The sequence below is a fragment of the Candidatus Enterococcus huntleyi genome (genome assembly GCF_009933175.1).
GTDB lineage: Bacteria > Bacillota > Bacilli > Lactobacillales > Enterococcaceae > Enterococcus_K > Enterococcus_K huntleyi.
In genome coordinates this window covers 57672-109259 of sequence record NZ_MAEJ01000011.1, presented here as the reverse complement: position 1 = coordinate 109259, position 51588 = coordinate 57672, and the positions used below count along the sequence as shown (strand labels likewise).

Here is a 51588-nt window from a genome sequence, read left to right as displayed (position 1 = left end):
GACGGGGTGCACACCAGTTTTTTTTAGTCGCAGGTTGTTTGCTTTACAGATATTTATTTTAGCTGTGTGTGCGTTCTTTGACAATTTTATTCAGACTTTCGGTTGCCACGAACATAATTCCAACAAAAATTATTAGGTAGAGTGGATAGAGTCCGATAGTTAATTTGGCTGCAATGAAACCGAATAGTGGTGGCATAAAAGTGGTTCCAACGTAGGCGAAGGCCATTTGGATACCGATAACAGCTTGTGAGTGTTCTTTGCCGAAATTTGTCGGTGTTGCATGGATAATTGCTGGATAGATTGGCGCACAGCCAACACCGATAATTAACAAACCAGCTAGGGCTACTTGGCTGATAGTCGTGGGAAAAGCGAGCAAGATGACTCCGATAAATAATATTCCTGTACCAATCCGAATCAATTGTTTATCTCCTAAATAATCCGCAACAAATCCACAAATAAAGCGTCCAAAAGTGATTCCTAAAAAGAAGAAGGAGCCAAAGCTTGCGGCAATTTCTGGTGTAATATCTTTTATTTGTACAAGGAAGCTACTAGCCCAAAGTCCAGCAGTTTGTTCAATGGCAGAATAAGAGAAAAAGGCAAGTAAGATAGCTTTAATTCCTCGTAAACGTAAAATTTCCTTGAAGGAAAGAGCTTTCGATTCAGTAATTTCAGCTGGCTCAATTTTCTCGGTTGTCTCGTTTTTTTCGGTCGTGCTTAGTCGATCAGGTCGTTTGTTTTGTTTCCATAGTGGTAAGCTAATAAATAGAACAAAGGTTAAGGCAATTTGCAGTAGGCCAATTGTTCGATAGCCAGTATTCCAACCTTGACCATTTGTTAAATAATAACTCATGATGTAAGGGCTGAGTGCTGCTCCGACACCCCAAAAACAATGGAGCCAGTTCATATGGCGTGAAGCATAGTTCAGAGCGACATAGTTATTTAAAGCGGCGTCAACAGCGCCGGCCCCTAGTCCGTAAGGAATGGCCCAAAGAATAAGAGCAAAAAAACTATGTGAGATGGAGAAACCAAAAAGTGCGATAGCAGTAGTTAGCACACTCAAGGTGGTGACCATACCGGTGCCTAATTTTCGAGTTAATTTGTCAGAAAAGATACTGGAAACGATTGTTCCAGCGGCAATTGTCATGGTGATTATTCCCGCATAAGAGACCGGGACGTTTAATTCCGTGTGCATAATGGGCCAAGCTGAGCCCACCAATGAGTCGGGTAGACCTAGACTAATGAAGGCAATATAGATGATTGCTAATAATAAAGAATACATAGAATGCTCCTTTTCAGATGATTATTGTGTGATGATTATGGTGTTATGTAATTTTGTGTAGAGATATAAATGACTCTATCCAAGTTACCACATTAAAGCGCTATTAGGCAAGAGTGCTTGATTTTCTTTGAATGATTTCTTTCATTCGATAAAATAACTTTCAAAAAATCTTTTAATGAATGATAACAACTACTAATAGGAAGAATGGCGAACCTTTTAGTCAGCTAAATCATCTATTAAAAAAAATAAGTGTTAAAATAAAAAAAATCCAGCTATTCTTACGTATCCTATTATGAATACCTAATAATTAGCTAAAAAACAGTCTATCGGAATGAAATGGGAAGTGAATATAACAAAGTCTGGGCTGTCTGAACAAATTAAATAGTAGAAAAAAATGAAAGAACTAGGTAAAGTAGTGAGGGAACGGGCTTTGCCTGAAATTGTTAGAGAGAGGCGTGATTTATCTGAATAAACATCAATGGTACAGTGAGCAGTGGGGGAAAGAAACCTATGATGATAAGGAATTGTTCTTATTATTGACAGTTGGCGTTTTCCAAGTAGGCCTTAGCTGGAAAGCTGCTGCTGGAAAAAAGGACGTTTTCTGTCGCAATTTTTGTGGGATGGATTTCCGGAAAGTAGCGGCGTTTTTCCCCGATGACATTGAGCGTATTTTGAAGGATCCTGAGATGATTCGTAATCCTAGAAAGGTCAAGGCAGTTGTTAAAAATGCGCGAGCTATCGTAAATTTGTTGGATGAATATGCTAGTTTCTCTGATTATCTGTGGGATTTTGTGGGCGGAGTTCCGATTGTACATACCTATGAGACAAAAGATGAAGTCCCCAACGTCCTTCCAGAGGCAACAGTTATTGCAAAGGATATGAAAAAACGAGGATTTTCGTTTGTTGGCCCAGTGGTTACTTATATGTTTTTAAAATCTGCAGGCATCATCCAAGATCAGGTTCTTGATAGGTAGGATAAAAATCGTCTATGCCTATTTTTGCATCCTATTATGTAAATTATTTTCTAATGGGCTGCATCGGTAATGGGATAGACAAAGCCTGGTTACGATATGGCTGGTGAACCGTTTTATAAGCGTTCGGGTCGATCAAAATTATAGAATTCCATTCCCGGGAAATCTACTAGGTAGTCTGGATTTAAGAACAGGAGCAGTTGATATAAATAAGTTTGTGCAATAAATTGTCGTTCTAATTGCTTATTGAGTAGACTGATTGATTGTGTGGCTAAATCGATTATTTCAGCGGGGGTTTCGCCATGAAAAGTGTTGAGGATTTCTTTGACGACATCTAATGACCAAATGGAGGAACGCAGTAGCCGAATAATTAATAGTTGACGTAAGGCGCTCTCGTCGAATTGTCGGTAGTTACTTTCTTTATCCCGTGAAACAGTTAATAGGCCTTCTTTTGTCCAATGTCGAATCGTCGTTTCTGTGATGGAGAGCCGTTCTGCTGCTTCGCCAATACTAATCCAACCTTTTTTAGGCATTTGTGTAATCTCAATACTCTGTTTTTCTTGAAGCAGAGCTAGTGTTTTTTCGGCAATTTGTTTTTGTTGGTACAGATTGTATTGCTCTTCATTTAATAGCCAGAAAAATTGTGTATAGTGTTTTGCCCGCAAGGTATCTAGAATATTTTTAGCATTTTTGTAGCCATAAGCCAAAGTGCAGGTGCGGACTGCTTTGAGATAAGTAAAGCTTTCTTCTGTATAAATACGGTAGCCGCTTTTTGTTCGTTCAGGTGTTGGAAATAGTCCGAATGTTTCATAATGTCTCAATAAGCTAGTGCTAATATTTAATTTTCTGGCGATATCGATTGGTCGGTAATTCATCAAGTATTCCCCCGGATGCTAAAGTTTGTATCTAATTATACTATAATATCAAGGGGTTAAAAAAATAAACTTTAGTACTTGCATTAAAGTGCTATTCTAGGGTTACTGCTATAAAAGAACGAAATAAAAAAATTGAAAGCAGTCAGCTAAGGAGGAAAGCCATGAAAGAGCTAGAATATCTAAAAATTCGCGGAGCCAGAGAGAACAATCTAAAAAACGTGGATGTTGATATCCCAAAACGAAAAATCACGGTGTTCACTGGTGTTTCGGGATCTGGGAAATCATCACTTGTATTTGAAACAATCGCGAATGAATCGCAAAGGCAGCTAAATGAAACTTTTAGTGCCTTTGTTCGTGGGTTTTTACCGAAATACAAAGCGCCATTAGTGGATTCTTTAGAAAATTTGTCCACTTCTGTTGTTATTAATCAGAAAAGGCTAGGTGGAAATTCTCGCTCTACCTTAGGGACAATTACAGATATAAACCCGATTCTTCGGGTATTGTATTCCCGTATTGGGGAACCTTCAATTGGATCAGCGAATTTATTTTCGTTTAATGATAAAGAAGGTATGTGTGAAGAGTGCCAAGGGATTGGTCGAAAGGTAGAAGTTAAAGTCGAGACGCTCATTGATGAAACACTTTCCTTGGCTGAGGGAGCAATTATTTTTCCACCTATAAAAAATACAGAGTGGTATCTGAAAAGTTATCTCGAATCTGGTCTATTTGATGTAAATAAAAAAGTGAGTGATTACTCCATAGAAGAGCGAGAGCTACTCTTATATGGTGCCGATTTTAAGGTAAAAGTTGCTGGGATGAATACCAGTTATGAAGGGGTTGTTACCAAGTTTAATCGATTGTATCTGACTAAAGAGGGAGAACTGAGTGATCGTGCGAAAAAAATGATCAGCGAACATAGCCATGAAGCAGTCTGTTCTGAGTGCCAGGGTCAGAGATTGTCTCAGCGTTCGCTGTCAGTGAAAGTTGCGGATTATTCAATCGCCGATCTTCAAAGTTTTCAATTGAATGAGTTATTAAGAGTGTTAGAGACGATTGAGCAACCTGAAGCGAGCACTTTACTTCAGAGTTTAGTTGAAAAGATTACGCATTTAGTTGATATTGGTCTAGGGTATCTTAGTTTGGATCGAGAAACAGCCACATTATCGGGTGGGGAATCGCAACGAGTGAAGATGGTCAAACATTTAAATAATAGTTTAGTAGATTTGTTGTATATCTTTGACGAACCAAGTATTGGTCTACATCCAAGAGATGTTCATCGACTTAATGAATTATTGATTAAATTAAGAGATAAGGGGAATACAGTGCTTGTGATTGAACATGATCCCGATGTGATAAAAATAGCAGATTATGTGATTGAAATAGGCCCTCAAGCTGGCAAGCATGGCGGACAGATCATGTTTAAAGGAACATATGAGGAACTGCTTAAATCGGATACATTGACTGGCCTTTATCTGAGTCAAAAAGTCCAAATTAATCCGATTCCGCGAAAAACTATAGGCATTTATGAAGGTAAAAAAACGACGACTCATAACTTGAAAAACATTTCTTTACGTGTCCCTGAACAGACGCTAACACTAGTTACTGGAGTGGCTGGCTCAGGGAAAAGCACTTTAGTGAAATCTTCATTTTTGACTGAGTTTCCAGAGACGATAGTTATTGATCAAGCAGCTGCCCAAACGAATTCTCGTTCTAATCCAGCTACTTACATTGGGATTATGGATAAAATTCGCTCATTATTTGGTAAGGGGAATCAGGTTTCTCCAGCTTTGTTTAGCTACAATTCCAAAGGGGCCTGCGAAACGTGTAAAGGACAAGGATATATAGAAACAAATCTGGCTTTTATGGAAGCTGTTAAAACAGAATGTCCTGACTGTGAAGGTCGACGTTTTAAACCGGAAGTCTTTACCTATCTCTATAAAGGGAAAACAATCGATGAAGTATTGAATTTAACCGTGGAAGATGCGTTAAAGTTCTTCGATGATGCCAGTATTCAAAAGAAACTTTGGGCGATGTCTCACGTAGGGTTAGATTATTTAACGATTGGTCAGCGGATGAGTACTCTTTCAGGTGGCGAATGTCAAAGAATGAAGTTAGCGAGTGAATTTTATAAAAAGGGCAGTATCTATCTACTAGATGAACCATCTACAGGATTGCATCTTTCTGATATCGCTCAAATTATGCAAATTATGAATTATCTTGTGAATCAAGGAAATACGGTTATTGTGATTGAGCATCATGTTGATATTATTCGCCAAGCAGATTGGATTGTTGATATTGGTCCTGATGGTGGAGATAAAGGGGGAAACATTGTCTTTGAGGGAACGCCAGAACAGATCGTTCTAGCACAAGCTTCATTGACTGGGCAGTATATAAAGTAAGCGTGAGAAGAGTGATGGATGCAAAAGCTATATTAGTGGGTATGTATAGCTAAGCCTAACTTGTTTAACTAGAATGAAGGTTAAAATACCTGTCCAGCTACTATAGATTCAATCAGTAGCTGGACAGGTATTTTCGATAGTCCAATTTAGTCGCGCTTATGCCGCTAATCGCTTCCGTAAATGGAGGGTCAAAAGTATCAAAAATCCACCGAAGATCATCCAATTAGTCTGGCTCTGATCATTTGTTTGTGGAAGTGTCTCCAAATTTTTCTGTGTATTGTTTTGTCCATTCTCCGGCGTATTGTTTCGAGTGCTGTTTTGATTGTTCGCCACATTTTTGACGGAGTCATTGATTGAATCTTTGGTTGAGCTACTCGTTGGATGAGTGATAGTGACAGGAATAATCTGCTGGATTTCTAGGATAGCTAGAGGACGATTAGGAAATTTTTGTTCGATCTCAGCTAGTGTTTTTTTGGATAAAGTGAATTGTGGAGTAAGCATTGTTTCGCCTGATTTGTGGGCTTTCCAGGTGCCGTCAGCGGATAGTTCTATGTATGGATCGTCAGTGACTGCCGTGAATGTGCCAGTTAAAGAAATTCCTTCAAAGTCTTCAAGGGTGATTTTTCCGGATTCTCCAACAGTGGTATTGATTGAGCCTGGTGAAAAGGTGTATTTAAAGGATAAATGGTCACTTTGATTTAGAGAAGTAACTGTTGTTTGCGTCATTGTTTGCTCTATGTCTACTTCATTTGCAAAAACGGGGAGTGCGTGAGAGGTCAAACTGACTAGAAATAAGGCAGACAGCCCAATGCGTAGTAATTTAGCTTTCATTAGAAATCCTCCTGTTCTGTAATTGCTTTCATAATTAAATTATACAGGAGGGAAATGTATAAGGCGACTGATTTTTGACTCGAAACAGATGAGGCTTCTATTTGGACAGATTGGCGTTATAGTGATGGGGAACGTGCTGATATTTGTCAGTGAAATTCATTTAGAAATCGTTGAGTAAAAGAGGAATGGACATGGAATTACTACCGGAAGATTATCAACTTTTTAACCGAGCGTTATTTACGTTTAAACAACTGAAGGCTGAATGTAGTGAAGAAGAGGTTGAGGGAATAAAAGAAACCTATAAAACTCATTGGCGAAAGTGGAAAGAGCTGCAATTGGAAGTTGCAAAGAAATTACCTGAGGATTATTTAATGAGTAAGCCAAAGATTGAGAGCTGGACCAATGGCTGGAATCTGCGTACCCATTTTTGGAGTGCTTATCGTAGCGAAAATAAAAAAGAAGCCAATGCTTGTCTGGCTGCGCTGTTAAATAAAAAGCAGTATCAAGTGTACCTAATGTTCCAGCATTACAAAAGCCAGGAGAGAGTAGGGACAGCCGAAGAGTACAATCGGTTACTGGATTCTTTGAAGCAGTGGAGCGAGCAGGTGGATATTACGGATTATTATATTTGGCCACAGCAAGCCAACGAGTTAGACGACCATTTGCCATTAGCTGTCTATTTAGAAGATATAGAAAAACAAAATGAGTTGAAAAATTCATTAGGTGATCGAACATTTCAGATAGGAAAACTATTCTTCAAGAGGGATAAAATCGAAGAGATTGAAACGTTGACGGTTAAGGCGTTAGAAGAGTTGGCGCCGTTGTATTTTATGTTGGAATAAGGCAAATATCCACTTACTAAGAGCCGATTGACGGTACTTGGTAAGTGGATATTGATATTAGTTTTTTATTCCAATTCCTCTAGGCTGAACGCCTTTAGTCGCAGCCTTCGATAAACGGTGGACAAAAGGCAGGCTCTTCGGAAATTTCGTAAATGTCTCCTCATACGAAGAGCGTATGTGGCGCCATTTATTCCAATTTCTCAAGCCTAAACGCCTTTAGTCGCAGCCTACTATGCAAAAGATTCTTGCTGTGTTTGTTCCGTTGAAGCTTAGTGATAGCTGGCCTTTTGTTTTGTTCCATGAGGATTGGTAGTCCCATTTTTTTGGAAAGACTAGATTTAGGTTGATTTCTTTGTTTTTTAGAGCAGAGAAATCGAGTGTGATTGAGTGATTTGTTGGTTCTTTTTTCCAAACGGCGAAGTAGGTTTTTCCTTCAGCTTGCCAACCGAAGCTGAACCATTCGTCTTCAAAGTTTGCGAAGGTGTTCAGCGGATAGACTGGGTTACTGATTGGAATATATTGTCGTAATTCTTCTTTATAGGTTTGGATAGCTTCTTTGACGATTGCTTTTCGCTCGTCTGAAATTTCAACGAGATGTCCGCTCTGGTGAATTCGCAATAACATTGCGTTAGCCATGTTGAAGACAACTTCATTAATATCGCCGGTTCTTAGTGGGTAAGACCAGACGGCTGCTTGCTCGGGTGTCATTAATGAGCTAGCATTGGCTGCGATAGCGCCGGTCATAAGGTAATTTTCTTGGTCACTAGTTGATTGCAGACTGTGTCTAGAAAGTAAGGCATAATCTTCACGCATGCCGCCACTACTACAGCTTTCGATAATCAAATCAGGATATTTTTCAAATTGACGATCTAACCAAGTAAGGTAGGCGCGATTGTGTTCTAAAAGTCCGTCGCCTAAGCTATCTGAATCGAGGTCTGTCCCTGCTCCGGCATCAATGTTGTAGTCCATTTTAATGTAACCCACGCCATATTCTTCAACGACACGCGAAATAATTTCGTCGGCGAATGTTTGAACGTCAGGATTTCTAAAATCAAGTTGATAGCGACTGCGGTCAATGACTGGTTTGCCATGGCGATGGAAGAACCAATCTTTAGGGGTCGTTTTCGCTAGGGGAGAATTAATCCCCATTACTTCAATTTCCAGCCACAAGCCAGGAATCATGCCTTTTTCTTTTATATAAGAAGTGACTTCTTGGATACCATTCGGGAATCGTTCAAATGAGGGCTGCCATTCGCCGACGCCATCCCACCACTCACCAGCAGAATACCAACCAGCATCTACGCAATAATATTCACAGCCAATTTCAGCTGCCGCATCGATTAATGGTAATTCTTTTTCAGTGGTCGGATCACCGAAGAGACAGTTCATATAATCGTTAAAAATGACGCCAAGCGTTTGATTATCCTTATTGGGACGGCGAATTTTCCGACGGTAGTTGGTCAATTCTTTTAAGACATCATCTAATTTCCCGTGGGCAAAAGCAATTGCAGTTGGGACTGTTTCGAAGCTTTCGCCAGCTTCAAGTTCTTTGTACCAGTGATTTTGTCGATCATTCGGACCACTTAGTTGCAGATACATTAACTTTTTGACGCCACTAATTTCCCAGTTCCAAGAGCCTTGATTTTCAATTTGCCAAGCAGTGTAAGCATTCGCTTCGGTATTTTCTAGAATAGCCATTGGGGCTAATTCGTGAGAGGACCAGGTTCCCGTATTGCTACCAAAAATTCGTTTTGATGAGGCAATCTCGTTACTGTAAAATCCTAATTCTTCAAAGGAATAATTCTTCCACATCCCTTCATTAGACCATGAACTGTGTGGCATATGAATACGCAGTTTCTCATTACGCGGCTTCAATCCTTGTGCATCAATGTTTGCTAGATAAAATGAGGAAATATGTTCCATTCCGATTACATTGGTTCCGCGATTTTCTACACGAGTCCAGGTCCGTAATGCTTTTACGCCAGTGTAAAATTGCCAACAAACAGTGACTGCTGCCAAAGTTTCTGGATCAGTCAGATGAAACTCAATATACTTACCGAATTGATTTTCAGATTCAGTGTAATTTTGATACTCTAACCGATAACCAGGTAAAGTTCCGACTTGTCGAGGGCCGTGGTGTTTCACAGCGTTTTCCCCAGAAAATTTAACCTCCACTAAACGTTGATTATTTTCTAACTCTTCATCGCCGATTGGCTGTGCATCATAGGGACAATCTGCTAAATGGAGCAGACGAATGTCTTTCTCTTTTGTGATTTCTAGTACAGCATACAGGCCATTTTCATTAATTTCGATTTTCATAGGTATCTCCTTTTTTGATTATAATTTGCCACCAGTAGTAGCGATTCCTTCAATAAATTTCTTTTGGAAAACAATAAATAATAAAATCATTGGCCAAATTGCCAATAATGAACCAGCCATAAGTTGAGGATAATTTGTAGTATATTGCCCCTGTAAATTGGCTAACCCAGATGAAAGAGTCATCTTGTCCATCGAAGTATTTACGATAAGGGGCCACATTAAATCTTTAAAACTAAAGAGTGCGGTGAAAATGGCTAGAGCGATTAATCCTGATTTTGCTAAAGGAAGCATTATTTTAAAGAAAATTGTCCAGACGCTAGCACCGTCAATTACCGCAGCTTCTTCCAGATCATCAGGTAGGCTTAAAAAGAATTGTCTTAGTAAGAATGTTCCAAAGGCACTAACGAATCCGGGGATAATAAGGGCTGGAACCGAATCTAAAAGTCCGAGTTTTTGAACAAGCAAATACTGAGGTGTGATAAATATTTGTGAAGGAATCATCATTTGAATGAGTACCATCGAGAAAAATACATTTTTTCCAGGGAAATTTAAACGAGCGCATGCGTAGGCAGCCATAGCACTGAATAATACGGAACCAAAAACACGACCAATAACCATAAGAAATGTATTTAAATAAAAGTTTCCAAAAGGTAAGATGCTTGCAACTTGTTTGAAATTTTCCCATTGGAAATTTTTAGGAAGTATACTTGGTGGAATTTGCATCGATTCAGACAATGTTTTTCCGGAAGTCAGTATCATCCAGATAAAGGGAACAACCATAATTATGCCGCCAAGAATCAATAAAAGATGAATAATCCATGCTTTATTTGTTTTCAATATATTTTTCCTCCTCTTAATAGTTAACCCAACGTTTTTGAAGTTTCATTTGTACAGCAGTAATCATTAAAATAATTACAAGAAGCAGTGCTACGATAGCTGATCCATACCCTTTATCATTAAGAATAAATGAATGCTTGTAGAACAGATAAGCTAAAGATTGCGTATGCATCATTGCCTCTGTTGAAGGCTGAATCATCATAAAAATAACGTCGAATACTTGGAAGGCACCAATAATTGTTGTAACTACTACGAAGAAGAGAGTAGGGGTTACTAATGGTAAAGTAATACTGAAAAACTGTCTGATAGGACCAGCACCGTCAATCTTTGCAGATTCATAATAATCTTTTGGAATTTCTTGTAATCCTGATAGCAAAAGAATCATATTATATCCAATAGCGCTCCAAATTCCTACGATGATAATGGTTGAAATAGCAATATTCGGATTACTAATCCATTGAATGCTATTAAATCCTAATTTATTTAATACAAAGTTAATTAGACCGTAATCGGAATTAAATAACCATCTCCAAATCATTGCAACAGCAGAGGGTGCCGCAACAACAGGTAAGAAATAGATTGTTCGATAAAAAGAAAGTCCGCGAATTTTCTGATTCATTAATACTGCGACAAGTAGAGAAAAGACAACAATAATTGGTACTGAGATAACAGCATATATAAATGTGTTAGCAAGGGATTGCCATACTTCGCTATCGGTAAACATTTTTTTATAGTTATCTAAGCCCACAAAGGTGGTATTTCCAAATCCTGTCGATCGTTGGAAGCTCAAATAGATTGTCTGGATAGCTGGATAAATATTGAGTAAAAACAGACCAATTGCTGTGGGTGCAATAAATAGATACCCATAAATTAAATGTTGTTTGTCATATTTTTTCTTTTTAAACATGAGATCCTCCCTTTTCGTACGATATTTAAAACAAAAATACTATATTTATAAGTAATAAGAACTAATAACTCAGAGTAAATCTAATTTAGAAAAGGGGAGACAAGAGGGAATCTCTTTTTGAAGAGATAGCCCTTTTGTTTCCAATTTTTATGAAATGACAGATAGAACTACTCGAATATTCAAACTATATAGAAAGTTTGCACATTGATTTGCTCATTTTATTTCTAAATGAAATCAAAAATTATAATGATTATTTAGCTTCACTGATAATTTTATCAGTGCCATCTTGTATATCTTTGGCAACATCTTTTACTGTAGTTTTTCCATTAAAAGCATCTTGAAGTGTTTCAGTTTCTAAAGTTTCCCATTTAATAGTTACTTCATTAAATGGTCTAAGGACACCGTAATCGATTTCGTCTACAAACGCTTGAGCGTTGAAATCTGGGAATGAGTTGACCCATTCTTCTGCTAATCCTTCATACGCAGGAATAGCTGTTCCATTTTCAGCTTGGATCATATTCCCTTCTTTTGATGCCATAAAAGTTAAGAATTTTTTAGCTTCTTCTGGATGTTTAGTTGTTGCGGATATCGAGTAGCCCAGACCGTTTAACTGTGTAGCGCGTATCTTTCCTTTTGGAAGCACTGCAATATCTGCATTTTCTTTTGTATATTCATTTTCTTTAAATTGATTTGCCATCCATGAGCCGTGAGTAATCATGGCAACTCTACCAGACTGGAACATTGCAGCAGGATCATTTTCACTTAATTGAGCACTCGTTGGCGATACTTTTTCTTTGGTAGCCAAGTCAATGTACCATTGGATTGCATCAGTTGTATTTGGTGTATCAAATGTTGACTTTGTTCTATCTTCATTTAACTTAGTTCCTTCATTTTGAAAGACAAAATTGTTGTAACCATCTTGTGCGTTATTTGAAGCTGCATATCCATAGATTCCTTTTTCAGCATTTGTTAATTTTTTTGCAGCATCTAAAAATGTGTCCCATGTCCAAGTTTCATCAGGATAAGAAACTCCAGCTTCATCGAATAATGCTTTGTTGTACCATAATGCAACGGTACTAACATCTTTTGGAATAGCATATAAACTATCTTCATAAGTATAGAGATCAGAAATTCCTTCTTTATAGTTAGCTAAATCTATGTCACCATTCTTTGTAAGGTCATCTAAATTAAGTAGTGCACCGTTTGACATATAGCGATATGATTCGTTGGAATGCATGGTAATTATGTCTGAAGCAGTTCCCCCAGTAGATGCAGCTTCCAATTTCGTCCAATATTGAGTCCAAGGTGTTACCTCTACATCAACATGTATGTTCGGATTCTCTTTTTCAAATGCTTTTGCAATTTCTTTCATACCTGGAGCTTCAAAAGTTTCCCACACAGAGAATTTTAAAGTCACATCTTTGGAATCGCTTGCATTTTTGCTATCACCGTTTGAACCACAACCAGACAAACCTAATACAGCTAGAGCTAAAGCACTTAGTGTCACCCATTTAAAACGTTTCATGATAAAACCTCCTAGTTTTTGTTTACTACACTTTAAACACTAAATGTTTACTTGTCTTTTTGTCAATGACAAATATAAAATAATTATATTTTTTGAAAAACTCTTTATGTATCACTGGTTTTATGCTAATTTATAAGAGTAAATCAGGAATAAAAGTATATATATTATTTTTGGAAGGATGAATTTTTCATGGTAAACATTCGGGATGTCGCGAAAAAAGCACAAGTGTCTCCTGGTACTGTTTCTCGGATATTAAATAATGATGCGAGTTTATCTGTAAATGATCAAACGAGAAAACGCGTCTTTCAAATATGTGAGGAATTAAATTATGTTCCTAGAAAATATAAAAATAAAAACCAAAGGAAATCTATCGGAATTATTTCAGCGATTTCTAGAGAGGAAGAAATTGATGATTTATATTACCGACAAATCAGAGAAAAGCTTGTGCAATCGTCTAAATTATTAGAGTATAGAGTTGATTTTATGATTCATTTACCCAATCTTGACAATAGTTGGGAGAGATTAAAAGACGTTGATTGCATCATATTGGTAGGCTATATCCAGCAAGAAATTCATCAACAAATTTACGAGTTAAATCAGAAATTAATCATAGTGGATGATTATTATTGCTCCCCTGAATATTCGTCGGTTGCGGTGGATTTTCATAAAGAGATGTTGGATATGCTGGATCATGTGCATGCAATGGGTCATCAGAAAATTTCTTTTATTGGTGGACAAAATCAACGTCTGACTTTAAATAAAAATCACATTGCTGATGGCTTGGGGGATCGTGAACAGGCTTATGAAGAGTGGATGACTATGCATAAACTAGAGGATTTTAAGCGTGCCTACATAGGTGAACAGTGGTATGCGCAATCGGGTTATGATTTGACTGATCAATTGTTAGCTGAAAAAAAAGAACTGCCAACAGTTATTATTGCGGCTTCTGATATGTTGGCTTTGGGCGTTCTAAGAAGGTTGTCTGAGGAAAAAATAAAGGTGCCGCAAAATATTTCTATTTGTAGTTTTGATGATCTTGAAATGTCAGCTTTTTTGACGCCGTCGTTGACTACACTGAAGATTGATATTGATACAATGGTTTATTGGATTATGCAGATATGTCAAAATATGATGAAAGAAACAGAAAGTTTACCTACCCGAATTGTTTTATCTGGAAAATTGATTGAACGCGAAAGTTTACAAGAAGTAGGGAAGATGGAGTTGCTTTAAGAAATAAATAGAGTGTTAAAAAAAAAGACAGAGCGGAAAATCAAGACAGATGACTGTCCGAATTTTTCTCTCTGTCTTCGTTGCGGTGACTGATAAAATTAATAAATTAAGCTACCAATAAAGTAAAGTAGCGGGTAACCGACCATTAGTAGCGACATACTTTTGAGAACAAGTGGAAAGGTTGTTTGTTTATTTTGGATTGCAAAATACTGTTTTAATTTTGGCTGAATAAGTGGGATCAAGGCTAACAGGATTAGCAGTGTCCATGGTTCTTTTTGGAAAAGAACGGTTGCGATTACCCAAAAGAAAATAAGAATTGTCAGTGAACGAAGGAGTAAGACACTGGCTTTTTTTCCCAAATAATAGACCAGAGTATGACGCCCATTTCGAATATCTTCTTCTAAATCACAGGTATTGTTGGCTAAAAGGTTATTAAACATGCAAAGAATCATCGGGAAAAAGGCCAAAAAGCTGTTTAAAAGAAAGTCACTATTGAGCGTGACGGAAGGGAAGCTGACAAGGTAGGCGCTCATCATAGGAATCATAAATCCGCTTAAAATGGCGGGCACTGTTTCTGCAATGGGCAAACTGTTGATGGGCTTTCTACCATATGAGTAGCCTAAACCGACATAGTAGCCCAGGCCACCAAGAATCAGGACATAAAAATCTGACTGATAGGCTAAGAATAAACCACTAAGAAAAGAGAGTCCGAGAAAGAATAAGAAATAGTTTCGAACCGTGGCTAAGTCTAACTGTTCGCGACCAATAATGTTTGTCTGCAATCGATAGGTTTGATCACGGGCATTTTTATAGTCCATGTAGTTATTGAAAATGTTGACAGCGATGTGAATGAGTAGGAGAGTGAAGGTGAATAGGAGCACACGCCAACTGAAGAACTGACCGTAAGTGACGCTGGAATAAGCCATCCCGAGTAGAATTAAGAATAAATTGAGTGGAGCGGTGTAAATTTCACCTAACTCCCATAAAATTTTGACTGACATGAAAAAAATCTCCTTTATAGAAATAGACTAAGAATTCGGGCTTGATTAATCGTAATCAAGGGAGCACCCACAATCCTTAGTCTGTTTTTTATTTGTTGTAGGAATAGCCATTATACACCTGATAGAAAAGCCGTAACAATTAACTTGCTTTTTTATTTTACAGTGCTAGTCGTCAATCTTGGTCCAGTCCTCGATGGTTTTCCCGTTGGCATCTTTTAATTCTAGCCAACTATTTGTGCCAGCGAAGTAGAGGAATAGCCCGACCTCATTGACGCTCTTTAAGACTAGATCTTCAGTTGTCGTGAAGTTTTTGAAGATATCTGCGTGATCGTCACGAATTTTTTGTCCCATTTTTGCGGAAAATCCAAGGGAGCCATCTTTGTTTAAAGGTGCTTCCGGCATCATTATGGCACCTTTTTTGATGAGCATTTCGTTTCTTTTTTGCCAAAGAACGATGGCTTTACTTTGTCTAGTGTCTACAAAAAATTCGATGGTGCTGACTTCTTTACTCCACTTATGGCGTGTTTTTGCTGGTTTTTTCTTTTCTTGTACAGGACTTGCTTGAGTCAAATTGTAGCCGAATTTTGAAAGGACAAAGGTGAGCCACTCTGCAGTTTTTGAAGCTGTGATGTGCTGATTTTTTGGCACAGTGATTTCTGATGAAAGCTTCTTTATGGAAGAATTGGCTTCTTTTGCTCGTTCAAAAATAACTTGTTCCAGATACATAAGCTCGTCTTCCCATGAAGATGAGACCGTAATTATCTGATCAAATTCAATGACAGGTGTGGGTGATACGTGTAAATCAGACGGATTTCCAACTGCTAGAAATTGTCTGTTTTTAAGCAGTAAAAGCAATCGTTTATCAGAAGAAAAGGCAGGGACTTCGGTTGTATCGGTAACGGTTATGACTGGTGAGTTTTCGGCTGAAATAATTGTTTCTTGATCAGTTAATTTCGTGGTCAATGTAAGTTCCATAGCGTCTCCTTTATTCTCTCATAGTATAGGAAATAGGTGGAGGATAGTCTCCATTTTCCTTGAATTAGAAGCTTCGGACTGATTTTATCATGAATGGCAGGATTTACCTAAGATTATGCAATAAATTGATTGGTAAAAAATAACAAAAATAAGGATTTGAACTATTTCTCAACAATAAGTAAATACCTTTTGAATCTTTATCATTTTTTACGGAGGATTCGAATGGAAGGTTCGTTGTTTTACTAGTTGGAATGTGCTATGATTTGTTTGGTTTTTATCAAAGATGTTGAAGGAGAATAGTTATGGAACACGGCCAAGATCAATTTTTTGAATGGATTCTTGCACGCACGCAAGAAGGAAAACAAGAAGAATTAATTGATTTACTAAAAGAAAATTTTGAACAGCAACGTACAGGTTCATTTGATAAAGCAGCATTGGAAGAAAGCGGCAAACGAATTTTAGCGCTGATTAAACCGGAGCATGTTGAAGAGTTTAAAGAAGCGATGCAACATTTCGGGAAGGGAATGTAAAAGAGCTAAGGAAGCAGTACAAATTAAATTATCTACTGATGGCTGATCATGCGAAGTTCGTGTGTTCAGTTTTTTTGTGTCTAAATTAAGGGCATTCGATAAATTATTAAGTGAATAGATTAGGCTATTAAACGGATAATTGTCTAAGCATGCTGACCGTTTCTTGAGGAAAATCATGCTAAAATATAATAGAGTATTGACCTTCACATTGTGAGAAGGTTTATGATAAGGTTACATTCGAATGGAAATTAGAGAAAGTGAATAGTGGACTCCATGTATAAAATAGGTGAATTTTCAAAGTTAGTAAATGTATCAGCGCGTATGTTGAGGCATTATGATGAACAGGGGATTTTTTCGCCGACTGTCATTGATCCAGAGAGTGGCTATCGGTTCTATAGTGCAGACCAAATTGTGCAGCTCAACCAAATTATCCAGCTAAGAGATTCTGGATTTAAATTAAAGGAAATAAACAGCACAATCGAACGAATGAATGATGCCAGTTTTTTAGAAGAAGTTTTAGTGAGGAAAAAAGAACAAGCTTATGCGGCAATCGAAAAAGAGCAACAAAAGATTGAGCGAATTGAACAACAGCTGAAACTGATCAAGGAGGAAAATAGAATGATTAAAGGAACTGAAATTGATTTTATTGTGAAGAATAGCTTAAAAGCGGTGGAATTATATAAAAAAATATTTGAAATCGAGATTGTCGAAGCGACAAATTATCCTGAGGGGACTAACGAAGTGGTTTTCACTCTGTATGGCACGCGATTCCATATGCTAGATGAGAATCCGGAGTACAATCTGATTGCGCCAACACCTGAAAAACCGAATACGATTTGGTTCAATATTTCGGTAGAGGATATTGAAAAGACACATGCGACAGCTTTAGAAAATGGCTGTGTAGAAATTCAACCAGTCACAAGTATGATGGAGGGGTCGATTCAAAATTCGATTTTTGTCGATTCATTTGGCTATATGTGGATGCTGCATCAAATTCATCAAGTGTTGAGTTTTGAAGAGCGAATTAAGATTCTTGAAGATGAAATGTAATAAATAGTCGCGGGAAATCGTCAGATGATTGGTTATTTCTGTGTGAGTGAATAACAAATAAATTTGACAAGGCTAACGTAACTTGTTATATTCTTCATGAGAATAAATAAAACCTAGAGAAGAATGGGGATCTGTTTTGTGAGTGTAGTAGGTATCTAATTTGTGAGTTGAATAGCTAGTAAACTGAAAGGTTTATTTGGCGTGCTTATCAAGTGATACCTGTCGATTATAAAAATAATTACATTTTACGGGAGTTTTGGGCCTGTTTTGGGCGAACTTTCATGGAATCTAACTAATTATTTAGACCGGGCGTAGCATGTGTCCTGGTCTATTTTTTTATACTACTCTAGGAAAGATTTATTTAGGCGGGTATCTCTTTTTTGAAAGGATGAAAGAGATGATTAATCAAGAAACAATTAATAAATTACAATTTAACCAAATTATTCGCGAGGTGCAAGTTCGCGCAATCGGCGATTATAGTAAGCAAAGAATTGAGCAGATGGGTGTTCAAACGAGTCTTACGGCAGTCGAATCACGGCAACAAGAAACAAAAGAGGCTCGGCTGATCATTGAGAGTGGTCAGCATGTGCCATTCATGGGACTGGTTCAAATTAATCGCCTGTTGAAAGAGGTACAAAAAGGCCTTTTATTGACGCCAGGAGAATTGATTGAGGTGGCGGATTTTTTACGGAGCAATCGCATGATTCAAAAGTTCTTCGAAAAAAATCAATACCAAACACCATTACTGTATACGTATAGTAAAAACTTGTCGGAGTTTTTGGCGATTGAAGAGAATATTTATCAGAAGATTCAGGGGCAGCGTATATTAGATGATGCTTCGAAATCATTGCGACGTATTCGTAAACAACTAAATGAATGTGAGCGCGAGATTGAAGAGAAGCTAATGAAGTTTTTGCGCCATCCGAATAACAAAACAATGCTGCAAGAGTCAATGATTGTCAAAAAAGGCGACCATTTTACGATTCCAATTAAAGCCAGTTATAAAAATAAAGTGCCAGGCAGTATTATTGAGCAATCGGGGAAAGGGCAAACGGCGTTCATTGAACCTGCTGGAGTAGCTAAATTGAACGAGCAAATTGCCTCATTAAAAGCGGAAGAGGTTGCGGAAGAATACCAAATTTTAGCGGAGCTTAATGGCTTATTGAGTGAGCAAGAATTGGAGATTTCTAACGGAATCGAAGCGGTGACGACCTTTGATATTATTTTTGCACGCGCAAAATATAGTCGCGAAGTGGCAGGGATTACGCCGTTAGTTAACAAGGAAGAACGGATTCATTTGAAGGGCGGCAAGCATCCATTATTACCTTCAGATGCGGTACCGTTAGATTTTCAGCTAGGCAGTCAATACCGTGGTTTGGTAATTACCGGAGCCAATGCTGGAGGGAAAACATTGGTGTTGAAAACCGTTGGGTTATTGACACTAATGACTATGTTTGGCTTACAAATTCCAGCGAAAGAAGGCACGGAAATTGCGATTCTCGATCAGTTATTTGTCGATATTGGCGACCAACAGAATTTGGAAAATGCCTTGAGTACCTTTTCTGGTCACATGAAAAATGTCGCAGAAATCTTGAAACAGGCGGGGCGTCATAGCTTAGTCTTATTGGATGAGATTGGTAGTGGGACTGAGCCGAATGAAGGAGCGGGCCTAGCGATTGCGATTATGGAGAGTCTTTACCAAAAAGGGGCTTTGGTAGTTGCGACCACCCATTATGGGGAAATTAAACGGTTTGCGGAAGAGCACGAAGATTTTATTCCTGCGGCGATGGCCTTTGATCGTGAAACCTTAACGCCAAAATATGTGCTACAAGTCGGTAAAGTTGGCGACAGTCAGGCGCTGTGGATTGCCAAAAAAATGGCGATGTCTGAGGCCTTAATCCAACAGGCAGCGAGCTATATTGCAGAAAAGGATTATCCAAAAGAGAAGAAAAACTTCTCTATCGTGAAGAAGAAAGCTACGCAGTTTGCGTCGCAGGTTGAGCAGTCGGCTCGTTACCAAAAAGGCGATCGAGTCGCTCTGACTGAAACGAAAGAAAAAGGGTTAATCTACCGAGATGAAGGCGAATTAGTCGTCGAAGTTTTCGTCGGCGAGGAAATTAAAGAAGTGCCTAGACGACGGATTCAGTTAGAAGCAAAAGCGCAAGATTTGTATCCAGCTGATTATGATTTGGATAGCTTATTTATTGATTTCCATACGCGAAAGAAACTGAAAGATATTGATCGTGGGTCGAAAAAGGCTCGCAAACAACTAGAAAAAGAAGCAAAAGAGCGTATGAAACGTAATCAAGAATGAGGAAAAAAGAAGTCAAAGTAAGTTAGTTTAGTAAGTACTGAAATAGATAAATTAAACAGCCACAAACTTCCATTAAAAATAGAAAGTTTGTGGCTGTTTTTGCGGCCTATTTATTCTTCTAATCGTTCTGGCATCATGCCTTGTAGGAAGGCCCAGACACCGTTGCTGATTTTTAATTCTTCTTTGTCGTAAATGGATAATTCACGACGGATTAAGTCTTCTTTATTGTCTAAGACTTTTTGGGCCCAATGTGGATCAATTAAAACGGCACGACCGACGGCACTAAGCTCAGCATTTTCTAAAATAGCTTCAGCATCTTGTCTTGTGCGCACATCGCCAACGCCAATTAGAGGAAGGCGACCGTTAATTTTGTCGTGAATATAGGCTAGAATTGATTGTTCTTTATACTCTTCGCTGACGGAAACGCGACGATAATCATTCAATGATAGATGTAAATAATCTAACGGTTTTTCTGCCAGTTGGTCGACTAAATAAAGAGTATCGCTTAAACGGATCCCAGGTTCTTCATATTCTTCTGGTGAGAAACGATAGCCAACAACAAAGTTTTTAACACCAGATTCATCAACAGCGGCCGTCACACTATCGACGACTTCATTGATAAATTTGAAACGTTTTTCCAGTGTACCGCCCCAAGCATCTGTACGTCTGTTTGAATGAGGGGAGAAAAATTGTTGGAGTAGATACGTATTGGCTCCATGAATTTCAACACCATCAAAGCCAGCTTCAATCGCACGTCGAGTGGCTTGTTTAAAGCCATCGATAATTGCTAAAATCTCTTCTTCAGATAATTCACGAGGCGTTTCGGCATTAGGTCTTTCTGCTGGTACAGCACTAGGTGCAACAATTTGTTCGCCACCTAATACTTTAGAGCTAGTCATTCGTCCACCGTGGAAAATTTGTAGAATCGCTTTTGTTTGATTTTTCTTAATGGCAGAGGCTAATTTTGCTAAACCAGGAATAAAACGATCATCATACGCGCCTAATTCACCTTCCCAGCCTTTGCCGCTTTCGTGCACATTGGCTGCGGCAGTGATGAATGCTCCGACTTCGCCTGAACGTAACGCATAATAGTCTAATTCGTCTGTTGTTACGACACCATCAAAGAAGGACATTTTTGTAGTCATAGGTGCGATTACTAATCTATTTTTTAATTGTAGACCGCGTTTAAAAGTGAATGTTGAATCGAGCGTTGTCATGTAAATTCCTCCGTTTTAAATTAAATGTATGCACATGCATATAAAAACAGCGTAGTCGAATATTCAATAAAACGCAAGTATTTCGTCTCTTAGAGGTACTCTTTTTTCAATAAATATTCGACTTCCTCTTGGATAGCTACTAATTCAGCTAGACCTGCATCGGTCAAGTCGACATAGACGCCACGTTTATCATCGGTACAGATATTTCGCTTCACAAGCATCGGCTCTTTGTCTTCTAATCGTTGAATTAAACGGGAAAGAGCACTTTGACTCAGATGAAGATGCTCTTGTAAATCACTCATGCGCATATGACGCCCTTGTTGATTTAACTGATAGAGCGCATAGTATTCGCTGACAGAGAGCTGACTTTTTTTCTTTAATAGCGCTTCTAACTGACATTCAATAGCTGCTTGTTTTTTTGTATAATCAATCCATTGAGAGATAATCGGTTCTTTCATAGTAACCTCCTCTTAGGTGTATACCCATTTTTTTGGTTGATTCTATTGTGCGTTTTTTTACTTGAAAAGTCAAAAAACTGCTATTTATATCTATTATCGGCCTATTGAGACAGCGAGCTGAATAGATAATTAAATCCGTTGTTTATGTAGAAAGGGGCATTTCGTGGATTTAATAGTCTAAACTCTCATTCTCTTGTAAGGATAACGTTTTCAATGGTCACGAAGTATAAAATATATGGGATGTTCCTTGTAAATTTTCTTCAATGAGCGTAAATTAAATAAGGGATTGTGAGGGAACAACATGGATCAGAAAAAAGAACATGAGATACAAAAATTAGATGGAACAAGAATACTTTTTATCGGAAAAGGGATCATTGTCGGTGCTTTTGTGGGTGTGGTAGTGACGCTTTTTCGATTTTTAATCGAAGAGATTGGCGAACAGGTAGTTCGCGGTTATTTATTTTTCCAAAAGGAACCAATTTGGCTGATTCCTTGGGTGATTGTATCGGTTGTCTTGGCATTGATTGTGGGACGATTGGTCAAAAGTGATGGCAATATCAAAGGGAGCGGGATTCCTCAAGTTGAAGGTCAATTGCAAGGACAGCTGACGATTGATTGGTTTTCTGTGTTATGGAAAAAATTTCTTGGTGGCGTTCTTTCTATCAGCGCGGGGTTATTTTTAGGTCGAGAAGGTCCATCTATTCAGTTGGGCGCTGTTGTGGCTCAAGGAGTCAGTAAACAGATGAATAGTAGTAAAGCGGAAGAAAAGATTCTGATTTCTAGTGGCGCTAGTGCGGGTTTATCGGCGGCTTTTAATGCGCCAATTGCGGGCTTACTTTTCGTCTTAGAAGAGGTGTATCATTCGTTTTCCCCACTCGTTTGGTTGACGAGTTTTTCATCAGCAATTACGGCGAATTTCATTTCATTGTATGTTTTTGGCTTGAAGCCAGTGTTATATATTGGGGCCATCAAAGCTCTGCCACTGAAGTATTATTGGACATTACCGATTCTGGGAATTTTACTGGGTGTCCTAGGACGAGCATATCAATTGGCATTGTTATCTTTGCCTAAATGGTATGGAAAATTAACGTTTTTATCACCGAATTATTATGGGCTAGTGCCGTTCTTATTAGTAATTCCGATTGGGATTTTATTCCCTCATGTGTTAGGTGGTGGCAATCAAATCGTGCTTTCATTGGCAGATGCCCCATTGAGTTTATGGTTGTTACTAGGCTTATTTGTTTTGCGATTTGTCTTTTCAATGGTGTCTTATGGCTCGAATTTGCCTGGGGGGATTTTCCTACCGATTCTGACATTAGGTGCAGTTATCGGGACGTTTTATGGCGTCTTTTTGACTGATTTACTAGGATTAGAACCAATTTTTGTCAAAAACTTTTTAATGTTTGCGATGGCAGGCTATTTTGCTGCAATTGGGAAAGCTCCACTGACAGCGATTATTTTGGTGACAGAAATGGTGGGGAATTTTTCTCATTTGATGTCGATTGGCGTAGTCGTCTTGGTGAGTTACGTCGTAGTGGAAATATTGGGCGGCCATCCAATCTATGAAACATTATTAGAACGGTTAGTGAAGCCAACTTTTAAAGATATCAGTGGACGAAAAACGATTCTGGAATTTCCGGTGCATGCAGAGAGCTCATTTGATGAACAAATGGTTCGTGATATTGATTGGCCAGCGGAAATGTTGCTCACTTCTATTCGCCGCGGTGAGTCTGAATTAATTCCTCATGGAGAAACGATTATCCATGGTGGCGATACGTTGATTATTTTAACGGATGAATCAATTACGCAGAAGGTCAGAATGGAACTCTGGGAATGTGAAAAAGCGAATCAGAAATAGGATAAGAAAATATGCTTTATTATTATGGCGATTATTCTCATTATCTTAATAACAAAATTAACCACCGAATAAATCTGGCTGTGAGCATGCTCTGGCCTGGATTTATTCGGTGGTTTTCGTCAGTCATTCATTTAATGACTGTTTCTAAAAATGTTTGAATTTATTCTGCGCGTAAAGCAATAGCGGCGTCTTTTTTCGCTGCCATTCGTGCTGGAATGTGTCCGCCTAACATAGTTAATACAGTGCTAATAATGATTAAAGCAATAGCATGCACTGGATTTAATTGTGCGACATTTTTCAATTCAGTCACTTGATATAAGACGTAATTGATTGGAATCGTTGAAAGCCATGCGATGACAACACCGAGTGCTCCTGAGGTAACACCTAGGATACAGGTTTCAGCATCGAATACACGAGTGATATCTTTTTTACGCGCACCTAAGGCTTTTAAAACACCAATTTCTTTGGTCCGTTCAATAACAGAAGTGTAAGTGATGATACTGATCATAATCATACTGGTTACTAATGAGATTGCAGCGAAAGCTACAAGTACGTAGGTAATGGCATCCATTAACCCACCAGTAAGTTCAGTCATAGTACCAGCTAAATCTTGATAGATAACAGTATCTTCTTTGTCTTTTCCTTTATTCCATTTGTCCAGATAAGAAAGAACTTCTTCTTTGTCTTTAAAGTTGTTTGGATAAATCATGATGCTGTATGGAAGACTTTCGCCACCAAGTGAGGTTAAAAAGGCACTCTTGGTTGAAGCATCAATTTTTTCACCGGTCATGACATTTAAGTCGCTGTCTTTTTGAGCTGTAACGATTTTTGAATTTACATTTTGATCAACAATTTGTGTCGTTAACTTGTCGCTGTAGGCAATTCCGGGAGCTAAAAGGTTCATCGTTGATGAAGATTTGACACGTAGAATCCCTGAAATTTTGACTTCTTGGTTGCTAGATTCGTTGAACATCGCTTCATAATCAGTATTTGGTACAAAATTTCCTGTTGGAAGTTCCATGTAGTAGTTGTCATTTGGCACAAGTTTCATTGTCGTACCAACAATTTTATCAAAGTCGAGTTTTTCATTTTCTTTGATATCGAAGCCAAGATTTTTTAATGCGTTTAAGTTGGTGTTGTTATTTCCATCGACGATTAAGACAATATCAGTCGCTGCTTCTGGATACTCACCAGCGAGTACTGAGTAGTTATCTTTTAGGAAATTTCCGCTGTTTTCTTCAAGCTGTGTTGGGAAAGAAGAGACGCCAATCCCAGTCATAGAACTCATTGCAGAAGCCATACCAGCAGCTGCGTTATCAGAGGAGTCGTTGGAGAATTTAACGGGTTGCACAGTGCCGTCGACTTCTCTAAGTAAATTCATACCGACCATTCGAGTGAAGCCGATGTTATTGCTGAGCTTTGGATCGATATTTTCGATATAATCGACATACTCTTGATCGATTTTATTAATGTGTTGCGCTTTATCTTGCGTACTTAATTTGGCTGTTATCGTTTTATCTTTCGGATACGTTCCTTTTGATGCGCCTAGGGCATCGTCACGATTCATGTCTTGCTCTGCAGCAATTTGCGAGATTGTGATAGGAAATTGTGACATGGTTTCTGATTGCGTTTTATCTATTTGTGCCTGGAAGCCATTAGATAGCGCCAAGACAATCGCGATCCCAATAATCCCGATGCTAGAAGCGAATGAGGTTAAAATAGTCCGCCCTTTTTTCGTGCGAATGTTATTAAATGAAAGTTTTAAGGCTGTCGTAAAACGCATCCGTGTGTGTTTCAAATTGAATTGATCAGGTTTTGGTCGTTCAATATGCGGTTTTGAATCAGCTTGGATTTTTCCGTCTGCAAATTCGATAATTCGGTTGGCATATTCATGAGCCAAATCTGGATTATGTGTCACCATCACAACTAATTTTTCTTTTGAAAGTTCTTGAATCAACTTCATGATTTGGACACTGGTTTCAGTATCTAGAGCACCTGTTGGTTCATCACAAAGGAGAATATCTGGATCATTTGCAAGTGCCCGAGCGATTGCGACCCGCTGCATTTGACCACCAGATAGTTGGTTTGGTTTTTTGTGCATGTGTTCTTTTAAGCCAACACGTTCTAGTGCGCGCGTTGCTTTGGCGTGTTTTTCTTCTTTAGAAACACCGCTCAGCGTCATCCCTAATTCAACGTTATCGATGATGCCTAGATGGCTGATTAGGTTATAGCTTTGGAAAACGAAACCAACAGAATTATTCCGGTAGGCATCCCAATCGGAATCTTTGAAGGTTTTAGTTCCTTTACCGTTAATAATCATATCGCCGGAATCATAGTTATCTAATCCTCCAATAACATTTAAGAGGGTTGTTTTCCCAGAACCACTAGGTCCGAGAATCGCGACAAATTCTTGTTTTCTAAAGGCAACCGAGACACCGTCCAGCGCCTTGGTGATGGAGTCACCGACTTTGTAATGTTTTTTTATATCTTTTAGTTCTAGCATAATAGTCCCCGCTTTCTTCTATCCATAATAAAGATCCTTCGAACTTTCGCAAACTTCCATGAAAGTTTGCGAAAAAGCATGAATCTTTCATGATACTCAGAAGTGTAACAGGGAATTATTAACTCAATGTGAACTCGTTCATGTTTGATTCATCTTATAATGGTAAAATAGAAAAATGAACAGTGATTACAGGACAGAAAGGAAACGACATGAATACAATTTTAATCATTGAAGATGACAGACATTTATTAAGACTGTATGCCTCTGTGCTAAAAAAAGCGCATTTTAAAACAGTTGAAGCGTTGAATGGAGCAGAAGCTCTTGATATTTTAGATAAGCAATACGTCGATTTGATTATTACCGATGTCATGATGCCTGAGATGGATGGCTTTGAATTTTCTGAATTGCTCAGAGAAGCAGGCGATAAAACGCCAATCTTGATGATTACCGCCAAGGATACGTTTGAGGATAAACAGCGCGGCTTCAAGCTAGGGATTGACGATTACATGGTGAAACCCATCGACGTCAAAGAAATGGTCTTGCGTGTAGAGGCCTTATTGCGTCGAGCGAAAGTTTTTTATTCGCAAGAGTTAGTGGTTGGTAAGACGTCTTTGAATCAAGACGAATTAACAGTGACTGTAAAGGGCGAGACGAGTCTGTTGCCACAAAAAGAATTTCAATTGCTGCATAAGTTGCTTTCTTATCCAGGGAAAATATTTACTCGGCAACAGCTGATGGATCGAATCTGGGGCTTAGAAACGGATACCGAGGAACGAACCATTGATGTCCATATCAAAAGATTGCGGACTCGTTTTGAAGAGAATACTGATTTTCAGATAGTGACGGTGCGTGGATTGGGTTATAAAGCGGTGGTGACTCATGAGAAATAAAATACGCTCAAAGCTGTGGATTTACCTCGCATCAATGATTTTTTTGTTGATATTAACGACGTTTATTACCTTTACAATCATTATTTACTTCATTGCCCGTTTTGATTTACTGCCAGGAAAAGATCGCTTTTTCCCGTTCTTTATTTTTATCGCATCTGTCAGCATTGTGATCAGTTCAGGTGTTTCTGCGATTGTCGGCAGACGGATTTTAAAACCGATTGAAGAATTAAGAAAGAGTATGAAACAAGTCACGCAAGGTGATTTTTCAATTCAAATGAATCAAGTGTACACCATTGATGAGGTCCGGGATTTGTATGAGGATTTCAATCACATGGTCAAGGAGCTGGGGAGTACAGAAACGCTGAGGAATGATTTTGTATCTAGCGTGTCCCATGAATTTAAGACGCCTATCACAATTATTCAAGGCTATGTTCAACTGTTACAAGATTCAGAGTTGACGGCGGCAGAACGTGCGGAGTTTTATCAGCGAATTTTAGAAGGCACGCAGCAGTTAGCTACTTTGTCAGATAATATTTTAAAATTAACCAAATTGGAAACGCAAAATAGCGAAATTGACAAGCACTCATTCCGCTTGGATGAGCAGATTCGAGAAGTTATTCTATTTTTACAACCCAAATGGGAGCGGCGAAACTTAGAGCTAGACATCGAATTACCCAGCGCGAAGTACAATGGCAATGAAGAGTTTTTGTACCAAGTCTGGCTGAATATCATGGACAATGCCATTAAATATAATCGGGAAAACGGAAAAATCTCAGTCAAATTAGAAGACAAAGGGGAATCGTTTTTAATCGAGGTCGTGGATACCGGACTGGGCATGACGGATCAGGAAGCTGAAAAAGCCTTCGATAAATTTTATCAAGCCGATACCAGCCGGAAAACTGAAGGAAATGGCTTAGGTTTATCTTTGTCACAGAAAATTATCGAGCTACACGCAGGCCGAATCCAGGTCAATAGCGAACTAGAAATCGGCACCGTATTTGTGATTGAATTACCCAAATAAAATGCAAAATGAATGAAAAATGATACGAGTTAGCCACATAAACACCAAAATAGTTTTTCATCAGAAGAATTGGTAAACTATCTATAGAAGAAAAAAGCCAGAAACTGTAAAAACAGAGGCGAGCAAAGTGACAGAAAAAGCTAAATTGAGAGGAGCAACAGGATGGCCCAGCATAAATTATTTACCATGAGTTTTGCAAGTGTCTACGTTTTATATATTAAAAAGGCTGAGCGAAAGGAGCGGACAAAAGAGGAGGTCGATGAGATTATCTATTGGCTGACTGGATATGATGAAAAAGGCTTGAAGGAACAGATTGATAAAGAAGTCGACTTCATTACCTTTTTTGACGAAGCCCCAGCGCTGAATCCGAATGTTACTTTGATTAAAGGTGTCGTCTGTGGCGTTCGCGTAGAAGAAATTGAAGATCCATTGATGCAAAAAATTCGTTATCTGGACAAGTTGATTGATGAATTAGCCAAAGGCAAAAAGATGGAAAAAATCTTGCGCAGCTAAGTGATAAAAAAGTGAATGAATAAAAACTAAGATACGTTTCTTTTTCGATTAACGAAAGGGAAGCGTATTTTTTGTGGAATAATATTCCAAAAGCCAGGAAATTAATGCTTAAGAAAATTAGATAAGAAGGAAGCCTGATTCAGAGTTTACCTGCTACGTTGATGAAATAAAAAATGTTTGTGCCACAAATAGTCTCGCAGAAGGCCAATAGATAACGATGTTAAAGCAACTGATTTATCTATTTTAGTTGGAAAATCAGTTGCTTTTCCTAGAGAAATTTCATTTTAAAAACGAGTATATCATTATTTTTGTAATAAAATTCCGAATATATTGTTTATTTGTTGAAATTTTATTTCGGAAGTTGTATACTCTTTCTTGTAAGAGATTACATTTAGGATGTGAGTGAATGTTAGAGAAGTTAACGACGGAAAAGCGTAATAAATCTACGATGGATTTAGATAAGCTATCTGTGAAAGAAATTGTAACAAAAATGAATAACGAAGATGGCAACGTGATACGCGCAATCAAGCAGGAAATCGACTCGATCGAAAAAATGATTGTGAATGTGACGGATTGCTTAAAAAAAGGAGGGCGATTATTCTATATTGGTGCTGGAACTAGTGGTCGATTAGGTGTCTTGGATGCGGCAGAATGTGTACCTACATTTAGTATCAATCCAGAGATGGTGCAGGGCTTAATTGCTGGGGGGCAAAAAGCCATGACTGTTGCAGTTGAAGGGGCTGAAGATTCATTTACTTTGGCTGCAGAAGATCTACAGGAACGCCAGTTGAATCAAAATGATTTTGTATTGGGAATTGCTGCAAGTGGACGCACACCTTACGTAATCGGTGGGTTGCAATTTGCTCATCAAGTTGGCGCAAAAACAGGTGCTTTATCTTGTAATAAGCAAGCAGAGATTAGTCAATTTGCTGATTTTTCAATCGAAATTGAGGCAGGTCCAGAAGTATTGACTGGGTCGACGAGGCTTAAAGCCGGAACTGCTCAAAAATTAGTTTTAAATATGATTTCAACTGCGAGTATGGTTCAGATTGGAAAAGTTTTTCAGAACTTAATGGTCGATGTCCAACCAACGAATAAAAAATTAGTTGAGCGTGGCAAACGAATCATTATGGAAGCTACAGGCGTTAGTTTTGAAGAGGCGAGTGTATATTTTGAGGAATCTAATCAACAAGTGAAATTAGCAATTGTTCGAATTTTAACGGGTACTTCTAATGAAGATGCTCAGCAATTACTTGATACGAATAAAGGCTTTGTTCAAAAAGCGATCGAGCAGAAGTAATTTCTATTTATCAGGTATAGTTTAAGCAATGAAGTGAAATGGAAATCTAGTTTATTTCATTAAGCAGAAAATTTATTTGCACTAATAAGCTAACTTTTGTGAAAGATGTTAGAGAAAAATAGAGACAAAATGATTAGGAGATGGAAAATAAATGAATGCAGTTTTAAGTTGGATTGAAGTAAAATTAATGCCACCGATGGCAAAATTTGCTGAACAACGACATATGAAAGCAATTCGTAATGGGGTTATTTCAACGTTGTCTTTAATTATGATTGGGACGCTGTTTTTAACAATCGCGAACTTACCAATTCCTGGCTATGTCGATTGGATTAAACCTTATACGGCTGATCTAGCGATTCCGTTTAGAATTACTATGGGGCTATTAGGAATTTATGGTGCGTTTAGCATGGGGTATAACTTGACTAAATCGTACAAATTAGATGGGATTACAGGTGGGATACTTTCCCTTGCAACGTTCTTAATGCTTACGATTCCTGTCAATGTTGATGAATTATTACCAGAAGGACAAGCTCTTGGATGGGTCTTACCGATGAACTATTTAGGTGGTTCAGGAATGTTCTCAGCAATTATAGCAATGATTTTTGCCAGCGAAATGTATCGTTTATTCACAACACATAATATTACGATTCGCATGCCAGAACAAGTGCCACCAGCTGTAGCAAGAAGTTTTGAAGCACTTATTCCTGGGGCGTTTATCTTAACCTTTGTCTGGGTCATCCGTGTTATCTTAGGCTTAGATATTAACAAAATGTTATTAGATTTATTCTCGCCATTAGTTGATATTATGGGGAATAATTTAATTGGGGTACTCTTACCGATGTTCTTTATCCATTTATTATGGGCAGCCGGCGTTCACGGAATGAGTATTATTGGTTCACTTGTTCGCCCAATGTGGTTAGTGATGTTGGATGGGAATGCGGCAGCTTTTGCTGATGGTACACCAATTACGCAATTACCTTATATTGCACCAGAACAATTTTACCAATGGACTGTCACAATTGGTGGTGCGGGTGTTTCAATTTCAATTTGTATTTTGTTACTATTTTGTCGCTCAACATTCCTAAAACAAGTGGGACGTTTCTCACTTATTCCTGGAATTTTCAATATCAATGAAATGTTGATTTTCGGTGTGCCAATTATCATGAATCCAATCTTGGCAATTCCATTTATCACAGCACCGCTAGTAACAAGCACAATTAGTTATTTTGCAGTGAAACTTGGGATAGTCAATGGCTTTATCAGTAACCAAGCTTGGACTCTACCAGCGCCAATCGGTGCCTACCTATCTTCAGGAAATGATTGGCGAATGATCGTGTTGGTTGTTATTAACGTTCTTGTTGCGATGGCAATTTACTTCCCATTTGTTCGTATCTATGATAAAAAAATGGTGGAAGAAGAGTTAGCTGCAGCAAATGAAAATAAAGAAGCCGTTCAAGCATAAATAAGAGTATTCTTCTTATTTACGCATTTTTATAATCCTCCTATTTTCTAGTAAAGAAGATGGGCTGAAGACTTGGCGGAATGCTGGGACAAAGCTCATCCTCTCTACTGGTATTAGGAATAACAGAGTGATACAGCAATTTAAATGGAGTATATATGATTGATTTGAAATTTCTATAACAGTAATAGTAAGAATTATAGTAGTGAAAAATATGGATATGGGAGGAAGTCGTGAGATGTTAAAATATTTACTTATTATTGGAATTATTGGATTTGTCGTGGCAGGAATGTTATTGACTCATTATTTAGAAAAGAAAAATTGGTTGCCAAATCGTTGGATTACGGGATCGTTGGTTTTTCTAATCATCCTTATTCCAAGTATTCTATTTCCTAATTTACCCATGTTTTTCAAACAAATACTTTATGTATCAAGTGGTGTTTTAGCAATTATTTTCTTTGAAACGACCCGTTTATTACTTGAGCGTGGGCAGTATCGGGGCATTGTTCCGGCTGAGAAGAAGGATTCGAAATGATATCTTATATTATTGGGGTAGATAGTGGCGGCACAAAAACACAAGCTGCTGCGTATACGATTGATGGCGAATTGCTCAATCAATGTACAACCGGGTTTGGTAATCCGTTAGTGGATTATGAGACGGGAGTTGCAAATATAAATCAGGCTATTGAAACAATAATTTCGAGAAATGGAAATGGTTGTCAACTAATTGTCATTGGGCTGGCAGGATTGGATAGCAGTGGCTTAAAAGTGCAATTAGAAGAAGAATTTTCACAGTTTGAGGTGCCACTGGTTATGATGAATGACGGACAGCTGGCACATTTATCGATTCTAAAAGGAAAAGATGGAATTTTGGTTATCTCTGGGACGGGTTCGCTAGTTTTAGGTTACCAACAGAAACAATGGCTTCGTGTAGGTGGTTGGGGACATTTGTTTGGCGATGAGGGAAGTGCCTATGATATTGCTAAACGAGCGATTCAATACGTGTTGTCCGAAGCTGATGCAGGTCAGCCATTTAGTGAATTTAGTTTAGCTATCTTCGCTCATTTTCACTGCCAAGATGTGTATACGTTAGTGAAGCTTGCTTATCAATTAAATAAAGGGGAGTTAGCTGAGCTCGCTGCACTTGTAGGAGAATTGGGAACGAATAATCTAGTAGCGCAAGAAATTCTTCAAAGCTCGGGTCAGTCACTAGCAAGACAAGTTATACAGTTGGCCAAGAGAATGACGCGAGCAGATGGACCTGTTTTACTGGGACTAAATGGCAGTGTTGTTGAGAAAAATGAACACTTTAAGAAAGCTTTCTTTGATTCGTTAACTGATAAGCAGCTGAAGATAATGCCTTTATTTAAGTCAGAACCGATTACAAAAGGCGCCTATTATTATTATAAAGAGGGATGGCAAAATTAATGAGACGATTAGGAATTTCGGTATACCCGAACCATAGCAGTGTGGCAGAAATCAAAGCCTATCTGGCACTCGCTGCAAAATATAACTTTAAACGAGTCTTTACTTGTTTATTATCTGTTGATGAAGGAAAAGAGAAGATTGTTGAAGAATTTACTGAAACCATACATTTTGCAAAAGAACTGGGACTAGAAGTTATTGCTGATGTCAGCCCTAAGGTTTTTGGTGAATTAGGCATTAGTTATGATGATTTATCATTCTTTAAAGAAATCGGAGCTGATGGGATTCGATTAGACATGGGATTTACTGGGAATGAAGAATCAATTATGACCTTTAATCCACAGGACTTGATGATTGAGTTAAATATTAGCTCAGGTACAAGATATTTGGAAAATATTCTCAGCTATCAAGCCAATTCAACTAAACTTTTAGGGTGTCATAATTTTTATCCGCATCGATATACTGGCTTGAGCTATGAACATTTTGTAAAGACAACGACCATTTATAAAGAAAAAGGGATCCAGACAGCTGCATTTGTAAATTCTCCAAGCGCAACGATTGGTCCATGGCCTGTAGAAGAGGGTTTATGTACCTTAGAAATGCATCGAGAATGGCCGATTACGACCCAAGCCAAACATTTGTGGGCGACAGAATTAGTTGATGATGTGATTATCGCTAATGCGTTTGCTTCGGAAGAAGAATTGCGCGCGTTAAGTGAAATCGATCCGTATAAGCTGACATTGGATTGTGTATTAGACGAACAGATTCCTGAGCTGGAGCGTAAAATTGTGCTAGAAGAGTTTCATTTTAATCGTGGCGATGTTTCTGATTACGTGATTCGTTCAACGCAAAGTCGCGTAAAGTATAAAGGGCATCAATTTGACCCATTCAATACGCCAAATATGGAAGTAGGCGATATTATCGTAGAAACGTCTCTATACGCGCATTATGCGGGGGAATTACAGATAGCGCTACGTTCAATGGAAAATTCTGGGAAATCTAATGTAGTAGGGAAAATCACAAAAGAAGATCAAGCGTTACTTCCTTACATCAAACCATGGCAAAAGTTTACTTTTCGCGAAGTGGCAGCAGAGTAGGGGAAAGTGTAACTGACTGTTTATGGCCAGGATGACGGATCAGCGTATATGATTATATTTTATATAGAAGCAATTTGTTTAGTGCAAGAATTAAAATAACAAAAAAGTAGAGAAGCTGGAACTCACAAAATAAGAGAACATAAGGAATTGATTGTATCGTGATTGGTTATTTCCTAGTTGGTACTCTTACAATTTTCGTGAGTTTTGGCTTATTTCTTTCAATGTTAGGAGAGTGAGGGAGAAAAGATGGCTAATTATGCAGTAGGATTGATGTCAGGGACTTCGTTAGATGGTGTAGATGTTGCTCTGGTGGAGATTGAAGGGGTCAGCCTTGAGACTAAGGTCAGATTAATTGATTTTATCACCGTGCCATTTTCTAAAGAAATGAAAAATCGTATAGAAAAAAGTTTATCTGTTGACGAATCAAGTAACGTATTATTATGTAGTTTGAATTTTGAATTGGGTGAAGTTTTTGGAGAAGCAGTGCTTAAAATATGTGAAAAAAATAAATTAATGAGCTCCGACTTATTATTTGTTGCTTCACATGGACAAACGATTTACCACATTCCGAATGGCTTAGAGGACTATGTGGCCTCAACGTTACAGCTAGGTGAGTCGAGTATTATTGCCGAGAAAACAAAAACAACGGTCATTTCTGATTTCCGCTACCGCGATATGGCAGTTGGCGGACAAGGTGCTCCTATCGTTCCTTACTCAGAAATTGTTCTATATCAGATGCCGAATGTTACGCGAATTTTGCAGAATATCGGTGGTATAGGCAATGCGACTATTCTCCCTGCGACTGAGAATGAGCAAGCAATTATTGCCTTTGATACCGGGCCAGGGAACATGATTATCGATGAGCTGTGTAGACATTTTTATCAAGTAGAATATGATAAAGATGGACAGTATGCCGCAGATGGCGTAGTCGATGAAATGGTCTTAGCTAAAATGATGAGCCATCCTTATCTGAAAAAAGACTTCCCAAAAACAACTGGCCGTGAAGATTTTGGCCGTGAATATACGGCACAGCTGATAGAGGCTTATGATTTATCAGCCAACGATTGGATTCGAACGGCTACCTTATTTACCGCAAAATCGATTGCAGAAGCACTGGCACCATTCATTAGTGGCAAAACAGAGTTGATTATTGGTGGGGGCGGCAGTTATAATAAAGTATTGGTTGCGATGATTAAAGAGAATTTACCTGAGGTGGCTGTGAAGACACAAGAAGACTTAGGCAACTCCTCTGAAGCGAAAGAGGCAATTGCGATGGTCATTTTAGGCAATCAAACTTATCATCATTTACCAAGTAATGTACCTAGCGCGACTGGTGCAGCTAAAGAAGTGATTTTAGGGAAAATTACCTATTACGTATAGGGAGGGCTAAGCATGAAAGAGAAGCATATTCATCACCGAGTAAAAAGTATTTTTAATGAATTAACGCAATCCGAAAAAAAGATTGCTCAAATGGTTTTAGATACACCGGATGCAGTTATCCAGATGACTGCTAGTGAACTAGCCAAAGCTTCTCAGACAAGTCCAGCATCCGTCATTCGCTTTTGTCGTTCAATCGGTATTTCAGGTTTTACCGAACTAAAATTAAAACTATCCGCCGAAGTAGATGCACCGAGATACACAGAGTATTCAGATATTTCCCAAGGGGAACCAGTGAAAGATATCAAAAATAAATTGCTAGGGAATGCCTACCAATCAATGAGAGAAACGGTCAACCTAATTGATGAAGAGGTAATTGACGCAACCAATCAACTTATTCGAAAAGCGCCAATCGTCTATGTTTATGGACTAGGAGCTTCTTATCTAGTAGCTGAAAATATCGCTCAAAAATGGAATCGAATCGGAAAAACAGTGGTCTGCTTATCAGATGCACATTTATTCTTAGTGATTTTAACTTCTGCAGTGAAAGAAGCCGTATTTATCGGAATTTCTAACTCTGGAGAGACCAAAGAAGTTATCCATTTGTTGAAGGTTGCCAAAAACTCAGGCTTAAAAACAATCAGTATGACACAATTTGGGGCAAACACAATCAGTGGTATGACGGATATCAGCATTCAAACTGTCCGTTCAAATGAAGCTGAATTACGAAGCGCTGCGACTAGCTCATTGTTAGCACAGTTTATGGCGATAGATGTTTTATTTTATGCCTATGTCTCAGAAAACTACACCGAAAATATTACGCGAATCCGACAATCAAGAGAAGTTGTCGAACAATATAAAAAAGAATCATTTAAATAAGGATAAGGAAGCTACTTTCTAGTTAAAAAGAGAGTAGCTTTTTTTGAATGTAAAAAAAAGTTTGCAGTATGGTCGCAAGCAGCTCAACAAAGTACGTTAATCTCATTGCTAGATTCGCTAGCTATTATTCTGATTAAAAGAATCAATAAGCTAATGTTTAAAGGAATACATTCAAAAGTAATTTCAGGGAAATAGCAAGAAACAGTCTGATCAATTTATAAGGATACATAACACATCTGAAGACAGGTTTACATTCAAAAATCTAGATTATCTGCCGAAAGAAAATTAATAGCATCGTCTCAGAATTTTATTTTTATTTTTAAGGAAAAGGTGCCTTTTGTATTTTTTGAGGAAAAATAAATTGATAGCCCCAAATTAGACCTCAAAATATTAAGTATACTTAATGTTTTGGAGTAGCCCGTCTTTTATTCATCAAAATCCTTCAAAAGGTTAATAGGGCAAAATATACCAAAATGTTAAGTATACTTACTTTTTCTTTATTTGGAAAAATTCCCGATTGCTTGAGGTGGTAACTAGTAATTTGAGTGAAAAAATTAATAAGATAACACTTAAAGGCTTATATTCAAAAATAAATTCTAAGGAAATATCAAGAAGAAATCTGTATGGAATAGGATGTGTAGGCTAAAAAGTGCTTATCGATAGCAATTTATATTTCTTTCATGAATGTCCATTGTTTTGCTGGGGATAAAATGGTTCAAAATAGGTAAAAATCTATAAGATCAAGCAAATCTACCATTCAATTTTTTACGGATACATAACACATCTGAAGATAGGCTTACATTCAAAAATCTAGATTATCTGCCGAAAGAGAACTAAAAACGCCGTCTCAAAATTTTATTTTTATTTTTAAGGAAAAAGTGCCTTTTGTATTTTTTGAGGAAAAATAAATTGAACGTCCCAAATTAGACCTCAAAATATTAAGTATACTTAATATTTTGGAGTAGCCCGTCTTTTATTCATCAAAATCCTTCAAAAGGTTAATAGGGCAAAATATATCAAAATGTTAAGTATACTTACTTTTTCTTTATTTGGAAAAATTCCCGATTGCTTGAGGTGGTAACTAGTAATTTGAGTGAAAAAATTAATAAGATAACACTTAAAAGCATGTTTTCAAAAATAAATTTCAAGGAAATATCAAGAAGAAATCAGTATGGAATAGGATGTGTAGGCCAAAAAATGCTTATCGATAGCAATTTATATTTCTTTCATGAATGTCCTTTTTTTCGATTTAAGAAAGAGTTAAGAATTAGTTAAGACCTGAGTTAAGAAATGCTTGGTAAAGTAAGACTATCGAAAGAGGGGGAAACAACAATGACTGAAAATATACTAACTTTAAATAATGTAACGAAGAAATTCGGAAAACAATATGCTTTAAATAATGTCTCACTAACGGTGAAAAAAGGTGACATCTACGGACTGATTGGTCGGAATGGTTCAGGGAAAACAACGATCATGAAATTAATCACAGATTTATCGAAAGAAGCATCTGGTGGAGAAATTGCTTTACTAGGAAACAGAAAAGGCACAAGAGGCTATCAAAATAGTTTGCAACGGACAGGTTCAGTAATTGAAAGCCCAGCGGCGTACAACAAAATGACTGCTTACCAAAATATGAAAATCATGTGCATTCAAAAAGGTATCCATGATTTCTCAGTGATTGAGGAAACCTTAGAGTTCGTTAACTTGGCAGATACAGGCAAGAAAAAGTTCAAGAACTTTTCACTAGGGATGAAACAACGTTTGGGAATCGCGATGGCTCTGGTAAGTAACCCAGATTTCTTAATTTTAGATGAGCTAATCAATGGTTTAGATCCAATCGCAATTATTGAATTTAGAGGAATTTTAGAACGGATTAACAGAGAGCGTAATACAACAATCATCATCTCAAGTCATATTTTAACGGAATTATATCAAGTATCGAATCGCTTTGGTTTTATCAATGAAGGAATGATGATTCAAGAAATCTCGAAAGAAGAGTTTGATAACTTGGTGACGACAGCGATTGTCGTTGACGTGGAAGATGCGAAGCAAGCGGCGATGATCTTGAATGAAAACCAAATCACGAATTTCGAAGTAACGACAGGGAATCAGATTCGTATTTTAGATGAAACATTGGAAATTAAAGCCATTAACAAATTATTGGTGCAAAATGATATCTTAGTCAACCAAATCCAAAAACAGGAAAACAGTTTGGAAAATTACTTTACCGAGTTGGTCCAAAACGTGACGAACACAAACAGTGCAGGGGGAAAATAACATGATTCGATTAATTAAAGCAGATTTTTATAGAGTGTTACATACAAAAGGATTTTTAGCGACTGCAATTGCGGTCATCGCATACGGATTAAGCATTGTTTTAACAGGCGGTTCAGGTGGAGTGAGTGTCAACCAAGACCCGTCCGCAGCAATGCCATCTGGAACGGATTTGAAAACATCAATCGATGCAGCAATCTACTCTAGTAGCATCCTGGTGTACTTATTAATTGGTGTTTTTGTGATTGTGCTAGGCTACGAATTTACTCAAAAAACTTATAAGAATTCACTGACAGCAGGAGCTAGTCGTCTACAATTTGTTGTAGCAAAATACATCAGCCAAGTGGTTTATCTATCATTCTTTATCGTATTATACTTTGTAACGGTGATGTTGACTGCCTACTTAAAATTTGGTTCAACGCAAGCGAATTTCTTGGCATTTGCAGGTCAAACGATACTTTTAGCAATCGCAATTGGCTTATTGATTAGTGTTGTGTTTAGCTTAGCAAGCGTGTTATTAGTTGGCTTAGGCAGCATGGTCGGTGCCGCAGTCTTTATCGTACTTTACCCAATTCTTATTCAAGTTATGTACTCAATCATGAACTGGGAACAACTGAAATACTTCGATTTCTTTGGCTTTATCCAAGTCTTAGGTGTCGGTCAAGTGAAATTTGATGAAATTTTACCCTACGTCATCGTCAGTGCAGCGGTAACTCTACTTTCACTAGTAGCTAGCACTTTGTTAATCCGCAATAAAGAATTATAAGAAACAATCAAATAGATAATAAAAAACAGACAACTCTCAGTAATGAAAAATTGAGAATTGTCTGTTTTTTACTGTGATGGAAATTTGTTCATTGTTATTTATTTATCGGTTAGTTATTTGTGTGACTAGTAGAGCGTATCGGTAAGACGATATTGACTTGGAAAGTCGTTCCTTCACTCTCTAGATGGATCTCGCCATCTAGCAACTCAACTAGCTCTTTTATAATACTCAAGCCTAATCCAGTGCTTTTATTTTGACGGGATTGGTCGTTTGTCACAAAGCGATTCAGTAGGTTTTCTTGATCATCAATCGCCTGTGCGACTTGGTTTCTCGCAACAAAAATAATGCGGTCACCTTTTCGTTTCCCTTCAAAATGCGCAGCTGTCTGGCCATGTTTTAAAATATTACCCAATAAGTTCTGGAAAACTCGTTTTAAAACCGTCATATCTGAAATGAGGACTAAGTTTTCTTCCAAATCAAAGGACAATTCAATCTCTTTTGCGGAGAAATTTTCATAGTATAAGAAGGCTTCCTCTTGTAAAAGTTGCGTGAAGTTGACCATTTCGAAATCCATTTGCAGTTGTTTTTCATGTATTAAGGTGTATTCCATCAGGTAATGTAAGTAGTTTTCGATGGTCAGTAATCCAGCCTCTGTTTTTTTCAAGATTTCTTGTGTACTCGGTTCATTTTGCTTTTTCAATAATAGCTGAACATAGCCAGAAGAGACCGTTAGTGGCGTCTTTAAATCGTGTGACAAATTACTCAAGGATTGATGGAACTGTTTTTCGTTCGTCCAATGATTCTGATACACTTTTTTATTCTTTTGGATTAACTGATTATTGGCATCTAATAAACGACGAATCAGAAAATTCTTTGACGTTGAAACCAGTTCAGCATTCGTATCATTTTGGACAATATAATTTAATTGCCGAGTAATATCATAGAGGTTATAAATCAGAAAGCCTATATAGGCCAGCGCTAGAATAAGGAGTATGCCAAGGATAATAATCATTTGTTCTCCTTTGCTAAACGAATGCCCATACCCCAAACCGTTTCAATATATTCATTCTCGGGATCAGCGGCTTTCAATTTTTTCCGCAGATTGCTTAAATGCACATTCAACGTATTTTCGCCGCCCAAATAGGACTCCTCCCAAATGCGTTCATATAAATTCTCTTTGGAAAAAATCTTAGTAGGATTAGCTAGCAACAAATCAATCAGCTGGTATTCTTTTCGAGAAGCCTCAATCGGTTGTCCGAAAACACTAATCTCATAAAATTCTTCATTCAATGCTAAATTCTTATACGTCAATTGTTTTTCATCTGATTGGGTTGGTCGATTGCGAAATTGGACTTCGATTCGTGCGTCTAATTCATCTAGATTAAACGGTTTTTCGACATAATCATTGGCACCGGCCTTTAATAGCGCCACGGTTTTTTCCTTATCTCCGATAGCTGTCATGATTATGACCGGCGTTTGCGATTGCTGGCGAATTTCCTTTAAGACCTGTTCGCCATCTTTTCCAGGCAGCATGAGGTCGAGTAATATTAAGTCATAGGCGCCATTGCTTCCTAATAAGGCACCCTCTGTTCCAGTATGAACGGTCGTTAATTGCGCAGTCTCTTGAAAGAAATCTCTTAAAAGTTGGCAAATATGTATATCATCTTCAATAATTAAAATTCGTTTCACTGAGTGTATTCCCTCCCTTATTTGTTATCATATCATCAAGAATGGGGTGAAATATAGTCTTTTTTGAAATTATTTTTTTTAATTTGAAATGAATGAGCAAACGATGCGTGTACGTAGTATGAAGCGATTTGTGGCAAACTGATTGCGCGGAAAATAGTTTCTTTTATTTCTCAGTTTCTTCGATATTATGTAGGAAGTAGAGGTGACTCCTGTTATAATAAATAGAAGATTTCAATAGGGAAAGCGTGGTGTCGTGTGTGTGGAAATAATTGAGCAGAGTATTCCTTCAACAAATGACAAGAACCAATTGAAAGTTAAAATTTGGCGACCAAAGAAATCCATCAAAGCAGTCTTCCAGATTATTCATGGAATGGTTGAACATATTGAAAGATACAGTGAGTTTGCCGTTTATATGGCCTCAAAAGGCTATTTAGTGGTGGGTCATGATCATGTAGGTCATGGGGATTCAGTAACAGATGAATCAGAATATGGTCATTTTGGTTCAAAAAATGGACACCAAGTTCTGGTGAAAGATGTGGCGACGATTCAACAATATTTTGCTGCAGAATATCCAAATATTCCCTATTTTATACTAGGGCACAGTATGGGATCCTTGGTGTTGCGCAATTATTTAATTCAATATCCCGACGTTTCTTTAGAAGGAGCTATCTTGATGGGGACCGCTCATGAACCTTTGCTTAAAATGAGAGCAGCGATACTAGCTAGCGGCCTAATTGTCCATGTAAAAGGAGCTGAATATCCTTCAAAACTAATCGATCAACTAGCATTTGGAGGCTATAACAAACGCTTCGAACCCGCACGGACACCTAAAGATTGGTTAACACGCGACGAAGAAATGGTCGATTTATATTTAGATGATGCCAAAACACAATTCATGTTTTCGGTTAAAGCCTACCAAGATTTATTTATTTTGACTAAAAATGCTAGTAATCCAGCATTATTGAAACGAATCAACGACAACCTGCCCATCTACCTCATCTCAGGTGCGCAAGACCCAGTGGGCGGATTTGGCAAGAATGTCACCAAATTATATGAGCAATTGCAAAGCGCCAATAAACAAGTGACGATGACCCTAGTGAAAAATGGTCGTCACGAAATTTTAAACGAAATGAACGCCTATGAAGTCTATCAAATGGTCCTGAATTGGGTGGAGAAGAGGTAGCTGTATTTATACGGAAAATTAAAAAAAATAAAAAATGAATTAAAGAGGTTCTTGCCGTAAATCTTGGCGAGAACCTCTCTTTAATGTGTACTTAAATAGTTATGTGGAAACTTTTATCCAATCCACTTTCTTAGTCACAATTCCATTTACCATCTTCGAAATTGCAGGAACCACCTGTGGCATCAGTGGCATCGACTGGAATTAAAGGCGTAACTTTTTTCTCTTTTTCTAGCAATTCACGAATTGTTGCGACGATATTTTCTTTTGGCTGAGCACCGCTGATCAAGTATTTGCCATCGATGATTAGAGCAGGAACGCCTTTCAATCCATAAGCTTCAGCTAAGGCAAAATCATTTTTCACAGCAGCTAAATTTTCTGGCGATTTGAAGGATTGTTTCCATTCAGTAAAATCAACTGAGGCTTCTTGAACTAACTCTTCGAGTACCTGAATGTCCTCGATATTCAAATTTCTGACAAATAATCCCTCTTGTAATTTATCAAAAACTTCCCAATACGTTTCTTGTGTGCCAATTAAAAGGGCAGCTTTGGCCGCAAGTAAAGCATTTTTTGAAGTAGGGAAATCAAAATCAGTTTGTCTCATTCCTTCAATATTAAAGCGATGCAATGTGTCATTTTGGTTGGCGTGAGCCCAGTGATTTAAGACTTCTGGTTTCACAGCTTTCCTCGAACCGAACATTGCTTCAAAATCAGCAGGTTCCCAGCCTAGTGCAAACGAACGGTGAATAATCTCTATTTCAGGTAACTCTGCTTTGACTTCGTGCATTCGATACGACATCGGAAAACAAAAGCTACAAATCACATCATGGAAAAATTCTATTTTCATCGGTAAGTTCCTCCTTTTCAGTTGCTATGTCAACTGATTTAAATTTACTGTATATTTTTTTCCTTTTTGGGTCAATAATTATGCTTATAGGGTAAAATAGATGATAATAAGAAAATACAGGAATTTAGAAATTACGAGGTGATTTTTTGGCTACAAAAGACCTATCCATTATTTTGCATGAGTTAGATTTATTATTGCATCAAGAGATTGATAATGAGTTGAAACCATTCGAGCTGAGCGTGGAACAGTCGCGAATTATTGAGCTTTTACATGAACGAGGAACCATGTGCCAGAACGAGATAGCCATGAATTTGAATAAAAATAAAGCGACTATCACGAGAATGCTCAATAGTCTCGAAAAGAAACAATTTATAACCAAAGAAAAAGATCCCGAAAATTGGAAGCAGAACAATATTTCTTTAACGGAAAAAGGGTTAGGCGTCTTCGAGGAAATCATGACCGTCTCAAAGGAGATTAATCAGAGGATTGAGAAGAATATTACAACTAGTGAGAAAGAAAAGTTAATCGAATTAGTAAATAAAATAGCAGATGGGCTCATTAAGTAGGACAGTTTATATCGTTAGCGATCATTTAGATGCGGTGAACTATTTTGATAATAGGACTTTATTGGTCAGTAATTTTCGTCTGAGTTATAATGAGGGAGAAAAGTTGGCAGTGGACTGAATGGAAAAGACGAGGAGCTGAAGAGATGTTATTTTTAACAAAAGAAGATATCGTGAATAGTTTTTCCATGAGAGAAGCAATTGATGTCGATAAAGAGGCGTTGTCGATGTATTCTGCAGGAAAAGCGACGGTACCTTTGCGGACAAATATCAATGTGCCAAAAAGTAATGGACAAAGTTTGTACATGCCAGCCTATGTTGAGGGTGGCGAGGGTGCATTGGGTGTGAAAATCGTGTCGGTGTATCCTGATAACCTTGAGAAAAATTTGCCTAGTGTGCCAGCGACGATGATTGTTCTGGATCCTGAGACAGGAATTGTATCTGCCTGCTTAGACGGAACGTATTTGACGCAGCTTAGAACGGGTGCGGTTCAAGGCGCAGCAACAGAATTACTTTCAAGAAAAGATGCAAAGATTGGCGCGTTGATTGGGACTGGTGGTCAAGCGACTGCACAATTAGAGGCGATGGTGACGGTCCGAGAGCTAGAAGAAGTACGGATTTTTGATATCAATTTCGAACGGGCGAGTGAATTTGCTAAGGAAATGGAACGCCAATTTTCAGTAACGATGCGTGCGACTAAAACGAGTCAGGAATGTGTAGAGGGCGCGGATATAATTACCAGCGTAACGACTTCTAAACAGGCAACTTTTTCTGCGGAATGGGTCAAAAAAGGAGCGCATATTAACGGAGTTGGCGCGTATACGCCAGAGATGTGCGAGATTCCTAGAGAAATAATCAAGCAAGCGGATGTGATTATTTTTGATACGATGGATGGCGTGCTGGAAGAGGCTGGGGACTTTATTACACCACTAAAAGAAGGCTATGTTCAAGAGTCAGACTATCAAGGTGAGTTAGGCCAGTTGGTTAACGGAACGCTGGAAGGCCGCACGAACGAGGAGCAAATCACGATCTTTAAGACGGTCGGATCAGCAGTTCTAGATGTTGTGGTAGCAGCTGAGATTGTTAAGAAAGCGCAAGAGAAACAGTTGGGAACGACTTTGTAAATTCTAGGAGATAGAGGGAAGTGGCTAGAGATTTGGTGATTAATGCCTAATTTTTAGTCACTTTTTTAGTATTTATTTTCGATAGGACTTGTTACAATAACTTTAAATACTAAATAAACGAGGTGTCGCAAATGTCTGAACGTCTAAAATCTCTAACGAATACTGGCTTACCTTATGATGATATGGATGAAGAGGTGGCGAAGGTCCGTAATCACGCGATTAAAGAGTGCCGCAGATATAATTTTTTGGTGAACTCGGAGAATCGCTATGAGCTGTCCATTCTGAAGAATTTATTTCATTCAATGGGTGAGAATGTCTATATTGAGTCGAATTTCCAATGCGAATTTGGCGTTAATATTTCGATGGGCAATAATATTTATCTGAATCACGATATGATTATTCTGGATTGTAATGAAGTGACTATTGGCAATGACGTCTATGTCGGACCGCGAGTGGGTCTATATGGCGCGAATCATGCAGAGGATCCGATTGAGCGAGCGGAGCATATGGTTTATGCTAAACCGATTCATATCGAAGATAAAGTTTGGCTAGGTGCTGGTGTTCATGTGTTGCAAGGGGTGACAATTGGTGAGAACACAATTATTGGTGCAGGAAGTGTGGTCACAAAAGACGTTCCTGCAAATGTCGTTGCGGCTGGCAATCCTTGCAAGGTTATCCGTCCGATTAGGGAAAAGGATCGAGAAGAGTTGAAGAGGTAAAGTAGGGAAATTGGAATAAGAAAATTATTTTTTTAGGTTGTCATGAATAAAATGCAAGTTATATTTTTATAAGGCGATTTAAAGCAAAGTGATAGTAAAATAGTCTATTCGGTGGAAACTAGGGTAGATGTATTATAATTGAATTTATCTTATGAGTGAAGAGGAGGCATTAGTCAAAGTGACTAATAGTCGCCTCTTTTTCTCGATTGGACTAAAGATTTTTGTATTTATGAATTGTGAATAGTGTAACAGTAGGACAAATGAAAATTTTAGGTGTGACAATTTTCGGACTGAAAGCGCAGACAATAATTTCTATATTCGTTTTATAATGAATTTATCAGGAGGGATGACATGAATGAACGGATCCGAAACATTCTTACTTTGCTGATCAAACAGCCAGACATGAAAGTATCTCAACTTTCAAAAGAGTTACAGCTTTCTAAGCGTCAAATTAATTATGCGATTGCACGATTTAATGAAGAGTTAACATTGAAGAAGTTACCTAATATTGTGAGAAACCATTCTGGTGATTTTTCAATTCCATTAGAGATAGTCAAACTTATAGCGGGTAAACAAGTAAAAGAAGGGCAGTCCACTATTCAAGTGTTTTCTGAAAATGAACGCGTGGCACTGTTATTGATGATGCTGATTACGACAATCGATTACATTAGTATCAATCACCTAACTGATTATTTAAAAGTAAGTAAGAATACGGTTATTGAAGATATAAAAAAAGCTGAATGGCTCGTCGATAAATATAACTTAACCATTCAATATGATCGAGTTAGAGGGTATCAGCTTTTAGGAGCAGAACATAGTATCTTACAGCTTTTGTCTGATTTGGTAAAACAATATTTAATCTTACAAAAAGAAGAAATTCGAGAGGAGATTACTTCGAAGGTTTCAAATGAAGAGATTATGCATTTTATTCATAGTATGGAGCAGATGCTTCATCTGAGTTATTCTGACGAATCGATTGATTACTTACAATCTTCTGTACGTTTTTTGGTGAATCGTGGCTTGCAATTGCCAACAGATTTTGAATTTTTCGCAGGAAATGTAAAAAAGACGCCTGAATTTCGAATGATTTCCATTTTAGTTAGTGAGACAAGCTGGCAACTATCTTCAAGTTTTGTTGAATGGTTAGCGTTATTATTTTTGACTTCTAACATTTCAGAGAAAAGAACAACGCAAGAATATGATTCTGATGAAGAACTGAAAAAGCTGATTTCAGAGATGGTTGATAACTTCCAAACACAAACTTTAATTATGATTGATGATCGCGAAACGTTTGAAAGAAGGATATTAAGTCACCTAAGACCTTCATGTTTTCGGATTAAGTACAATCTTAGCTTAGGTATGTATTCATTGGGAAGTCTCATCCAAGAAAGTAATCATGGAATTTTAATCGAACTGATGAAGGAGCTGATTGTACCAATCGAAAATTGGATTGGTAAGGCGTTTCCTAATGATGAGTTAGATTTATTATCGTATTATTTTGGCTTTCAATTGACTAACCACAACACACTTGCCAAGCAGAAACCGCGCGCGGTAGTAGTTTGTCGCAATGGTGTAATGGTATCAAAATTGATGAGAGAAAATCTAAAGAAACTTTTTCCTGAGATTCATATACTGTCTTCATTTTCAGTTCGAGATTTTTATAAATTTGAAGTTGATTATGATTTGGTTTTTACAACTACCGCGTTAGACACAACTATTAATCAGTTTATTATTGATCCAATTATGACGTATAAAGAGCAGATAAGTTTGAGATATAGGGTGTTAAATGAATTAGGATTTAGTGAGCTAGATAATTCAACACAAGAACTTATCGAGATTATTCAAAAACAATCGACTATTAAGAATTTGACTGAGTTGAGAGAAGACATACAGGCATTTTTGATTAAGAAGGAACAAGATTCACCATTAGAAAATTTTCAGATACTACCTTCATTAACGTACTATTTGAAACCGACGTATGTCCAAATTAATCACGAGCAGTCGTTGACTTGGCAAGAAGCGCTTAAATTAGCTTGTAACCCATTAATAGAAAGTCAAACGGTCACTCAAGAATTTTATTTAGATTGTGAGAAGCAAATTATGCAATCTGAATTTTCCGGATTTTTAGGGACTGATACCTGTATACCACATACAACTATCGAACATGGTGTTTTAAAAGATGGTGTGAGTCTATTTCTATCAAAGGAACCAATCATTTTTCCTAATGGTCAAGCGATTCATTTGATTTTCCCACTGGCTTTTTATGATTTGACTAAGCATCTGCGGGCCATTAATCAGATTGCTGAGATTAGTGGTGATCGAGTGTTCTTGGAAAAGCTGTTAGCAACAGAAGATGAAAAAACGATTTATCAATTATTGAGACAATTTACGTGAGGAGGAGAGAATTGTGAAACTTCAGGAATATCCTAAATTTACGATTATTATGCGTGGTTATACGTACGAACAAGCGGATGCTATTCTTCAAGCAATGAAAGGTTTTGAAAAAGATTTTGCAGTAGAAATGACGCTTAATACAGATGGCGCACTTGAATCGATTGAGAAGTTGAACAAAAAATATGGTACGAAGATTTATATTGGTGCAGGAACAGTCAGAACATTAGACGAGGCTAAAGCAGCAGTTCAATCGGGGGCTAAATTTTTACTAGGGCCACATAGCTTCACTAAAGAGATGTTGTCATATGCAAATGAACAAGGAGTACTAGCTATTCCCGCCGGTATGACTCCATCAGAGATTAATGACTTGTTTATGAATGGTGCAGATATCGTGAAGGTTTTTCCAGCAGCCACTGTTTCACCTAGATTTTTCAAGGATATTCAAGCGCCATTAGGCAGTTTACCACTTATGGCGGTCGGAGGAGTTACGCAAGAGAATGCCAAAGAATTTCTGACGAACAAAGCAAGTTACTTGGGCTTAGGTTCAGGTTTATTTAACAAAGAAGATATTGAAGCATTAGCTATTGATAATTTAGCAAAATCTTTAGAAGGGCTAGTTGCTTCAATCTAAATAGGAGGGAACGTAATGGAAGTAGTTTTACATGAAGAGTTAGTGTTTCGCAATATAGCAGTAAAAAATAGTGAGGAAGCACTGATATTTTTAGCCGAAAATCTTTATCAAAAAGGGTATGTCCAAAAAGAATATATTCAAGCCATTCAAGAACGAGAAAAAGAGTACCCAACAGGCTTACCCTCTTCAGAACCAGGGATTGCGATTCCCCATGCTAATTTTGAGTTGGTTAAAAAAACAACCTTAGCAATAGCTACAATAGAAAATCCAGTCTTGTTTAATAATATGGAAAACAACCAGGAGCAACTTCCTGTACAGATTATTATCATGATGGCGATAGGTGAGCCACATGGTCAAGTAGAAATGCTCCAAAAAATCGTAAGCATCATCCAAGATGAACCCTTACGAAAAGAAATGATCCAGGCAGTATCCGATGTAGAATTACTTCGGTTATTAAAGAAAGCTATTGCATAGCAAAAATTGAGAGGAAGATGGATATGAAAAGAATTTTAGTCGCTTGTGGAAATGGAATTGCTACATCAACAGTTGTTGCAACAAAAGTGAGAGAGTATTTAGCAAGTAAAGGAATTAAAGCAGATACTACACAAACAAAATTGATGGAGGTACCTAGTAAAGTTCAGGATTATGATTTACTAATTACGACAGGTCAGTTTGAAGGACAGACTGGGGATGTTCCTGTGGTTAAAGGAATGCCTATTTTAACAGGGATTGGTGTCGAACAAACGATGGAAGAAATAGCTACAAAGCTAGGAGAATAATTAGCGTAAAGGAGAAAACAAATGAACTATATTATGGATGGGTTTAATTTCTTTATTGATGCTGGACCGACAGTTATGCTACCAGTTATCATTACAATTATCGGATTAATTTTTGGTTTAAAGATTACAAAAGCATTTAAATCAGGACTAACATTAGGGATTGGGTTTGCCGGAATCAAATTGATTCTTGATTTTATGACAACTAATGTGGGACCTGCGGCGAAAGCCATGGTAGATAGAACCGGGGTACAGTTAGACGCCTTGGATGTTGGTTGGGGATCAATCGCCGCGGTTACTTGGGCGTCACCAATCATTGCACTACTTATTTTTGCCATTTTACTTGTAAATATTATTTTATTAGTGCTTAAAAAAACACAAACACTGGATGTCGACATTTGGAATTATCACCACATGGCAATCGTCGGTGTAATGGTTTACTTTGTAACAAAAAATGTATTCTTAGGTGTAGGTGCTTCCGTTGTAATGGCTGTTGTTACGTTTAAAATTTCAGATTGGTCACAGCCAATGGTAGAAGATTTCTTTGGTATTCCAGGCGTTTCTTTACCAACTGTATCAGCCTTATCTTCGTTAGTTATTGCTTGGCCGTTAAACTGGCTATTAGATAGAATTCCGTTATTCAGAAAATCTCAATTCACGATTAAAGACGCACAAAAATATCTCGGATTTTTCGGAGATTCAATGATCATGGGTCTAGTTATTGGGATTGCGATTGGCTTCTTAGCTGGGTATGATGTGAAGCAAGTTTTACAATTGGGTGTGAGTATGTCAGCCGTTTTAGTTTTAATTCCAAAAATGACTTCATTATTTATGGAAGGCTTAATGCCAATTTCTGATGCAGCACAAAAATGGTCACAAGAAAAATTCAAAGGACGTCGTCTATTTATTGGGTTAGATGCAGCAGTTGTTGTAGGGAATCCAGATGTAATTACGACCGCCTTAATTATTATTCCTTTGACAATTGCGATGGCCCTTGTCTTACCTGGGAACCGTGTGCTACCATTCGCCGATTTAGCTGTTGTACCTTTCCGAGTAGCTATGGTAGTTGCCTTAACTAGAGGGAACTTATTGAAAAATATAGTGATTGGTTTGGTTATCACCGCTTCATTATTATGGTGTGGTTCAGCGACTGCGCCAGCTTTAACAGCTATTGCAAAATCAGTTGGGATTGAGTTAGGTGCGAATGCGATGTTGATTTCTTCTTTTGCAGCAACATCGATGATTCAAAGTTACCTAGTGTTCCTAGCGTTTACGTATAATCCTCTAATCGGTATTCCATTATTAATTATTGGTTTCTTAGGTGTTTGGTATTTCTTTGAAGCAATTAAAAAAATTAATGTTGAAGAAAAGGTAACAGAAGCATAATTAGGAGTGAGAGAATTGAAAATTTCTAAAATTACTGTGTATAAAGTTAAACCAAGATGGATTTTTGTAAAAATTTCTACAGATGAAGGCATTGATGGCTGGGGCGAAATGATCTCTGGTACGAAAACAGAGACTGTTGTCGCTGGAGCTTATGAGATTGGCAATCGTGTTTTATTGGGTAGAAATCCATTCGAAATTGAACGTTTATTCCAAGAAATGCATCGTTCATTCTTTAGAGGTGGCCCAATCAACGGGACAATCGTTTCTGGGCTTGAGATGGCTTTATGGGATATTAAAGGGAAAGCCTTAAATGTTCCTGTCTATGAATTATTAGGTGGCGCGGCCAGAGATAAGATAAAAGTTTATTCTTGGATTGGCGGCGATCGTCCGGATGAAGTAGTAGAACAAGCACAGGATAGATTTGACCGCGGATTTACAGCGATTAAAATGAATGCAACTTCTGAATTGCATTATATCGATTCGTATGAAAAAGTTGAGGAAGTCGTTTCTAGAGTAGCTTCTATTCGAGAACGATTTGGAAACAAATTGGATATCGGTGTTGATTTCCACGGTCGTGTGCATAAGCCAATGGCGAAGGTTTTAGCGAAAGCGTTAGAACCCTACCATCCAATGTTTTTAGAAGAAGTTGTCTTACCTGAGAATGAAGAGTACTTCCAAGAAATTGCGAACACTGTAGCAGTACCATTAGCGACCGGCGAACGTCTCTATACACGCTGGCAGTTTAAAAATATCTTTAAACAAGGTGCGATTGATGTTATTCAACCAGATGTGGCACTTTGTGGTGGGATTTTAGAAACGCGTAAGATTGCGGCAATGGCAGAAGCCTATGATATGGCAGTTGCTCCTCATGCGCCTTATGGACCGATTGCATTGGCAGCTACTTTACAAATTGATTCTTGTACACCGAATGTGTTCATTCAAGAGCAAAGTTTGGGCATTCATTACAATAAAGGCTTTGATTTATTGGATTTTGTCGAAAACAAAGAAATCTTCCAATATAAAGATGGTTATGTCGATTTACCTAACAAACCAGGTTTAGGTTTAATTATGAATGAAGATAAAATTAAAGAAGTCTCTCAAGAAGGATTAATTTGGACAAATCCTTCATGGAAAAATTATGATGGAACAATCGCTGAGTGGTAATTTGAGGAGAATAAAATGGCAGAAGCAGTAATAGTTACGTTATTTCTACTAACTTTATTAGTTCTTCAATTCAAAGAACAGAAGAAGATACTAATTAAGACAAAAAGTAGCAAGGTAAAATTGATACTTACGATTGGTTTAGCCATTGGATTATTAGTGATTTTCTGGCCAGAATCAGTTGCAGATCAAATAAAAT

46 protein-coding genes and 1 pseudogene (1 of these 47 cut by a window edge) are annotated in these 51588 nt (G+C 37.8%); 32 read left to right on the top strand and 15 right to left on the bottom strand.

From position 1 onward, the window contains the following. Positions 1-58: 58 nt before the first annotated feature. A complete protein-coding gene (locus tag BAU15_RS07980; RefSeq protein ID WP_161842217.1) occupies positions 59-1279 on the bottom strand; it encodes an MFS transporter in 1221 nt (406 codons plus the stop codon). A gap of 464 nt (positions 1280-1743) precedes the next feature. Here BAU15_RS07980 and BAU15_RS07975 point away from each other — a divergent pair, with 464 nt between their 5' ends. After that, complete coding sequence (locus BAU15_RS07975; RefSeq protein ID WP_161842221.1) at positions 1744-2253, top strand: DNA-3-methyladenine glycosylase I; 510 nt, start codon at positions 1744-1746, stop codon at positions 2251-2253. A gap of 113 nt (positions 2254-2366) precedes the next feature. Here the strand turns inward: BAU15_RS07975 and BAU15_RS07970 are convergent, their stop codons facing one another. Further along, complete coding sequence (locus tag BAU15_RS07970; RefSeq protein WP_161842216.1) at positions 2367-3125, bottom strand: MerR family transcriptional regulator; 759 nt, start codon at positions 3123-3125, stop codon at positions 2367-2369. A 161-nt stretch (positions 3126-3286) separates the two neighbouring features. Between BAU15_RS07970 and BAU15_RS07965 the strand changes: the two genes are divergently transcribed. Next, positions 3287-5521: an ATP-binding cassette domain-containing protein gene (locus BAU15_RS07965; protein WP_161842215.1), complete on the top strand. Its 2235-nt coding sequence runs from the start codon at positions 3287-3289 to the stop codon at positions 5519-5521. A gap of 156 nt (positions 5522-5677) precedes the next feature. On the opposite strand, the gene BAU15_RS07960 is transcribed toward BAU15_RS07965, so the two are convergent. Continuing rightward, positions 5678-6352: an LPXTG cell wall anchor domain-containing protein gene (locus tag BAU15_RS07960; RefSeq protein ID WP_161842214.1), complete on the bottom strand. Its 675-nt coding sequence runs from the start codon at positions 6350-6352 to the stop codon at positions 5678-5680. 191 nt (positions 6353-6543) lie between these two features. Here BAU15_RS07960 and BAU15_RS07955 point away from each other — a divergent pair, with 191 nt between their 5' ends. Then, on the top strand, positions 6544-7194 hold the full coding sequence (locus tag BAU15_RS07955) for an HI_0552 family protein (RefSeq protein ID WP_161842213.1): 651 nt from the start codon (positions 6544-6546) through the stop codon (positions 7192-7194). A gap of 216 nt (positions 7195-7410) precedes the next feature. Here the strand turns inward: BAU15_RS07955 and BAU15_RS07950 are convergent, their stop codons facing one another. The 4 genes from BAU15_RS07950 to BAU15_RS07935 form a co-directional block, all read right to left on the bottom strand. After that, positions 7411-9513: a glycoside hydrolase family 36 protein gene (locus BAU15_RS07950; protein ID WP_161842212.1), complete on the bottom strand. Its 2103-nt coding sequence runs from the start codon at positions 9511-9513 to the stop codon at positions 7411-7413. Positions 9514-9531: 18 nt separating this feature from the next. After that, positions 9532-10293: a carbohydrate ABC transporter permease gene (locus tag BAU15_RS07945; RefSeq protein ID WP_161842220.1), complete on the bottom strand. Its 762-nt coding sequence runs from the start codon at positions 10291-10293 to the stop codon at positions 9532-9534. A gap of 73 nt (positions 10294-10366) precedes the next feature. Beyond that, entirely contained in the window at positions 10367-11257 is an 891-nt protein-coding gene (locus BAU15_RS07940) for a carbohydrate ABC transporter permease (RefSeq protein WP_161842211.1), read from the bottom strand. A gap of 250 nt (positions 11258-11507) precedes the next feature. Further along, positions 11508-12782, bottom strand: a complete 1275-nt coding sequence (locus BAU15_RS07935; protein ID WP_161842210.1) for an ABC transporter substrate-binding protein — start codon at positions 12780-12782, stop codon at positions 11508-11510. A gap of 189 nt (positions 12783-12971) precedes the next feature. Between BAU15_RS07935 and BAU15_RS07930 the strand changes: the two genes are divergently transcribed. Then, positions 12972-14012, top strand: a complete 1041-nt coding sequence (locus tag BAU15_RS07930) for a LacI family DNA-binding transcriptional regulator (RefSeq protein ID WP_161842209.1) — start codon at positions 12972-12974, stop codon at positions 14010-14012. Positions 14013-14110: 98 nt separating this feature from the next. Here the strand turns inward: BAU15_RS07930 and BAU15_RS07925 are convergent, their stop codons facing one another. Together BAU15_RS07925 and BAU15_RS07920 are read right to left on the bottom strand one after the other, a co-directional pair. After that, a complete protein-coding gene (locus tag BAU15_RS07925) occupies positions 14111-15013 on the bottom strand; it encodes a prenyltransferase (protein ID WP_161842208.1) in 903 nt (300 codons plus the stop codon). A 165-nt stretch (positions 15014-15178) separates the two neighbouring features. Further along, the gene (locus tag BAU15_RS07920) at positions 15179-15988 is read right to left on the bottom strand and encodes a hypothetical protein (RefSeq protein ID WP_161842207.1); all 810 of its coding nucleotides are present in this window, start codon (positions 15986-15988) and stop codon (positions 15179-15181) included. A gap of 302 nt (positions 15989-16290) precedes the next feature. On the opposite strand from BAU15_RS07920, the gene BAU15_RS07915 reads away from it, so the two are divergent. From BAU15_RS07915 to BAU15_RS07905, 4 genes and pseudogenes are all read left to right on the top strand, one after another. After that, positions 16291-16518 (top strand): hypothetical protein, encoded by a 228-nt coding sequence (locus BAU15_RS07915; RefSeq protein WP_161842206.1) that lies wholly within the window; start codon positions 16291-16293, stop codon positions 16516-16518. A 273-nt stretch (positions 16519-16791) separates the two neighbouring features. Beyond that, positions 16792-16977, top strand: a pseudogene (locus BAU15_RS15865) (MerR family transcriptional regulator); the annotation flags it as partial. 159 nt (positions 16978-17136) lie between these two features. Next, a complete protein-coding gene (locus tag BAU15_RS15720; protein ID WP_237580157.1) occupies positions 17137-17568 on the top strand; it encodes a VOC family protein in 432 nt (143 codons plus the stop codon). Between the two features lie 397 nt (positions 17569-17965). Further along, entirely contained in the window at positions 17966-19882 is a 1917-nt protein-coding gene (locus BAU15_RS07905) for an endonuclease MutS2 (RefSeq protein WP_161842204.1), read from the top strand. Positions 19883-19992: 110 nt separating this feature from the next. Here the strand turns inward: BAU15_RS07905 and BAU15_RS07900 are convergent, their stop codons facing one another. Together BAU15_RS07900 and BAU15_RS07895 are read right to left on the bottom strand one after the other, a co-directional pair. Then, on the bottom strand, positions 19993-21099 hold the full coding sequence (locus BAU15_RS07900; RefSeq protein ID WP_161842203.1) for an NADH-dependent flavin oxidoreductase: 1107 nt from the start codon (positions 21097-21099) through the stop codon (positions 19993-19995). Between the two features lie 89 nt (positions 21100-21188). Continuing rightward, entirely contained in the window at positions 21189-21557 is a 369-nt protein-coding gene (locus BAU15_RS07895) for a MarR family winged helix-turn-helix transcriptional regulator (protein ID WP_161842202.1), read from the bottom strand. Positions 21558-21858: 301 nt separating this feature from the next. On the opposite strand from BAU15_RS07895, the gene BAU15_RS07890 reads away from it, so the two are divergent. Further along, positions 21859-23415 carry a ClC family H(+)/Cl(-) exchange transporter gene (locus BAU15_RS07890; protein WP_161842201.1) on the top strand — a complete coding sequence of 519 codons (1557 nt, stop codon included), beginning with the start codon at positions 21859-21861 and terminating at the stop codon, positions 23413-23415. Positions 23416-23575: 160 nt separating this feature from the next. On the opposite strand, the gene BAU15_RS07885 is transcribed toward BAU15_RS07890, so the two are convergent. Further along, complete coding sequence (locus BAU15_RS07885) at positions 23576-25918, bottom strand: ABC transporter ATP-binding protein/permease (RefSeq protein ID WP_161842200.1); 2343 nt, start codon at positions 25916-25918, stop codon at positions 23576-23578. 209 nt (positions 25919-26127) lie between these two features. Between BAU15_RS07885 and BAU15_RS07880 the strand changes: the two genes are divergently transcribed. From BAU15_RS07880 to BAU15_RS07825, 12 genes are all read left to right on the top strand, one after another. Continuing rightward, entirely contained in the window at positions 26128-26808 is a 681-nt protein-coding gene (locus BAU15_RS07880; RefSeq protein WP_161842199.1) for a response regulator transcription factor, read from the top strand. Then, complete coding sequence (locus tag BAU15_RS07875; protein ID WP_161842198.1) at positions 26798-27829, top strand: sensor histidine kinase; 1032 nt, start codon at positions 26798-26800, stop codon at positions 27827-27829. The genes BAU15_RS07880 and BAU15_RS07875 overlap by 11 nt, the downstream gene beginning before the upstream one ends. A gap of 162 nt (positions 27830-27991) precedes the next feature. After that, the gene (locus BAU15_RS07870; protein WP_161842197.1) at positions 27992-28342 is read left to right on the top strand and encodes a DUF2200 domain-containing protein; all 351 of its coding nucleotides are present in this window, start codon (positions 27992-27994) and stop codon (positions 28340-28342) included. A gap of 406 nt (positions 28343-28748) precedes the next feature. Beyond that, on the top strand, positions 28749-29642 hold the full coding sequence (gene murQ / locus BAU15_RS07865; RefSeq protein WP_161842196.1) for an N-acetylmuramic acid 6-phosphate etherase: 894 nt from the start codon (positions 28749-28751) through the stop codon (positions 29640-29642). Positions 29643-29793: 151 nt separating this feature from the next. After that, a complete protein-coding gene (locus BAU15_RS07860; protein ID WP_161842195.1) occupies positions 29794-31104 on the top strand; it encodes a PTS sugar transporter subunit IIC in 1311 nt (436 codons plus the stop codon). A gap of 235 nt (positions 31105-31339) precedes the next feature. Then, a complete protein-coding gene (locus BAU15_RS07855; protein ID WP_161842194.1) occupies positions 31340-31636 on the top strand; it encodes a hypothetical protein in 297 nt (98 codons plus the stop codon). Next, positions 31633-32529, top strand: coding sequence for an N-acetylglucosamine kinase (locus BAU15_RS07850; RefSeq protein WP_161842193.1), 897 nt, complete (start codon positions 31633-31635; stop codon positions 32527-32529). The genes BAU15_RS07855 and BAU15_RS07850 overlap by 4 nt, the downstream gene beginning before the upstream one ends. Continuing rightward, positions 32529-33623 carry a DUF871 domain-containing protein gene (locus tag BAU15_RS07845; RefSeq protein ID WP_161842219.1) on the top strand — a complete coding sequence of 365 codons (1095 nt, stop codon included), beginning with the start codon at positions 32529-32531 and terminating at the stop codon, positions 33621-33623. Before BAU15_RS07850 ends, BAU15_RS07845 begins: the two co-directional genes overlap by 1 nt. A 246-nt stretch (positions 33624-33869) precedes the next feature. Further along, positions 33870-35003, top strand: a complete 1134-nt coding sequence (anmK, locus tag BAU15_RS07840; RefSeq protein WP_161842192.1) for an anhydro-N-acetylmuramic acid kinase AnmK — start codon at positions 33870-33872, stop codon at positions 35001-35003. Between the two features lie 12 nt (positions 35004-35015). Continuing rightward, positions 35016-35879 carry a MurR/RpiR family transcriptional regulator gene (locus BAU15_RS07835; protein ID WP_161842191.1) on the top strand — a complete coding sequence of 288 codons (864 nt, stop codon included), beginning with the start codon at positions 35016-35018 and terminating at the stop codon, positions 35877-35879. Positions 35880-37211: 1332 nt separating this feature from the next. After that, positions 37212-38156, top strand: coding sequence for an ATP-binding cassette domain-containing protein (locus BAU15_RS07830; RefSeq protein ID WP_161842190.1), 945 nt, complete (start codon positions 37212-37214; stop codon positions 38154-38156). Between the two features lies 1 nt (position 38157). Further along, positions 38158-38919: an ABC transporter permease gene (locus BAU15_RS07825; RefSeq protein WP_161842189.1), complete on the top strand. Its 762-nt coding sequence runs from the start codon at positions 38158-38160 to the stop codon at positions 38917-38919. A gap of 109 nt (positions 38920-39028) precedes the next feature. Here BAU15_RS07825 and BAU15_RS07820 read toward each other — a convergent pair whose 3' ends face one another. Continuing rightward, positions 39029-39931 (bottom strand): sensor histidine kinase, encoded by a 903-nt coding sequence (locus BAU15_RS07820; RefSeq protein WP_161842188.1) that lies wholly within the window; start codon positions 39929-39931, stop codon positions 39029-39031. Further along, on the bottom strand, positions 39928-40608 hold the full coding sequence (locus tag BAU15_RS07815; protein WP_161842187.1) for a response regulator transcription factor: 681 nt from the start codon (positions 40606-40608) through the stop codon (positions 39928-39930). Before BAU15_RS07815 ends, BAU15_RS07820 begins: the two co-directional genes overlap by 4 nt. Before the next feature lie 259 nt (positions 40609-40867). Here BAU15_RS07815 and BAU15_RS07810 point away from each other — a divergent pair, with 259 nt between their 5' ends. After that, positions 40868-41791 (top strand): alpha/beta fold hydrolase, encoded by a 924-nt coding sequence (locus tag BAU15_RS07810; protein ID WP_161842186.1) that lies wholly within the window; start codon positions 40868-40870, stop codon positions 41789-41791. Positions 41792-41921: 130 nt separating this feature from the next. Here the strand turns inward: BAU15_RS07810 and BAU15_RS07805 are convergent, their stop codons facing one another. Continuing rightward, the gene (locus BAU15_RS07805; protein WP_161842185.1) at positions 41922-42635 is read right to left on the bottom strand and encodes a DsbA family oxidoreductase; all 714 of its coding nucleotides are present in this window, start codon (positions 42633-42635) and stop codon (positions 41922-41924) included. Between the two features lie 146 nt (positions 42636-42781). Here BAU15_RS07805 and BAU15_RS07800 point away from each other — a divergent pair, with 146 nt between their 5' ends. The 10 genes from BAU15_RS07800 to BAU15_RS07755 all read left to right on the top strand — a co-directional run. Further along, on the top strand, positions 42782-43201 hold the full coding sequence (locus BAU15_RS07800) for a MarR family winged helix-turn-helix transcriptional regulator (protein ID WP_161842184.1): 420 nt from the start codon (positions 42782-42784) through the stop codon (positions 43199-43201). A gap of 143 nt (positions 43202-43344) precedes the next feature. Further along, a complete protein-coding gene (locus BAU15_RS07795) occupies positions 43345-44322 on the top strand; it encodes an ornithine cyclodeaminase family protein (RefSeq protein WP_161842183.1) in 978 nt (325 codons plus the stop codon). 131 nt (positions 44323-44453) lie between these two features. Next, the gene (locus tag BAU15_RS07790) at positions 44454-45041 is read left to right on the top strand and encodes a sugar O-acetyltransferase (RefSeq protein WP_161842182.1); all 588 of its coding nucleotides are present in this window, start codon (positions 44454-44456) and stop codon (positions 45039-45041) included. A 351-nt stretch (positions 45042-45392) separates the two neighbouring features. Then, positions 45393-47435, top strand: a complete 2043-nt coding sequence (locus tag BAU15_RS07785) for a BglG family transcription antiterminator (RefSeq protein WP_161842181.1) — start codon at positions 45393-45395, stop codon at positions 47433-47435. Between the two features lie 13 nt (positions 47436-47448). Further along, positions 47449-48066, top strand: coding sequence for a bifunctional 4-hydroxy-2-oxoglutarate aldolase/2-dehydro-3-deoxy-phosphogluconate aldolase (locus tag BAU15_RS07780; RefSeq protein ID WP_161842180.1), 618 nt, complete (start codon positions 47449-47451; stop codon positions 48064-48066). A gap of 15 nt (positions 48067-48081) precedes the next feature. Next, positions 48082-48540, top strand: a complete 459-nt coding sequence (locus BAU15_RS07775; protein ID WP_161842179.1) for a PTS sugar transporter subunit IIA — start codon at positions 48082-48084, stop codon at positions 48538-48540. Positions 48541-48563: 23 nt separating this feature from the next. Continuing rightward, complete coding sequence (locus tag BAU15_RS07770) at positions 48564-48845, top strand: PTS sugar transporter subunit IIB (protein ID WP_161842218.1); 282 nt, start codon at positions 48564-48566, stop codon at positions 48843-48845. Between the two features lie 21 nt (positions 48846-48866). Continuing rightward, entirely contained in the window at positions 48867-50228 is a 1362-nt protein-coding gene (locus BAU15_RS07765) for a PTS galactitol transporter subunit IIC (RefSeq protein ID WP_161842178.1), read from the top strand. 15 nt (positions 50229-50243) lie between these two features. Next, positions 50244-51392, top strand: coding sequence for a galactonate dehydratase (dgoD, locus tag BAU15_RS07760; RefSeq protein WP_161842177.1), 1149 nt, complete (start codon positions 50244-50246; stop codon positions 51390-51392). Positions 51393-51407: 15 nt separating this feature from the next. Further along, positions 51408-51588, top strand: partial view of a hypothetical protein gene (locus tag BAU15_RS07755; RefSeq protein ID WP_161842176.1) — the 5' portion only. It continues 341 nt past the right edge of the window; 181 of the gene's 522 nt are visible here — the first part of the coding sequence; it begins with the start codon at positions 51408-51410; its stop codon lies off the right edge, out of view.

Coding starts and splice junctions, on each gene's coding strand:
- BAU15_RS07980 (WP_161842217.1), bottom strand. CDS start 1,279: ATGTATTCTTTATTATTAGCAATCATCTATATTGCCTTCATTAGTCTA.
- BAU15_RS07970 (WP_161842216.1), bottom strand. CDS start 3,125: ATGAATTACCGACCAATCGATATCGCCAGAAAATTAAATATTAGCACT.
- BAU15_RS07965 (WP_161842215.1), top strand. CDS start 3,287: ATGAAAGAGCTAGAATATCTAAAAATTCGCGGAGCCAGAGAGAACAAT.
- BAU15_RS07960 (WP_161842214.1), bottom strand. CDS start 6,352: ATGAAAGCTAAATTACTACGCATTGGGCTGTCTGCCTTATTTCTAGTC.
- BAU15_RS07955 (WP_161842213.1), top strand. CDS start 6,544: ATGGAATTACTACCGGAAGATTATCAACTTTTTAACCGAGCGTTATTT.
- BAU15_RS07950 (WP_161842212.1), bottom strand. CDS start 9,513: ATGAAAATCGAAATTAATGAAAATGGCCTGTATGCTGTACTAGAAATC.
- BAU15_RS07945 (WP_161842220.1), bottom strand. CDS start 10,293: ATGGTTGTTCCCTTTATCTGGATGATACTGACTTCCGGAAAAACATTG.
- BAU15_RS07940 (WP_161842211.1), bottom strand. CDS start 11,257: ATGTTTAAAAAGAAAAAATATGACAAACAACATTTAATTTATGGGTAT.
- BAU15_RS07935 (WP_161842210.1), bottom strand. CDS start 12,782: ATGAAACGTTTTAAATGGGTGACACTAAGTGCTTTAGCTCTAGCTGTA.
- BAU15_RS07930 (WP_161842209.1), top strand. CDS start 12,972: ATGGTAAACATTCGGGATGTCGCGAAAAAAGCACAAGTGTCTCCTGGT.
- BAU15_RS07925 (WP_161842208.1), bottom strand. CDS start 15,013: ATGTCAGTCAAAATTTTATGGGAGTTAGGTGAAATTTACACCGCTCCA.
- BAU15_RS07920 (WP_161842207.1), bottom strand. CDS start 15,988: ATGGAACTTACATTGACCACGAAATTAACTGATCAAGAAACAATTATT.
- BAU15_RS07915 (WP_161842206.1), top strand. CDS start 16,291: ATGGAACACGGCCAAGATCAATTTTTTGAATGGATTCTTGCACGCACG.
- BAU15_RS15720 (WP_237580157.1), top strand. CDS start 17,137: ATGATTAAAGGAACTGAAATTGATTTTATTGTGAAGAATAGCTTAAAA.
- BAU15_RS07905 (WP_161842204.1), top strand. CDS start 17,966: ATGATTAATCAAGAAACAATTAATAAATTACAATTTAACCAAATTATT.
- BAU15_RS07900 (WP_161842203.1), bottom strand. CDS start 21,099: ATGACAACGCTCGATTCAACATTCACTTTTAAACGCGGTCTACAATTA.
- BAU15_RS07895 (WP_161842202.1), bottom strand. CDS start 21,557: ATGAAAGAACCGATTATCTCTCAATGGATTGATTATACAAAAAAACAA.
- BAU15_RS07890 (WP_161842201.1), top strand. CDS start 21,859: ATGGATCAGAAAAAAGAACATGAGATACAAAAATTAGATGGAACAAGA.
- BAU15_RS07885 (WP_161842200.1), bottom strand. CDS start 25,918: ATGCTAGAACTAAAAGATATAAAAAAACATTACAAAGTCGGTGACTCC.
- BAU15_RS07880 (WP_161842199.1), top strand. CDS start 26,128: ATGAATACAATTTTAATCATTGAAGATGACAGACATTTATTAAGACTG.
- BAU15_RS07875 (WP_161842198.1), top strand. CDS start 26,798: ATGAGAAATAAAATACGCTCAAAGCTGTGGATTTACCTCGCATCAATG.
- BAU15_RS07870 (WP_161842197.1), top strand. CDS start 27,992: ATGGCCCAGCATAAATTATTTACCATGAGTTTTGCAAGTGTCTACGTT.
- murQ (WP_161842196.1), top strand. CDS start 28,749: ATGTTAGAGAAGTTAACGACGGAAAAGCGTAATAAATCTACGATGGAT.
- BAU15_RS07860 (WP_161842195.1), top strand. CDS start 29,794: ATGAATGCAGTTTTAAGTTGGATTGAAGTAAAATTAATGCCACCGATG.
- BAU15_RS07855 (WP_161842194.1), top strand. CDS start 31,340: ATGTTAAAATATTTACTTATTATTGGAATTATTGGATTTGTCGTGGCA.
- BAU15_RS07850 (WP_161842193.1), top strand. CDS start 31,633: ATGATATCTTATATTATTGGGGTAGATAGTGGCGGCACAAAAACACAA.
- BAU15_RS07845 (WP_161842219.1), top strand. CDS start 32,529: ATGAGACGATTAGGAATTTCGGTATACCCGAACCATAGCAGTGTGGCA.
- anmK (WP_161842192.1), top strand. CDS start 33,870: ATGGCTAATTATGCAGTAGGATTGATGTCAGGGACTTCGTTAGATGGT.
- BAU15_RS07835 (WP_161842191.1), top strand. CDS start 35,016: ATGAAAGAGAAGCATATTCATCACCGAGTAAAAAGTATTTTTAATGAA.
- BAU15_RS07830 (WP_161842190.1), top strand. CDS start 37,212: ATGACTGAAAATATACTAACTTTAAATAATGTAACGAAGAAATTCGGA.
- BAU15_RS07825 (WP_161842189.1), top strand. CDS start 38,158: ATGATTCGATTAATTAAAGCAGATTTTTATAGAGTGTTACATACAAAA.
- BAU15_RS07820 (WP_161842188.1), bottom strand. CDS start 39,931: ATGATTATTATCCTTGGCATACTCCTTATTCTAGCGCTGGCCTATATA.
- BAU15_RS07805 (WP_161842185.1), bottom strand. CDS start 42,635: ATGAAAATAGAATTTTTCCATGATGTGATTTGTAGCTTTTGTTTTCCG.
- BAU15_RS07795 (WP_161842183.1), top strand. CDS start 43,345: ATGTTATTTTTAACAAAAGAAGATATCGTGAATAGTTTTTCCATGAGA.
- BAU15_RS07790 (WP_161842182.1), top strand. CDS start 44,454: ATGTCTGAACGTCTAAAATCTCTAACGAATACTGGCTTACCTTATGAT.
- BAU15_RS07785 (WP_161842181.1), top strand. CDS start 45,393: ATGAATGAACGGATCCGAAACATTCTTACTTTGCTGATCAAACAGCCA.
- BAU15_RS07775 (WP_161842179.1), top strand. CDS start 48,082: ATGGAAGTAGTTTTACATGAAGAGTTAGTGTTTCGCAATATAGCAGTA.
- BAU15_RS07770 (WP_161842218.1), top strand. CDS start 48,564: ATGAAAAGAATTTTAGTCGCTTGTGGAAATGGAATTGCTACATCAACA.
- BAU15_RS07765 (WP_161842178.1), top strand. CDS start 48,867: ATGAACTATATTATGGATGGGTTTAATTTCTTTATTGATGCTGGACCG.